Source organism: Phaeobacter sp. JH20_08 (assembly GCF_048056635.1).
Lineage (GTDB): Bacteria > Pseudomonadota > Alphaproteobacteria > Rhodobacterales > Rhodobacteraceae > Phaeobacter > Phaeobacter bryozoorum.
In genome coordinates, this window is sequence record NZ_JAYMVV010000022.1 from 57,018 (window position 1) to 113,539 (window position 56,522).

General features: G+C 60.1%; 56 protein-coding genes (2 of these 56 cut by a window edge). 33 read left to right on the plus strand and 23 right to left on the minus strand.

All coding sequences use genetic code 11. The features are described from left to right. From rbfA to rpsO, 6 genes are all read left to right on the plus strand, one after another. Positions 1–36, plus strand: partial view of a 30S ribosome-binding factor RbfA gene (gene rbfA / locus VWY75_RS18715; RefSeq protein WP_416537644.1) — the 3' end only. Its footprint begins 360 nt before the window's first position; only the last 36 of its 396 coding nucleotides appear in the window; its start codon lies beyond the left edge, outside the window; its stop codon occupies positions 34–36. 11 nt (positions 37–47) lie between these two features. After that, complete coding sequence (locus VWY75_RS18720; protein ID WP_416534507.1) at positions 48–791, plus strand: phosphodiester glycosidase family protein; 744 nt, start codon at positions 48–50, stop codon at positions 789–791. A 129-nt stretch (positions 792–920) separates the two neighbouring features. Then, entirely contained in the window at positions 921–1,826 is a 906-nt protein-coding gene (gene truB / locus VWY75_RS18725; protein WP_416537645.1) for a tRNA pseudouridine(55) synthase TruB, read from the plus strand. A 43-nt stretch (positions 1,827–1,869) separates the two neighbouring features. After that, a complete protein-coding gene (locus tag VWY75_RS18730; RefSeq protein ID WP_416537646.1) occupies positions 1,870–2,388 on the plus strand; it encodes a DUF1643 domain-containing protein in 519 nt (172 codons plus the stop codon). 109 nt (positions 2,389–2,497) lie between these two features. Then, positions 2,498–3,538: a calcium-binding protein gene (locus tag VWY75_RS18735; RefSeq protein WP_416537647.1), complete on the plus strand. Its 1,041-nt coding sequence runs from the start codon at positions 2,498–2,500 to the stop codon at positions 3,536–3,538. 213 nt (positions 3,539–3,751) lie between these two features. Then, positions 3,752–4,021: a 30S ribosomal protein S15 gene (gene rpsO, locus VWY75_RS18740; protein ID WP_340546899.1), complete on the plus strand. Its 270-nt coding sequence runs from the start codon at positions 3,752–3,754 to the stop codon at positions 4,019–4,021. 98 nt (positions 4,022–4,119) lie between these two features. Here rpsO and VWY75_RS18745 read toward each other — a convergent pair whose 3' ends face one another. Then, a complete protein-coding gene (locus VWY75_RS18745) occupies positions 4,120–5,736 on the minus strand; it encodes a class I SAM-dependent methyltransferase (RefSeq protein WP_416537648.1) in 1,617 nt (538 codons plus the stop codon). 353 nt (positions 5,737–6,089) lie between these two features. Between VWY75_RS18745 and pnp the strand changes: the two genes are divergently transcribed. Together pnp and VWY75_RS18755 are read left to right on the plus strand one after the other, a co-directional pair. Continuing rightward, complete coding sequence (pnp, locus tag VWY75_RS18750; protein ID WP_340546901.1) at positions 6,090–8,228, plus strand: polyribonucleotide nucleotidyltransferase; 2,139 nt, start codon at positions 6,090–6,092, stop codon at positions 8,226–8,228. A gap of 122 nt (positions 8,229–8,350) precedes the next feature. Next, the gene (locus VWY75_RS18755) at positions 8,351–9,067 is read left to right on the plus strand and encodes a glycosyltransferase family 25 protein (protein WP_416537649.1); all 717 of its coding nucleotides are present in this window, start codon (positions 8,351–8,353) and stop codon (positions 9,065–9,067) included. Between the two features lie 89 nt (positions 9,068–9,156). Here VWY75_RS18755 and VWY75_RS18760 read toward each other — a convergent pair whose 3' ends face one another. Next, positions 9,157–9,807 carry a peroxiredoxin gene (locus VWY75_RS18760; protein ID WP_340546903.1) on the minus strand — a complete coding sequence of 217 codons (651 nt, stop codon included), beginning with the start codon at positions 9,805–9,807 and terminating at the stop codon, positions 9,157–9,159. Positions 9,808–10,126: 319 nt separating this feature from the next. Between VWY75_RS18760 and VWY75_RS18765 the strand changes: the two genes are divergently transcribed. Beyond that, positions 10,127–11,566: an aldehyde dehydrogenase family protein gene (locus tag VWY75_RS18765; RefSeq protein WP_416537650.1), complete on the plus strand. Its 1,440-nt coding sequence runs from the start codon at positions 10,127–10,129 to the stop codon at positions 11,564–11,566. A gap of 124 nt (positions 11,567–11,690) precedes the next feature. On the opposite strand, the gene VWY75_RS18770 is transcribed toward VWY75_RS18765, so the two are convergent. Next, positions 11,691–12,149, minus strand: coding sequence for a glyoxalase superfamily protein (locus VWY75_RS18770; RefSeq protein ID WP_416537651.1), 459 nt, complete (start codon positions 12,147–12,149; stop codon positions 11,691–11,693). Positions 12,150–12,508: 359 nt separating this feature from the next. On the opposite strand from VWY75_RS18770, the gene VWY75_RS18775 reads away from it, so the two are divergent. Then, the gene (locus tag VWY75_RS18775) at positions 12,509–13,012 is read left to right on the plus strand and encodes a VOC family protein (RefSeq protein WP_416537652.1); all 504 of its coding nucleotides are present in this window, start codon (positions 12,509–12,511) and stop codon (positions 13,010–13,012) included. Positions 13,013–13,083: 71 nt separating this feature from the next. Further along, positions 13,084–13,941, plus strand: coding sequence for an alpha-1,2-fucosyltransferase (locus VWY75_RS18780; RefSeq protein WP_416537653.1), 858 nt, complete (start codon positions 13,084–13,086; stop codon positions 13,939–13,941). Positions 13,942–13,953: 12 nt separating this feature from the next. Here VWY75_RS18780 and VWY75_RS18785 read toward each other — a convergent pair whose 3' ends face one another. Then, entirely contained in the window at positions 13,954–14,607 is a 654-nt protein-coding gene (locus tag VWY75_RS18785; protein WP_340546908.1) for an RluA family pseudouridine synthase, read from the minus strand. A gap of 132 nt (positions 14,608–14,739) precedes the next feature. On the opposite strand from VWY75_RS18785, the gene VWY75_RS18790 reads away from it, so the two are divergent. After that, positions 14,740–15,153: a nuclear transport factor 2 family protein gene (locus VWY75_RS18790; RefSeq protein ID WP_416537654.1), complete on the plus strand. Its 414-nt coding sequence runs from the start codon at positions 14,740–14,742 to the stop codon at positions 15,151–15,153. Positions 15,154–15,197: 44 nt separating this feature from the next. After that, positions 15,198–15,917 carry an SGNH/GDSL hydrolase family protein gene (locus tag VWY75_RS18795; RefSeq protein ID WP_416537655.1) on the plus strand — a complete coding sequence of 240 codons (720 nt, stop codon included), beginning with the start codon at positions 15,198–15,200 and terminating at the stop codon, positions 15,915–15,917. Here the strand turns inward: VWY75_RS18795 and rarD are convergent. From rarD to VWY75_RS18840, 9 genes are all read right to left on the minus strand, one after another. Then, positions 15,878–16,771 (minus strand): EamA family transporter RarD, encoded by an 894-nt coding sequence (gene rarD / locus VWY75_RS18800; RefSeq protein ID WP_340546911.1) that lies wholly within the window; start codon positions 16,769–16,771, stop codon positions 15,878–15,880. The genes VWY75_RS18795 and rarD overlap by 40 nt on opposite strands. A gap of 179 nt (positions 16,772–16,950) precedes the next feature. Further along, positions 16,951–19,401, minus strand: coding sequence for a GcvT family protein (locus VWY75_RS18805; RefSeq protein WP_416537656.1), 2,451 nt, complete (start codon positions 19,399–19,401; stop codon positions 16,951–16,953). A 95-nt stretch (positions 19,402–19,496) separates the two neighbouring features. Then, positions 19,497–20,525 carry a GlxA family transcriptional regulator gene (locus VWY75_RS18810; protein WP_416537657.1) on the minus strand — a complete coding sequence of 343 codons (1,029 nt, stop codon included), beginning with the start codon at positions 20,523–20,525 and terminating at the stop codon, positions 19,497–19,499. After that, complete coding sequence (locus tag VWY75_RS18815; protein WP_416537658.1) at positions 20,506–22,953, minus strand: GcvT family protein; 2,448 nt, start codon at positions 22,951–22,953, stop codon at positions 20,506–20,508. The genes VWY75_RS18810 and VWY75_RS18815 overlap by 20 nt, the downstream gene beginning before the upstream one ends. 15 nt (positions 22,954–22,968) lie before the next feature. Next, entirely contained in the window at positions 22,969–23,340 is a 372-nt protein-coding gene (locus tag VWY75_RS18820) for a GFA family protein (RefSeq protein ID WP_416537659.1), read from the minus strand. Continuing rightward, a complete protein-coding gene (locus VWY75_RS18825) occupies positions 23,337–23,966 on the minus strand; it encodes a LysE family translocator (protein ID WP_416537660.1) in 630 nt (209 codons plus the stop codon). Before VWY75_RS18825 ends, VWY75_RS18820 begins: the two co-directional genes overlap by 4 nt. Continuing rightward, positions 23,966–24,535 (minus strand): helix-turn-helix domain-containing protein, encoded by a 570-nt coding sequence (locus VWY75_RS18830; RefSeq protein ID WP_340546917.1) that lies wholly within the window; start codon positions 24,533–24,535, stop codon positions 23,966–23,968. Before VWY75_RS18830 ends, VWY75_RS18825 begins: the two co-directional genes overlap by 1 nt. A 189-nt stretch (positions 24,536–24,724) precedes the next feature. Further along, the gene (locus tag VWY75_RS18835) at positions 24,725–25,183 is read right to left on the minus strand and encodes a GAF domain-containing protein (RefSeq protein WP_416534474.1); all 459 of its coding nucleotides are present in this window, start codon (positions 25,181–25,183) and stop codon (positions 24,725–24,727) included. Between the two features lie 95 nt (positions 25,184–25,278). Next, the gene (locus VWY75_RS18840; RefSeq protein WP_416534473.1) at positions 25,279–26,451 is read right to left on the minus strand and encodes a thiolase family protein; all 1,173 of its coding nucleotides are present in this window, start codon (positions 26,449–26,451) and stop codon (positions 25,279–25,281) included. 93 nt (positions 26,452–26,544) lie between these two features. Between VWY75_RS18840 and VWY75_RS18845 the strand changes: the two genes are divergently transcribed. From VWY75_RS18845 to VWY75_RS18855, 3 genes are all read left to right on the plus strand, one after another. After that, positions 26,545–26,889 carry an STAS domain-containing protein gene (locus VWY75_RS18845; protein WP_340546920.1) on the plus strand — a complete coding sequence of 115 codons (345 nt, stop codon included), beginning with the start codon at positions 26,545–26,547 and terminating at the stop codon, positions 26,887–26,889. A 35-nt stretch (positions 26,890–26,924) separates the two neighbouring features. Beyond that, the gene (locus VWY75_RS18850) at positions 26,925–27,371 is read left to right on the plus strand and encodes an ATP-binding protein (protein ID WP_340546921.1); all 447 of its coding nucleotides are present in this window, start codon (positions 26,925–26,927) and stop codon (positions 27,369–27,371) included. Positions 27,372–27,628: 257 nt separating this feature from the next. Next, a complete protein-coding gene (locus tag VWY75_RS18855; RefSeq protein WP_416537661.1) occupies positions 27,629–29,203 on the plus strand; it encodes a gamma-glutamyltransferase family protein in 1,575 nt (524 codons plus the stop codon). 100 nt (positions 29,204–29,303) lie between these two features. On the opposite strand, the gene hspQ is transcribed toward VWY75_RS18855, so the two are convergent. Continuing rightward, positions 29,304–29,630, minus strand: a complete 327-nt coding sequence (gene hspQ / locus VWY75_RS18860; protein ID WP_340546923.1) for a heat shock protein HspQ — start codon at positions 29,628–29,630, stop codon at positions 29,304–29,306. A 246-nt stretch (positions 29,631–29,876) separates the two neighbouring features. Here hspQ and VWY75_RS18865 point away from each other — a divergent pair, with 246 nt between their 5' ends. Genes VWY75_RS18865 through VWY75_RS18875 form a run of 3 tightly spaced genes read left to right on the plus strand, consistent with a single transcriptional unit; the run spans position 29,877 to position 31,684 of the window. After that, the gene (locus VWY75_RS18865; RefSeq protein ID WP_416537662.1) at positions 29,877–30,812 is read left to right on the plus strand and encodes a tetratricopeptide repeat protein; all 936 of its coding nucleotides are present in this window, start codon (positions 29,877–29,879) and stop codon (positions 30,810–30,812) included. Between the two features lie 27 nt (positions 30,813–30,839). Beyond that, the gene (locus VWY75_RS18870; protein ID WP_416537663.1) at positions 30,840–31,481 is read left to right on the plus strand and encodes an LON peptidase substrate-binding domain-containing protein; all 642 of its coding nucleotides are present in this window, start codon (positions 30,840–30,842) and stop codon (positions 31,479–31,481) included. Continuing rightward, a complete protein-coding gene (locus tag VWY75_RS18875; RefSeq protein ID WP_340546926.1) occupies positions 31,478–31,684 on the plus strand; it encodes a Trm112 family protein in 207 nt (68 codons plus the stop codon). Before VWY75_RS18870 ends, VWY75_RS18875 begins: the two co-directional genes overlap by 4 nt. A gap of 97 nt (positions 31,685–31,781) precedes the next feature. On the opposite strand, the gene VWY75_RS18880 is transcribed toward VWY75_RS18875, so the two are convergent. Then, the gene (locus VWY75_RS18880; protein ID WP_340546927.1) at positions 31,782–33,008 is read right to left on the minus strand and encodes an FAD-dependent monooxygenase; all 1,227 of its coding nucleotides are present in this window, start codon (positions 33,006–33,008) and stop codon (positions 31,782–31,784) included. A gap of 89 nt (positions 33,009–33,097) precedes the next feature. Between VWY75_RS18880 and VWY75_RS18885 the strand changes: the two genes are divergently transcribed. The 4 genes from VWY75_RS18885 (at position 33,098) to VWY75_RS18900 (ending at position 39,618) form a co-directional block, all read left to right on the plus strand. Next, complete coding sequence (locus tag VWY75_RS18885; RefSeq protein ID WP_416537664.1) at positions 33,098–34,426, plus strand: amidase; 1,329 nt, start codon at positions 33,098–33,100, stop codon at positions 34,424–34,426. Between the two features lie 108 nt (positions 34,427–34,534). Beyond that, positions 34,535–35,713, plus strand: a complete 1,179-nt coding sequence (locus tag VWY75_RS18890) for an aminotransferase class I/II-fold pyridoxal phosphate-dependent enzyme (RefSeq protein ID WP_416537665.1) — start codon at positions 34,535–34,537, stop codon at positions 35,711–35,713. Positions 35,714–35,828: 115 nt separating this feature from the next. After that, a complete protein-coding gene (locus tag VWY75_RS18895) occupies positions 35,829–38,963 on the plus strand; it encodes a DNA translocase FtsK (RefSeq protein WP_416534466.1) in 3,135 nt (1,044 codons plus the stop codon). Between the two features lie 67 nt (positions 38,964–39,030). Continuing rightward, positions 39,031–39,618 carry a LolA family protein gene (locus VWY75_RS18900; RefSeq protein WP_340546931.1) on the plus strand — a complete coding sequence of 196 codons (588 nt, stop codon included), beginning with the start codon at positions 39,031–39,033 and terminating at the stop codon, positions 39,616–39,618. A 77-nt stretch (positions 39,619–39,695) separates the two neighbouring features. On the opposite strand, the gene VWY75_RS18905 is transcribed toward VWY75_RS18900, so the two are convergent. From VWY75_RS18905 to VWY75_RS18915, 3 genes are all read right to left on the minus strand, one after another. Further along, positions 39,696–40,283, minus strand: a complete 588-nt coding sequence (locus VWY75_RS18905) for a transglycosylase SLT domain-containing protein (RefSeq protein ID WP_340546932.1) — start codon at positions 40,281–40,283, stop codon at positions 39,696–39,698. A gap of 127 nt (positions 40,284–40,410) precedes the next feature. Next, positions 40,411–41,199 carry an exodeoxyribonuclease III gene (locus tag VWY75_RS18910; protein ID WP_416537666.1) on the minus strand — a complete coding sequence of 263 codons (789 nt, stop codon included), beginning with the start codon at positions 41,197–41,199 and terminating at the stop codon, positions 40,411–40,413. A gap of 283 nt (positions 41,200–41,482) precedes the next feature. Continuing rightward, positions 41,483–42,169: a response regulator transcription factor gene (locus tag VWY75_RS18915; RefSeq protein WP_340546934.1), complete on the minus strand. Its 687-nt coding sequence runs from the start codon at positions 42,167–42,169 to the stop codon at positions 41,483–41,485. A gap of 194 nt (positions 42,170–42,363) precedes the next feature. Between VWY75_RS18915 and ribA the strand changes: the two genes are divergently transcribed. Both ribA and VWY75_RS18925 read left to right on the plus strand, forming a co-directional pair. Next, on the plus strand, positions 42,364–43,452 hold the full coding sequence (gene ribA, locus VWY75_RS18920; protein WP_416534465.1) for a GTP cyclohydrolase II: 1,089 nt from the start codon (positions 42,364–42,366) through the stop codon (positions 43,450–43,452). 35 nt (positions 43,453–43,487) lie between these two features. After that, positions 43,488–43,979 carry a L,D-transpeptidase family protein gene (locus VWY75_RS18925; RefSeq protein WP_416537711.1) on the plus strand — a complete coding sequence of 164 codons (492 nt, stop codon included), beginning with the start codon at positions 43,488–43,490 and terminating at the stop codon, positions 43,977–43,979. A gap of 19 nt (positions 43,980–43,998) precedes the next feature. Here VWY75_RS18925 and VWY75_RS18930 read toward each other — a convergent pair whose 3' ends face one another. Next, positions 43,999–44,655, minus strand: a complete 657-nt coding sequence (locus tag VWY75_RS18930; protein ID WP_416537667.1) for a YggS family pyridoxal phosphate-dependent enzyme — start codon at positions 44,653–44,655, stop codon at positions 43,999–44,001. 112 nt (positions 44,656–44,767) lie between these two features. After that, entirely contained in the window at positions 44,768–45,712 is a 945-nt protein-coding gene (locus VWY75_RS18935; protein ID WP_340546937.1) for a porin, read from the minus strand. Between the two features lie 280 nt (positions 45,713–45,992). Here VWY75_RS18935 and VWY75_RS18940 point away from each other — a divergent pair, with 280 nt between their 5' ends. From VWY75_RS18940 to VWY75_RS18960, 5 genes are all read left to right on the plus strand, one after another. Beyond that, positions 45,993–46,481 carry a DUF3576 domain-containing protein gene (locus VWY75_RS18940; RefSeq protein WP_340546938.1) on the plus strand — a complete coding sequence of 163 codons (489 nt, stop codon included), beginning with the start codon at positions 45,993–45,995 and terminating at the stop codon, positions 46,479–46,481. A gap of 105 nt (positions 46,482–46,586) precedes the next feature. Next, positions 46,587–49,160, plus strand: coding sequence for a leucine--tRNA ligase (gene leuS, locus VWY75_RS18945; protein ID WP_416537668.1), 2,574 nt, complete (start codon positions 46,587–46,589; stop codon positions 49,158–49,160). Continuing rightward, the gene (gene lptE / locus VWY75_RS18950; RefSeq protein WP_416537669.1) at positions 49,147–49,689 is read left to right on the plus strand and encodes an LPS assembly lipoprotein LptE; all 543 of its coding nucleotides are present in this window, start codon (positions 49,147–49,149) and stop codon (positions 49,687–49,689) included. The genes leuS and lptE overlap by 14 nt, the downstream gene beginning before the upstream one ends. After that, complete coding sequence (gene holA, locus VWY75_RS18955) at positions 49,686–50,714, plus strand: DNA polymerase III subunit delta (protein WP_340546941.1); 1,029 nt, start codon at positions 49,686–49,688, stop codon at positions 50,712–50,714. The genes lptE and holA overlap by 4 nt, the downstream gene beginning before the upstream one ends. A gap of 119 nt (positions 50,715–50,833) precedes the next feature. Further along, positions 50,834–51,424, plus strand: coding sequence for a glutathione S-transferase family protein (locus VWY75_RS18960; RefSeq protein WP_416537670.1), 591 nt, complete (start codon positions 50,834–50,836; stop codon positions 51,422–51,424). On the opposite strand, the gene VWY75_RS18965 is transcribed toward VWY75_RS18960, so the two are convergent. After that, positions 51,397–52,620 carry a TIGR03862 family flavoprotein gene (locus VWY75_RS18965; RefSeq protein WP_416537671.1) on the minus strand — a complete coding sequence of 408 codons (1,224 nt, stop codon included), beginning with the start codon at positions 52,618–52,620 and terminating at the stop codon, positions 51,397–51,399. The genes VWY75_RS18960 and VWY75_RS18965 overlap by 28 nt on opposite strands. Before the next feature lie 90 nt (positions 52,621–52,710). On the opposite strand from VWY75_RS18965, the gene VWY75_RS18970 reads away from it, so the two are divergent. Next, complete coding sequence (locus VWY75_RS18970; RefSeq protein ID WP_340546944.1) at positions 52,711–53,019, plus strand: HNH endonuclease; 309 nt, start codon at positions 52,711–52,713, stop codon at positions 53,017–53,019. Between the two features lie 11 nt (positions 53,020–53,030). On the opposite strand, the gene VWY75_RS18975 is transcribed toward VWY75_RS18970, so the two are convergent. Together VWY75_RS18975 and VWY75_RS18980 are read right to left on the minus strand one after the other, a co-directional pair. Then, complete coding sequence (locus VWY75_RS18975) at positions 53,031–53,648, minus strand: enoyl-CoA hydratase/isomerase family protein (RefSeq protein WP_416534460.1); 618 nt, start codon at positions 53,646–53,648, stop codon at positions 53,031–53,033. Further along, complete coding sequence (locus tag VWY75_RS18980; RefSeq protein WP_416537712.1) at positions 53,645–54,394, minus strand: SDR family oxidoreductase; 750 nt, start codon at positions 54,392–54,394, stop codon at positions 53,645–53,647. The genes VWY75_RS18975 and VWY75_RS18980 overlap by 4 nt, the downstream gene beginning before the upstream one ends. A 132-nt stretch (positions 54,395–54,526) precedes the next feature. Between VWY75_RS18980 and VWY75_RS18985 the strand changes: the two genes are divergently transcribed. Continuing rightward, a complete protein-coding gene (locus tag VWY75_RS18985) occupies positions 54,527–56,050 on the plus strand; it encodes a DUF2125 domain-containing protein (RefSeq protein WP_416537672.1) in 1,524 nt (507 codons plus the stop codon). A gap of 123 nt (positions 56,051–56,173) precedes the next feature. Further along, positions 56,174–56,522 carry the beginning of a TldD/PmbA family protein gene (locus VWY75_RS18990; protein WP_416537673.1) on the plus strand. It continues 998 nt past the right edge of the window, so only the first 349 of its 1,347 coding nucleotides appear in the window; the start codon lies at positions 56,174–56,176; its stop codon lies beyond the right edge, outside the window.

Below are 56,522 nucleotides of genomic sequence, written 5' to 3' on the forward strand. Positions count from 1 at the left end.
TCGCAGGACGCGGTGCGCCGCGACACGGGCGAGTGATTCGCTGGGCGATGGGTGTGGCGCTGGCCTTTTTGGCAGCGCCTGCTGCGGCAGTGGACTGCCGCGACATCGCCTATGAGGGCAACCGCTACACGATCTGCGACGTCGATGTGACGAAAGACGAACTACGCCTGTTTCTGAAGAATGATGCAGGCGAGATCTACGGGCATTTCTCTACAATCGAAAGCGAGCTGGAGGCCAAGGGGCAGACGCTGCCCTTTGCCACCAATGCAGGCATGTACCACCGCGATCGCTCGCCGGTTGGATTGTATCAGGACGGCGATGCCGAAGAGATGCGGCTGGTCACCACGCCCGGCCCCGGAAATTTTGGTCTGCTGCCAAATGGCGTGCTGTGCATCGGCGAAACCCGCACGGATGTGATCGAAACGCTGACCTTTGCCAAAACCGGCCCGCAATGCCGCTATGCCACGCAATCGGGCCCGATGCTGGTGATTGAAGGTGCGCTGCATCCGCGGTTTCTACCGGACTCGACCTCATATTTCATTCGCAATGGGGTCGGGACCAGTGCCGACGGGCAGCGGGTGGTTTTTGCGATTTCGCGTAACGCTGTCACCTTTCACCAGTTCGGCAGCCTGTTCCGAGACCACCTGGGCCTGCCGAGCGCGCTGTATTTCGACGGCAATATTTCACGGCTGCACGCGCCCCAGATCAACCGGAGTGATGCCGGCTTCATGATGGGGCCGGTGGTTGGCGTCGTGGCCGACAGGACGCAGCCGGACGCGACCACGAACTGAGACCGTACAGGGCGCCGACGCAAACCGGGCCCCACGCGGGTGGATTTCGGAGCTGCGCGCGATTGACAGGCCCTGACAGCTGGGCTACCCCGCGCGCCTCTCTCACCGACGATGACATTGGGGTATGACATGGGACGCAAACGCAAAGGGCGCGATATTTCCGGCTGGCTGGTGGTCGACAAGCCTGCGGGGCTGACGTCCACTGCGGTTGTGAACAAGGTCCGCTGGGCCTTTGACGCCAAGAAGGCGGGCCATGCCGGCACGCTCGATCCCGAGGCGACCGGCGTCCTGGCGGTGGCCCTAGGTGAAGCGACCAAGACCGTGCCCTATATCACCGACGCACTGAAGGCATATACCTTTACCGTGCGGCTTGGTCAGGCGACCAATACCGATGATGCCGAAGGTGAGGTAATCGCCAGCAGCGACACCCGCCCGAGCGACGAAGATATCATTGCGGCCCTGCCGCAATTCCTAGGTGATATCATGCAGGTGCCGCCGAAGTTCTCAGCCGTGAAGGTGGACGGCCAGCGCGCCTACAAACTCGCCCGCGACGGCGAGGATATCGAGCTCGCAGCTCGCCCGCTCTGGGTGGAGGAGCTGATCCTGGTGGACCGGCCGGATGCGGACCATGTCGTGCTTGAGATGACCTGTGGCAAGGGCGGCTATGTCCGGTCGATCGCGCGGGATCTGGGCGCGGCACTTGGATGCCATGGCCATGTGAAATGTCTGCGCCGTATCTGGTCCGGGCCGTTTGATGCCGAGGATGGCATCAGCCTGGAAACTCTGGATGAAATGGCCAAATCCCCGGATCTGGATGGGTTTCTGCGCCCGCTGGAGGAAGGTCTCGCGGATCTGCCGCAGCTGACCTGTACTCCCGAAGGCGCGGCGAAACTGCGCAATGGCAATCCCGGAATGGTGCTTGCCTCTGACGTGGAATACGGGGAAGAGGCTTGGGCTTCGCTGGATGGGCTTGCGGTCGCAGTTGGTCATTACAAATCCGGCGAGCTGCACCCCAGCCGTGTGTTCGTACGCTGAACCACGGTTGACACAGGCCCGGACGCTCGCCACCACAAGCCGCATGATCCACCGTAGCCACACCAAGGGCGATGCCCCCTCCAGCGCGGTCTATTCCGACTGTGAGCAATACCGCTATAGTCTCAGCCGTGTCTGGGACCCGGCTGGACCGCGTGTGATGTTTGTCATGCTCAACCCGTCAACCGCGACCGAAGTGCAGAATGACCCCACTATCGAACGCTGCGAGCGGCGCGCGCGAGCCCTTGGGTTTGGCGGGTTCCGCGCAACCAATATCTTTGCCATTCGGGCCACCGATCCGCGTGACATGAAACGGGCGGCGGACCCGGTCGGTCCTGACAATCTGGCGATGATCCTGGACGGCGCAGGCTGGGCGGATCAGGTTATCTGCGCCTGGGGCACCCATGGCGCGTTTCGCCAGCAAGGGGTCAGGGTTGCTGGTGCTCTCGCCGAAACCGGTAAACCGCTGTTTCACCTGGGATTGAGCAAGGCCGGCCACCCAAAGCACCCGCTTTACATCCGCTATACCCAGCAGCCGGAACGCTGGCTGCCCTTGACCGGGTAAGGCCTCGCTAACCATCGCTTCTGAATTGCTTTGATGTTCAACCAATACGTGTGCGACTTTGATAATGCGGGTGTTCCGCGTGTTGTCATGAGGGGTCGCCGGAATGTTGATGCTGGCTGCAATTTTGGGAGTCGCCGCCGTCGGTGGTATCTTGTTGATTGACGAGGGCGGCGATGATCCAGACGCCTCTGAGACAGGGTCTGCAGACAATGACGGGGCGACCGATGACTCAGCAACCGATATGGTTTCACTTGATGATTTCGTGAAGGCCGACACAGAGGACAGCGACCAGCTCGGCGGCAGCGATCAGGATGACGACCTGCAGGGGCTGGGCGGCAACGATCAGCTGAACGGCCGCGATGGAGATGACACCGTCCAGGGCGGTGAGGGCGACGACAGCCTTTACGGTGGTGAGGGTGACGACACGCTTGAGGCGCATCACGGTGACGATCTGTTGCACGGAGAGGGCGGGGACGACAGTCTGAGCGGAGACAGCGGCAACGACACGCTGTTTGGCCATTTCGGTCATGACCAGCTCGATGGTGGTGATGGCGATGATGTGGCCCATGGCGGCCAGGGCAATGACACGCTGACCGGGGCGGACGGGCGAGACGCGCTACATGGCAACGATGGCGACGATCACCTGACTGGTGGCCTGGGCAAGGATACGCTGTTTGGTGGCACCGGCAATGATCGCCTGATCGGCAGCGACGATGGCATGACCACGGATTATCTCAACGGTGGCGACGGGGATGACACGATTTTGGCGGGCGCCGGTGATATCGTTTCGACAGGGGATGGGGCCGACCACCTCATTTTTGCAGCAGGTGAGTTCCACGCGAGCGCAGTCGGCGACGGTAACGAGGCTGATCCCACTGCCGCCATCGACATGTCGGATTTCAACGTCGATGAGGATCAACTGGTTGTGATCTGGGATCAATTCGGCCCGGAGGCGCCCACCGTGGAAGTCACCAGCAACCCGGATGCACCGGGTGAGCATATCGTGACCATTGACGGGATCGAGGCGCTGCGCGTCACCGGGCCAGAACAATTGTCGGCATCGGACATTCTGGTCGTCGATCAGGATGCCGCGCTCCGGTTTGGCGTATTGGCCACCAACAGCGCCAGCAGCGGGCTGACACTCGGCTGATCAGGTGCCATTCATTTAGCCCCGACGCCCATCCCCGGCCCACACCCGACCGAAACCTTTTGCTATTTCCCTAGAATCTGCGTATAGGCGCGACCTGTTCAATGGTTATGCCGCTTTCTGCGGAAGGCGGCCGAGCCTGAGACGCCTCCATGGGCCTGTGCTGGACGACATCCCGGCCTGCGCCATTCACACAAACCTTCAAAGGAGACCCCGATGTCGATCACTGCTGAAGAAAAAGCCCGCCTGATGAAAGAATTCGCAACCAAAGAAGGCGACACCGGTTCCCCGGAAGTCCAGGTTGCAATCCTGACCTCGCGCATCAACACCCTGACCGAGCACTTCAAAACCCACAAGAAGGACAACCACGGTCGTCGTGGCCTTCTGAAGATGGTTGCTCAGCGCCGTAAGCTGCTGGACTACACCAAAGGCAAAGACGTGGCCCGCTATCAGGACCTCATCAAACGCCTGGGCATCCGTCGCTAATAGCGACGACCAGACGGTTGAAATTCAACGCCCGCTCCTATCGGAAGCGGGCGTTTTTCGTGTTTGAGACACAGGCCGATTATGCAATTGCCCGGTCACTAGGCCGCCGTGCTGCGTCCTGATAGCGCAGCCTTTGGCGCAACGGCGTCAGACAGTAACGGATCGGCGGCAATCAAGCTCACGCCAAGCCCGGTAAGAATGCCCAGTCGGCGCGCGGCAAAGGCATGAGCCCGGGCGCGCAAGACCGCCAGGTTTTCCTCAGGCTGGGTCAGAACGCGCCCGTCCTGCTCCAACCGCTGCCCCTGCGGCCCAAGGATCTGCCACGCAAATTCGGCCCAGTCATTGGGCGCCGTTTGCCCTTCGCTTTGGGCCAGGAGGAACAGCTGTTCCATGCGATCCACCGCGACCCCCCCACCGGTGACAGGAGAGGCCAGGAAGCCCAGTCTTTCGCTGTCTTCAGCATTTTTGCACACTGCAAGGTTAAATGCTTGGCACTGCGCCGCGCGATCCGCATAGCCTTTTGAAGGCAGACAGGGAACGATATGACCCGCCCCCGTCAGGATCGTCAGCAGCCGCGTGATCTCGCCCCAGGTCATATCGGCAAACACGCCCTGCTCCAGCAGGGCCCGAACTGTTTTATGCCCCTCGGCCAAAGCTCTCAGGACAGGTTCATACTGACCGGCCTCAAGCGCAACATCCCCATTGCGCCAGCTGATCTTCAACGGGCCGGATCCATAGTGACGTGCAAGGGCAAAGCCAGTCTGAAACCATGCGCCAACGCTGCCGCGTTCCGTATGCGGCACATGCCCACGCGAAAAGATATCGGCCCGGAACTGTTCATTCAGCAGAACATCACGCAGCCCCTCGCGCCTGTTTGTATTGCTTTCCTCCGCCAACAGCGCACGTTGCGGACTGCTCAAGCAGATGTCATCGACATGATCCAGCGGGTTCGCAGCACCGAGAAACTCAAGTTTGGCCTGCGCCATATCCTCCGCCACATCGGCAAAGTGGAATGGCGTCCAGTCCTTGTTGAAAAACTCATGCGCCAGATAGTTTCGCGGCATGGTTTTCATTTCACTCAGCCGTCTCAACTGGCCGGGGTTTGAGACAAAAAATTCGGCTCCGACCTGTTTCAACCGCTCGGCAAAATTCAATGCGTCTTCTATACGTTGCTCCAACGGACCGCTGCCCTGCGCGGCGCGATCGGTCAGAATCCTGCGCAGCGGCATAGATGGCGCCCAGCCCGGCTGCGTGTTGTAACTGATATAGACCAACCCACCGGGTTTCAGACGACGGGAGATGAATCCGGTGATCCGTTGTTGGTTCTCTTGCGAAATCCAGCTGTAGACACCGTGAAGCGCAATGACGTCAAAGGTATTTGGCAGCTCCGCCTCTTCTTCAAAATCCTCAAAGGATCTTTCGTAGAAGTGGACGTTTGCCAGTCCTGCTTCTGCGGCCAGGCGATTGGCACCGGCGATATGGGCCGGATTGAAGTCCATCGCGTGGACATCGACGTGCGGATTGGCTGCGGCCAGAAGATTGGCTGTGAAGCCCTGACCACAGCCCAGCTCACAATAGGTCAGTTCATCGCTGTCCAGCCCATGCCGATGTCCCCGAGACACGGCGCTGAAGGCAAGGCGGGAGGGCGTCATCTCGTGAAAAAAGTCGTGCGTATAGTCGAGTTCGGCGACATAGCCGGAAGTCCAATCGTTCATTCAGCACCTGTTCTAAGTGTTGGGGTCGACGTCGTCTTACCCTTCTGGATTGCGCAAATTTTCCATAAAAACGCTGAGGATCCGGTTAACGCAGGCCGCAATTCACCAACCACGCCCAGATAGCGGAGGATCGACACGAACGATGCCGACAAACGGGGCACAGGCTGCGACGGCTCCTGGCGCTTGCTCTTTCAATCTGTGGAAAAATCCTGTAAGGGCGGCCTATCTGAGACGTGCTGCCAAGACCCCGGCAGTCGAAAGAAAGATAGAGAGGGGTCGGCGGCAATGGGGCCGCCACATCAAACGGGAGACCCGGGATACGCCCGGGAGTGCTCCCAGCTAGGATAAGCTGAATGTTTAACGTTACAAAGAAATCAATGCAGTGGGGCGAAGAGACGCTCACACTGGAGACCGGCAAGGTTGCCCGTCAGGCCGATGGCACAGTGATTGCCACCCTGGGCGAAACCTCGGTCATGGCAAACGTCACTTTTGCCCGCCAGCAGAAGCCGGGTCAGGACTTCTTCCCCCTGACGGTTCACTATCAGGAAAAATACTACGCTGCGGGCAAGGTCCCCGGCGGGTTTTTCAAGCGTGAAGCACGCCCGACCGAAAAAGAAACCCTGACCGCGCGTCTGATCGACCGTCCGATCCGCCCGCTGTTCGTCCCCGGCTTCAAAAATGAAGTCCTGGTGATGTGCACCGTGCTGAGCCACGATCTGGTCAACGATCCCGACATGGTTGCGATGATCGCGGCCTCCGCAGCGCTGACCCTGTCCGGCGCACCCTTCATGGGTCCGATTGCGGCTGCGCGCGTTGGCTTTGAGGGCGGCGAGTACGTCCTGAACCCGACCGTTGACGACATGCAGGATCTGCGCCTGAACCCTGATCAGCGTCTGGACCTGGTTGTCGCCGGCACCAAAGACGCTGTGATGATGGTTGAATCCGAAGCCTACGAACTGACCGAAGCAGAGATGCTGGGTGCGGTGAAATTCGCCCACGAACAGATCCAGCCGGTGATCGACCTGATCATCTCCTTGGCGGAAGACGCGGCCAAAGAGCCGTTCGATTTCCAGCCTGCTGACTATTCGGAGCTGTTCGCCGCAGTGAAAGCCGCAGGCGAAGAGCAGATGCGCGCTGCATTTGCAATCACCGACAAGCAGGAGCGCACCGCCGCTGTTGCCGCCGCGCGTGAGGCAATCAAGGCATCGCTGACCGAAGAACAGCTGGAAGACGCCAACCTCGGCTCCGCCATGAAGAAGCTGGAAGCAGCCATTCTGCGCGGCGACGTCGTAAAAACCGGCAAGCGGATCGACGGTCGCTCGACCACCGATGTGCGCGCGATCGAATCGGAAACCGGCCTGCTGCCGCGGACCCATGGTTCGGCCCTGTTCACCCGTGGTGAAACCCAGGCCCTGGCCGTGACCACCCTCGGCACCGGAGACGATGAGCAGTTCATCGACGCGCTGCACGGCAACTTCAAATCCAACTTCCTGCTGCACTATAACTTCCCTCCCTATTCGGTGGGTGAAGTTGGTCGTGTCGGCTCGCCCGGTCGCCGCGAAATCGGCCACGGCAAACTGGCATGGCGCGCGCTGCAGGCTGTTCTGCCTGCTCCGACCGATTTCCCCTACACCATCCGCGTGGTGTCCGAGATCACCGAATCGAACGGCTCCTCCTCGATGGCGTCGGTCTGTGGTGGTTCGCTGTCCATGATGGACGCCGGCGTGCCGCTGAAGGCACCGGTTGCCGGTGTCGCGATGGGTCTGATCCTGGAAGACGACGGCTCCTACGCGATCCTGTCGGACATTCTGGGCGACGAAGACCACCTGGGCGACATGGATTTCAAGGTGGCCGGTACTGCGAACGGTATCACCTCGCTGCAGATGGACATCAAGGTTGCAGGCATCACGCCTGAGATCATGGAAAAAGCACTGGATCAGGCCAAAGACGGCCGTCTGCACATCCTCGGCGAAATGGCCAAGGCACTGTCGGAAACCAACGCGTTCTCCGTCCATGCGCCCCGCATTGAGACCATGCAGATCCCGACCGACAAGATCCGTGAAGTGATCGGCTCCGGCGGTAAGGTCATCCGCGAAATCGTGGAAACCTCCGGCGCGAAAGTCGACATCAACGACGACGGCGTGATCAAGATCGCATCGGCCGACGGCACCGCGATCCAGAAGGCCTACGACATGATCCACTCGATCGTGGCAGAGCCGGAAGAAGGCGCCATCTACACCGGTAAGGTTGTGAAGATCGTCGACTTCGGCGCCTTCGTGAACTTCTTCGGCAAGCGTGACGGCCTGGTGCATGTGTCCCAGATCGAAAACCGCCGCCTGAACCACCCTTCGGACGTTCTGAAGGAAGGCCAGGAAGTGAAAGTAAAGCTGCTGGGCTTTGATGATCGCGGCAAGGTCCGCCTGTCCATGAAAATCGTGGATCAGGAAACCGGCGAAGAAATCAAAGCCGAGAAGAAAGAAGACGCAGAGTAATCTGCCTTCCCTTTCCAAGCACCCGGAACCCCGCCAGAGATGGCGGGGTTTCTTTGTTTCAGTGGCAGCTGGTTCCTGCTCGCCTCTTTTCACCACCGGTCAAGATCGCTACCTCTGGGACCATGAGATCCTACATCATTCATATGGCCGACGATCAGAAACGCGCGCCCAATGTGGCGCGTCTGATGGCGCAGCTGCCGCAGCCGGAAGTGGTCGAGGCGGTCAACGGCCGGGCGGCGCTTCAGGCGGGGCTTGTGCCTCTCTGTGATGGGGAACTGCACCGGCCACATTACCCCTTCGCGCTGCGGGCAGGCGAAGTCGGATGTTTTCTATCCCATCGCAAGTGCTGGCAGAAAATCGCGGAAGGCATGGATGATTTCGGACTGATCGTTGAGGACGATCTGGCGTTTGACCCCAAGCTCTGGCGCGACGCGATGGCGCTTGTCGACAACCATGCCGACAAGGATCACTTGATCCGCCTGCCTGCCAAACAGCGCGAGTCAGCGCGGCAGGTCGTGGGTCAAACAGGCGCGGCCCGCATGTTTCTGCCAAGGCGCATCGGACTGCAAACCGTGGCACAGGTGGTGGGCAAGACCGCCGCCGCCCGATTGCTGGAAGCAAGCGAGACGCTGGACCGGCCGGTTGACACCTTCCTTCAGATGCACTGGGTTCACCGCCAGCCAGTACATACCATATGGCCAAACGGCGCATCTGAGCTGACCGAGGCCCTGGGCGGATCAACCATCCAATCCCGTCCAGCAGGTGGCAAGCTTGCGCGGGAGCTGAAACGCGCGCTCTACCGGACACAGGTCGCCTTGCGATCGCAAAAGCCCGGTTAGACCCGCAATAGAAAAGGGGCCAGACGGCCCCTGTTCATGACGACATGTCAGCAGGGCCGCTTACGTGCCCCGCTAAGCCTTCCTACAGATCACTCTGGCGCTTTGGTCTTGCGCAGATAGGGGAAGATCGTTTCGAACTCGCCAAATTTAGCCTTCGCATCCTCGTTCGACACGCTGGGGGGGATGATGACATCTTCGCCCGGAACCCAGTTTGCCGGAGTTGCTACACCTTTGCCGGACATCTGAAGGCCATCCAGCGCGCGCAGAATCTCCGCAAAATTGCGCCCAACGGTCATCGGGTAGGTCATCGACAGCTTCAGTTGCTTGTCAGGTCCGATGATGAAGACCGACCGCACCGTGGCGCTATCTGCGGGTGTGCGGCCATCAGGCAGATAGGCCTCTGCCGGCAGCATGTCGAAGGCCTTGGAGACAGCCAGACCTTCATCCGCGATGATCGGAAAGCCTGCCGCAGCTTTGCCGTAGCTTTCGATGTCGCCTTTCCATTTCTTGTGGTCTTCGACACCATCTACGGACACACCGATCACCTTCGTGTTGCGTGCAGCCCATTCATCAGCCAGCTGCGCCACGGCAGAAAACTCTGTGGTGCAAACCGGTGTAAAATCCTTGGGGTGGGAAAACAGGATCGCCCAGCTGTCGCCGATCCAGTCATGAAACGAGACGGTGCCCTGATCGGTTTCTGCGGTGAAATCCGGAACCACATCATTGATACGCAAACCCATGGGTCTCTCCTCTGCTGTCAAATGAATGCTATCTGTTGAGTAACCTAACCACTCGGCGCGCAGGTTAAACCCTTGATGGGCGACAGGCAGACGAAAAGATCGCCCCACGCGTCAATCTGCCCCATCGGAACATCTGCACGGATTGGTGCCGGGCATCATACCGCCGTTCCATATAGGGTCAAAGTGGCGAAAATTATTCCGCTGCAAAATTTGATCAAATTATGAAATCCCCCCCTTGCTCATCCGAAACGCCAGTGACAGAGTGTCCGCCAATCGCGGGCACCGCCCCGTCACACCCTGACAATCGGGAGATCGACAGATGATCGAGAAACGTGATTTTTACATCAACGGCCAATGGGTCGCCCCGGCTGCCCCGAATGATTTCGAAGTGATCGACCCATCGACCGAAGCGCCTTGCGCGGTCATCTCGCTTGGCAGTGCGGCGGATACAGATGCTGCCGTCGCGGCTGCAAAGGCGGCGCTGCCGGGCTGGATGGCCACTCCGGTAGAAGAGCGCATCGCGCTGGTCGAAAAGCTGATCGAGATCTATGAGAGCCGCACTGAAGATCTGGCGCAGGCAATGAGCATCGAAATGGGTGCGCCGATTGATATGGCCCGCACCCAGCAGGCAGGCGCTGGCAGCTGGCATCTGCGCAATTTCATCAAGGCGGCCAAGGCGTTCTCCTTCGAAGCGCCGCTGGGTGACCATGCCCCGAATGATCGTATCATCCACGAGGCGGTTGGTGTCGCTGCGCTGATCACGCCGTGGAACTGGCCGATGAATCAGGTCACACTGAAAGTTGGCGCGGCGGCCATTGCCGGGTGCACCATGGTTCTGAAACCCTCAGAGCAGAGCCCGCTCAATGCAATGATCTTTGCCGAAATGATGGATGCGGCCGGTTTCCCTGCGGGCGTATTCAATCTGGTCAATGGCGACGGCGCCGGTGTCGGCACTCAGCTGTCCAGCCACCCGGACGTGGATATGGTGTCCTTTACCGGGTCGACCCGCGCAGGCACGGCGATTTCCAAGGCCGCAGCCGACACGCTGAAAAAAGTTCATCTGGAGCTGGGTGGCAAAGGCGCCAACGTCATCTTTGAAGATGCCGATGACAAGGCCGTCAAGCGCGGTGTCCTGCATATGATGAACAACACCGGCCAGAGCTGTAACGCCCCAAGCCGGATGCTGGTTCAGAAAAGCATCTATGACAAAGCTGTCGAAGAAGCTGCTGCTGTTGCCAGCAAGGTGGAGGTTGGCCCCGCCTCCAGCGAAGGCCGCCACATCGGGCCGGTTGTGAACGAACTGCAATGGACTAAGATCCAGGATCTGATCCAGAAAGGCATCGACGAAGGCGCCCGCCTTGTCGCAGGTGGAACCGGCCGTCCTGATGGGCTGAACCAGGGTTTTTATGTCAAGCCCACCGTCTTTGCCGATGTGAACAACCAGATGACCATCGCCCGCGAAGAGATCTTTGGCCCGGTGCTGTCGATTATCCCCTTCGAGACCGAAGAAGAAGCGATCGAAATCGCCAACGATACCCCCTACGGGCTGACCAACTATGTGCAGACACAGGATGCGGCCCGTGCCAATCGCATGGCTCGCAAACTGCGCGCCGGCATGATCGAGATGAATGGCAAATCCCGCTCCGCCGGATCTCCCTTTGGTGGGATGAAGCAATCTGGCAACGGCCGCGAAGGCGGCAGCTGGGGCATCGAGGACTTCATGGAAGTCAAAGCCGTCGGCGGCTGGGCTGCAGAATAGGCCTATTTGTTCAGGGTCCAGAACAACAGGAGCCGCCCCCAGAGGGCGGCTCCTTGCTTTCCTGCATCAGGGCTTTGCTGGGACCAGGGCTTTGCTGGCGCCTCATGCTGGTGCAAAACAGGCTCTAATTGGGCAGTTCAAGCACCAGTTGGGGCAGGCCGTCGGAGGTACACTCAGCTGAGCGGCCATCCCAGCCGATGGTTCCGGTGATCCGCTGACGCAGCGCTGAGAAACTGTCGAATTTCACAACATCGACCGGTTGTTCCAGATGCAGGGTAACGCGTCGTCGGGCGCCGCCAGCAAACACCTGCAACCCCCGCAGCTCGGCTGTGAAGGCCTGGCCAAGGTAGCTGCCCCTCAGCATCTGCCCGATCTGCAACGCCTGCTGCGCAACATCCGGGCGTGGCCTGTCAGCCTTGGCGCTGATCGTGTTCCAATCCTTGTAGCCGTATTGCCGGGCCACCATCTCAAGCGCGGCGCTATGCGAGAGTGTGTGGTTACGGGCCTGCAACTGAGCGCGCAGATTGCGGGCCTGCTGCTTGAGGCTCCCAATGGGCGGGAGATCTGTCTGGCTATTTGTCATTCTTGCCTCTTGTCCAATCAACAAGATGCGCCGGATAAATGGGGCCCGCATTGCCATTGGCGCATCACATGGATGGGCGAAAGACAGGAGTTTCAGCGCGGGGGTTCACCATGGTCTTCTCAACCGCGAGCGGCAGGGCCCCGACCCTTACGTCAGCCTTAGGCCGTTCAATCGGCCGAGGTCAAGACCCAAGCCAGCCTGCACAACAGTTGCTGACCTGATTGTCACGCCCCGGCCGCATCAGCAGATGACATCAGATATCCGTCTGGCGAAGCCACGCGGCTGTGATTTTTCGCTTGATCTAAACCTGACTTGAGATTGCAGGCTGTCGCTACCTGACCATTCAGCGGAGCCTTAAGATGATCCATGTACAGGATAACGCTACCGGCAAAACACATATCGAAACGGAACTGACCGGAATCTATGAGACGCAGCTGACGGTTAAAGACCTAGACCGTGCGATGACATTCTACGGAGGGACCATGGGTTTGCAGCTGGCCCACCATCTGCCGGAACGACAGGTCGCATTCTACTGGGTGGGCGGTCAGTCTCAGGGAATGCTGGGGCTCTGGGCCGGTGGATCCGCACCGATGGGACTGCGGCTGCACATGGCGTTTCGCAGTACCGTAGCGGCAATGGATGGCATCTGTGACCGGTTGACGGATGCGGGAATCATACCGCTCGATTTTCACGGCAGCCCAACCGATGAGCCGGTGGTGCTGGGCTGGATGCCGGCGCTCTCGATCTACTTCAAGGATCCTGACGGGCATTCAATCGAGATCCTCGCACCAATGCCGGATCAGCCGGATCCCGATTTCGGCATCGCAGCCCTTGGTGACTGGCAGGCGCGATACGGCGGATGAGCGAGGGCGGGACTGGTCACGACACTGCTTCACGCATATGAACGCCCCTGTAGCTCTTCGAGGGACCGACGATGATTATCACCCGCCTGCACGGCCGACTGGGCAACCAGATGTTCCAATATGCCGCCGGGCGCGCGCTGGCGGATCGGCTTGGGGTCTCGCTGGCGCTGGACAGCCGTGGCGCGGAGCTGCGCGGCGAAGGTGTCCTGACACGTGTCTTCGACCTTGATTTGGCGGCGCCGGACAAATTGCCTCCGCTGCGCCAGACCGAACCACTGCGCTATGCGGTATGGCGCAGCCTCGGGCAGGGGTTGGGTGCAGGACCGAAACTCCGGCGAGAAGCTGGCCTTGGCTACAATCCAGATTTCGAACACTGGGGCGACGACAGCTATCTGCACGGCTATTGGCAGAGCGAGCACTATTTCAATGGGTGCGCCGAACGGATCAGGCGCGACTTCACCTTCCCTGACTTCTCAAATCAGCAGAACGCCGAGATGGCGGCCAGGATCAGTGAGAGCAACGCGATCTCGCTGCATGTTCGGCGGGGCGATTATCTGACGCTCGCGGCGCATGTGCTTTGCGATCAGTCTTATTACGAAGCCGCGCTGCAACAGGTGCTGGACGGGCTGGAGGGACAGCCAACGGTCTATGTATTTTCGGACGATCCGCAGTGGGCCAAGGACAACCTCCCCCTCCCCTGTGACAAGGTGGTGGTGGATTTCAATGGCGCGGACACCGACTACGACGACATGCGCCTGATGAGCCTGTGCAGACATAACATCATCGGCAACAGCTCCTTCTCTTGGTGGGCCGCCTGGTTGAACCAGACTGCGAAGCGCCGGGTTGCGGGACCGGCAAAATGGTTCGGCGACCCCAAGCTGAACAACCCCGATATCCTGCCACCGGACTGGCTGCGGATCAGCGTCTAGTAACTGCTGCGATCAGAACGGTGCCTTGACGCGGAACTTCATCGATTCGCCGCTGTCGGGATGTTTGATACGCAGCTCTTCTGCGTGCAGCATCATGCGTGGATGATCCAGTGCAGCCCCTTGAGCGTAAAGCGGATCGCCCAGAATGGCGTGTCCGAGCGAGAGCATATGCACACGCAACTGATGCGAGCGACCTGTCTTTGGCGTCAGACGCACACGTGTTGCGGCCTCTTCATATTTTATCACCCGCCAATCGGTCACCGCCTCCTTGCCAGTGTCATGGCAGACCATCTGGCGCGGGCGGTTTGGCCAATCGACGATCAGCGGCAAATCGACGGTCCCGCTGCGCGGCTCTAGCCTGCCACCAATTCGCGCGATATAGGCTTTCTTTGCGGTACGTTTTTCAAACTGCATCGAGAGATGGCGTTGGGCGTGCGGAGTGACCGCAAACACCATTACGCCGGAGGTGTCGCGATCCAGTCGATGGACCAGCAACGCCTCGGGAAACACTGCCTGCAAGCGGGTGAGCAGACAGTCCGCAAGGTGTTCTCCGCGCCCCGGTACGCTCAGCAGACCATGGGGCTTGTTCACCACCAATAGCTGCGCGTCATGATGCAGGATATCCAATGGATCCGTCGGCGGGGTATAATCGCTAGAAACAGTCATGCCCGCGTCCCTAGCGATCCGGCGCCCGCAGGGCAAGGTATCGCTACGTCGTGCTTGCCCGGGATCTGGCGGAGCGTCAGGGTGGCGGTAACCCCTGCCTCACCGCGGGCTCCCTGTTCTGAGAGGTGCAGCATGACACATCCGACCATTAACAGGCTGCAAGAGGTTGTTGCCAAAGGCGACGACAGCCAGATTGCAGATCTCCTGGCGGAGGATGTGCAGTTCCTGCCCCCGACCTATTGGAAAACATGGACCGGTCGCGCACCAGTGGCGGCGATTCTGGGTCATGTCGGTCAGGTATTCAGTGACTTTCGCTATCGTCGGATCATGGGGAACGGAAACGACTGGGCATTGGAGTTCCAGTGCAAGATCGGCGAGTTCGATGCCGTGGGCGTTGACCTGATCACGTTGGATTCGCACGGCCTGATCAGCCATTTCGAGGTGGTCATGCGCCCCTATAAAAGCGTCGGCGTGCTGCGCGCCGCAATCATGGAACGGGTCACCACCGACCCACGATTTCTGCAATATCAAAAGGCGCTCAGCTGATCGGCATCGATCATATCGCCCGCATTGTCCTGCTGCCGCTTCTGGTGGTGCAGGCAGTTAACGTCCGGCGCAGGGCGCTGAACCTGCCGGAACCCTCGGGGCCTCGGTTCGGCCAACAGGGACAGGGCACGCCGCTACGGCTGTTGATTGTCGGCGACAGCTCAGCTGCTGGTGTCGGTGTCGGTCGCCAGAACGATGCGCTCTCCGGTCAACTGACATCGCGCCTGACGCAAGGTCGGCATCTGACCTGGCGGCTGGAGGCCACAACCGGGCATCGCAGCGCAGATGCTCTGGCGCGGGTGCGTGCGCTGCCGCCGCAGACCTTTGACGTTGCGGTTCTGGCATTGGGGGTCAATGATGTGACCCGGCTTGCGCGGCGGCGACGGTTTCACATGGAACAGTGCGCGCTGATCAAGCTCCTGCGGGGCCGGTTTGGGGTCAGGCTCGTGGTCTTGTCAGGAGTGCCACCAATGGCAGATTTTCCAGCCCTTCCCCAACCGCTGGCTTGGGTCCTAGGTCGCCACGCGGCGCGGCTGGACCGGGTTCTATCCAACCTGGCCGCAGGGAATCACGATGTCATCCACCTGCCGTTCACGATGGCGCCCGACCCAGCGCTGGCAGCGCAGGACGGCTATCATCCGTCGGCAGCCGCCTATTCTCTTTGGGCTGAAACCTTGGCAGAGACCATCAACGCGGAACTGTCCTGCACATCCCGGCCCGCCCCTCAGGCCCGGCGCATCTGCCGCACCAATGAGACCGAGTAGATCACCAGCGCGAGCCAGATCATCGGAAAGGCGATCATGCGCGCGCGACCAAAATCTTCGCCAAAAATGAACACCGCTGCCAGAAATATCATCGTCGGAGCAATATATTGCAGAATACCGATGGTGGAGAGCCGCAGCAGTTTGGCGCCATTGGCGTAGGTGATCAGCGGCACCGCTGTGACCAAACCACAGCCCAGCAGCAACGCGGTGTCACTGAACGCTCCCGCGAAATGCGCGTCACCGGAGGCCGTAAGATAGAGCAGATATCCCAGCGCCGGAGGGGTCAGGATCAGCACTTCCAGCATGAAACCCTGATTGGGGCCGACCGGCAGGGATTTCTTGAAGAACGCATAGAACCCCCAGCTGAGAGTAAGACCAATGGCAGCCCACGGCAGGCGCCCGGCGTCAACGGCAAGCACCAGCACCGCCAGTGCCGCCAGACCGATTGCGACCAGCTGTGCCGGCAACAATCTCTCTCCCAGCAAAAGTGCACCCAACATGACGCTGAACAGCGGGTTGATATAATATCCCAGCGCCGCATCAAGCGCATGCCCGGTTGCAATCGACCACACATAGATGCCCCAATTCACTGAGATCAGCGCCGCTGTCACCGCCCCCATCATCAAGACCTTGGGCGAGGTCAGCGCCGCGCGCAGATCACGGGTTCGACGCAGGATAATGAGTAGCACACCCGCCACGGGCACCGACCAGATTACCCGATGCGCGACAACTTCGGCGGCGGGCATATGTGCCAGCGCTTTCATATAGATCGGCAGAAATCCCCACATCAGATAGGCGGAAACTGCAAAGGCAAGGCCCTGCGGCGTGTCTTTGTTCTCAACTGATGAGGTCATCGTGGAATCTCCCTGAGCCGCGTTTATGACAGCTCAGCGCGCAATTGACAGAGCGGAAGCACAAAAAACACTGCTGTCGGCGATGGTAGACGGCCTTATCGGATCGGCGGGGAAAGAGTGCGCGAACGGCGCACATATTCTCCCGCTGATCTCGCCCCCCTGGGATCCTTAGAGGTGTCCTATGCCTTCACCCGCTCCGATTTCGGATCATACATCGGCTTCAGGGAAGCTTCGGCTTTCACTTTCACGCCGCAGACGTCGATCTCATAGACCGAACCCAGCACATCCGCTGCGCTTTCCCCCTCGCAGGGCACATAGCCCATGCCGATGGCGGCACCCAGCGTGTGGCCGTAGTTACCGGAGCTGAGATAGCCCACGTATTTTCCGTCGCGGATGATCGGCTCATTGTGGAACAAGAGCGGCTCGGGGTCGGTCAGCTTGAACTGAACCATGCGGTTCTTGGGGCCGCTCTCCTTGCGCTCCAGCACCGCGGCCTTGCCGATAAAGTCGTCCTTGCCGACGGCAACCGCAAAGCCAAGCCCTGCATCGATCACATTGTCTTCGCAAGTGATGTCGTGGCCGAAGTGGCGGAAGCCCTTCTCGATCCGGCAGCTGTCCATCATGTGCATGCCGCAAAGCTTGAGCCCCATGTTCTGGCCAGCCTCCCAGAGGGTTTCGAAGGCGTGGCCGGACATCTCCGCCGGGATGTAGATCTCCCAGCCCAGTTCGCCCACATAGGTCACCCGGTGGACACGGGCGAGCCCCATGCCAAGTTCGATCTCTTGCGCGGTGCCGAAGGGGTTCACCTCATTGGAGAAATCATTGGGCGAGACTTTCTGCAGCAGCTTGCGCGCGTTCGGGCCCATCACGGCCAGCACGCCCTCGCCTGCGGTCACATCGGTGAGCACGACGTTGAAACCGCCCTTGTTGCGCATCATCCAGGTCTGATCCGCCAGACGGGTCACTGCCGGGGTCACCACCAGATAGACGGTCTCGCTCAGGCGGGTGACGGTCACATCCGCCTCAATCCCGCCGCGGCTGTTCAGGAACTGGGTGTAGACGATCTTGCCCGCCGGAACCGAGACATTGGCACCGCAGATGTAGTTCAGGAACTTCTCCGCATCCGGGCCTTCGACGCGGATCTTGCCAAAGGAGGACATGTCGTACATGCCGACGTTTTCACGGACAGCGCGGTGTTCAGCTGCAGAATTTTCGAACCAGTTCTGGCGTTTCCAGCTGTACTGGTACTCGCGCTCCTGGCCTTCGTTCGCAAACCAGTTGGCGCGCTCCCAGCCGCCGATTTCGCCGAAAACGGCGCCCTGTTCCTTGAGGTGGTAGTGGAACGGGGTGCGGCGCACGCCGCGGGCGGTGGCCTTCTGGCGGTAGGGGAAATGGTCCGCATAGAGCAGGCCGAGGGTCTCTTTTGAACGCTCGAACAGGTAATGCTTGTTGCCCTGGAACGGGTGCATGCGGGAGATGTCCACATCGCCGAGATCAAACGGCTTCTGGCCGTCTTCCATCCACTGCGCCAGCGCCATGCCGGCACCGCCTGCAGACTGGATGCCGATTGAGTTGAAGCCTGCCGCGACCCAGAAATTGTCCATCTCCGGCGCCAGGCCCAGATGGTAGGCATCATCCGGGGTGAAGGATTCCGGACCGTTGAAGAAGGTATGGATGCCCGCCTCCGCCAGCAGCGGCATCCGGTTGCAGGCGGCTTCCAGGATCGGCTCGAAGTGGTCGAAATCCTCGGGCAGTTGGTCGAACTCAAAGCTGTCGGGTATGCCGTTCATCGCCCAGGGCTTGGCGTTCGGTTCAAACGCTCCCAGCAGGATCTTTCCTGCATCTTCTTTGTAGTAGGCGCATTCGTCCGGCACCCGCAGCACCGGCATCTGGGTCAGGCCTGCGATACCTTCGGTGACGATGTAGAAGTGCTCGCAGGCATGCAGCGGCACGTTGACGCCTGCCATGCGGCCAACCTCATGCCCCCACATGCCGGCGCAGTTCACCACCATGTCGCATTCAATATGGCCCTGCGCCCCGCCATCGTCGCTAACCCAGTCCACACCGGTGACGCGGCGGCCCTGTTTGGAGATGCCGGTGACCTTGATGCGCTCCTTGACCAGCGCGCCGCGCTTGCGGGCGCCCTTGGCCAGGGCCAGCGCGATGTTGGCCGGATCCGCCTGCCCGTCGGTCGGCAGCCAGACGCCGCCGGTCACGCCGTCCAGATTGATGTGCTCGTAGCGCTCCTTCACCTCCTTGGGCGACAGCTCCTCCACCGGCACGCCAAAGGCGCGCGCCATGGCGGCGTTGCGGTAGAGCTCCTCAAGCCGCTCATGGGTCAGGGCAGCGGACACCGACCCCACCTGACGCATACCCGTCGCGACTCCGGTTTCTGCCTCAAGCCCCAAATAGAGCTCGGCCGAATAGCGGGCGAGTTTGGTCATGTTGGAGGACGCGCGCAGTTGGCCGATCAGCCCCGCGGCATGCCATGTGGTGCCGGAGGTCAGCTGCTTACGCTCCAGCAGCACCACATCCTTCCAGCCGAGCTTGGTCAGGTGATAAGCTACCGAGCAGCCGATCACGCCGCCGCCGATAATGACAACACGGGCCTTGTTGGGAAGATCGCTCATCTTGTGTCTCCTGATCTCGTTTGATCAGACCCTGCCACAGATAGGCGACAGGAAATGTATGAAAAACGCCAATCTTGCCGCTGTATTCTCCGCCGCTAATCGGCGTGTTTCCGACGTCGCTCCATGGACTGGGAAGCGCGTCGTGACTTTCGCAGGGCAAATGGGGTAATGCCGAAAAAAGCCTTATACAGGGTCGAAAACCCGTTGGAGAATCCGCAGGCCAATCCGATTTCCCGCACGCTCATAGTGGTGTTGAGCAGCAGATTATTCGCCTTGTTCAGCCGCATTTCGCGGTAAAACCCGTTTGGAGTGGTCCCCAGAAAAGTATTGAACTTGCGCTCCAGCGATCGGGTCGAAATCCCCAGTTGATCCACGATCTCGTTGATCGGCAACGGGTCTTCGATGTGCTCCTGCATCACGCGAATGGCCTGATCGAGGTCAGCATCACCGGTAACCGTTGGCTTCACACCTGAGAAGGGTTGCAGCGATGCGTAATCGCGTATCTTGTCATGCAGCAGGATATTGGCAACCGTCACCTGGGCGGCGGCCGTTGTCAGCTGTCCAATCAGGGCCAGAACGATATCCACCGTCGACCCCATTCCGGCACAGGTCACAACCTGACCATCCTCGCTTGCAAGCGCGAAGTTGGCGTCAAACAATCCAATACGTTCGCGCATCAAAGTGGCGTTTTCCCAATGTGTCGTGTGGAGCGCCCCCTGCTTTCCGCTGTCGCGGATGTACCTGCTTGCCGCCTCAGCCAGCAGATAGACTTTGGCTCCGCGCGCGCGGTATCTGCTGATCAGCGGCCCCATCGACAGCGCAGGGCAATCGGGATCCGTGTTGCCAAGAACAAAAACACAATCCGCCTCGGCGCGGCTTGCAAAAGGCTCCGTCTCGACAAATGCACCCGCCCGGCAGCCGATCTGACCACCCGCTGCGGAGCGAAGGGTCCAGGAGAACGGTGGCTGCGCCAACACCCGATTGGCCAGGCGCAACGGCTCCACCACGGCGGAAAATTCCGTCAAGACGAAACCTTCGCTCAGCAGGATATCAACCTGCCACCGACGTCCCCCAGGGGCGGGGCCCCCGGAGGTCGCGCGAGGGTCAGGCCCGGAGCCGGTCATTGCCCGGATCCCACAGTGGTTCGTCTTTTTGAACCACCGCACGGTATTTCTCACCGTAGATTTCGATCTCCAGTTCGGTTCCGGGCACCGCCAACTCAGGTCGCACCATGCCCAGCGCGATGGAGGCATTCACACGGTAGCCCCAGTCGCCGGAAGTGGTTTCGCCCACGATTTCCCCGTCCTTCCAGATGCAGGACATGTAGGGCGCATCCGCCTCACCGGCGTCGACAATCAGGGTGACAAAGGATTTCTTCACCCCCCGCTGCTTTTCGGCCTGGATCGCGGCCTTGCCCGGGAAATCCTGCGGTTTGTCCAGCTTGACGAACCGCTCCAGCCCGCCTTCAAGCAGCGAGTAGTCGGTGGACAGGTCACCCTTCCAGGTGCGGTAGCCCTTTTCGATGCGCAGGGCGTTCAGCGCGTACATGCCAAACGGCTTGGCGCCGCCCGCCAGCAGGGCCTCGTAAATCTCCGGTTGATGCGCGTTGGCGCAATGGACCTCCCAGCCCAGTTCGCCAGCAAAGGACACCCGCGCCAGGAAGGCGGGCTTGCCCGCGACCGTGGCTTCCTGATGGGTCAGCCAGCCCAGCGACAGATCGGCATCCGAGATGCCCGCCAGCAGCTCCCGCGATTTCGGGCCGGTGACGATCATGGTTGCAAATTCGGTGGTGCGGTCGGTCAGGGTCAGGCCCTCGGGCAGCGCCTTCTTCAGGATCTCGAAGTCGTGCCACTGGGCCGAGCCCGCGGTGATCAGGGTGAAGTGGTCCTCGCCATGACGGATGCAGGACATCTCCGTCAGGATACGGCCGCGGTTATCTGCGAAGTAGACCAGGTTCATCCGGCCCGCCTTGGGCAGACCCCCGGTGATCATCCCGCGCAGAAACTCGGCTGCGCCCTCACCGTCCAGGTTGAAACGGGAGAAACCCGGCAGGTCCAGCACGCCAACATCGTCGCGGACCGCTTCGCATTCTTCCTTGATCCGCTGCTGCCACGGGCCGGAGCGGCCCCAGGTATGGGTGGCCTCCTCGGAGGTGTCGTCACCATCCTTTGCAAACCAGTTGGCGCGCTCCCAGCCGTTGTAGGCGCCCATCTGGCCGCCGAGCTCCTTGATGCGGCAATGCACCTGGCTGACTTTCTTGTCGCGCGCTGCCGGCCATTCGTGATGCGGAAAGTGCATGGCGTATTCGTTGCCGTAGACTTCCATGCCTTTCTTGTCGCAGTAATCCTGGTCGGTGTAGTCGGTGTAACGGCGCGGATCGCAGGACCACATGTCCCACTCGGTCTGGCCGTCGGCGATCCACTCCGCCAGCACCTTGCCGGCACCGCCGCCCTGGGCGATGCCAAAGGTAAAGACACAGGCCTCGAACGCGTTGTCCACGCCCGGCATCGGGCCCAGCAGCGGCAGACCGTCGGGGGCATAGGGAATCGGGCCGTTGATCACGCTGGAGACGCCGGTGGACGCCATCAGCGGCACCCGCTCCATCGCGTCGGTGACGATATCCTCGATCCGGTCCAGATCGTCCGACCACAGCTGGAACGAAAAATCGTCCGGCATCCGGTCGTCCTCGGTCATCCAATGGCCTTTGCAGTTCGGCTCGTACGGCCCGAGGTTGTAGCCATTCTTTTCCTGACGCAGGTAATAGGACACATCCACGTCGCGGATCAGCGGCAGCTTCTTGCCGGTCTTCTTGGTGTGTTCTTCGATCTCGGGGATCTGCTCGGTCAGCAGATACTGGTGACTCATCACCATCATCGGCACGGTGCGCCCGCCATAGGGCTTGAACCACTCGCCGACACGCTGGGCATAGTAACCGGAGGCGTTCACCACAAATTCACAGGCGATATCGCCCTTTTCAGTATGCACGATCCAGGTCTTGTCGTCCTTCTGGGTGACACCGGTTGCCGGGCAGAAGCGGATGATCCTCGCGCCCATGTCGCGGGCGCCCTTGGCTAGCGCCTGCGTCACCTGCGCCGGGTCGATGTCGCCGTCTGACGGATCCCACAGCACCCCCTTCAGATCGTGGGTTTCCAGGAAAGGGTAGCGCTCCTTGGCCTGCTCAGGCGTCCATATCTCCATCCCGATGCCCTGATAGCGGCCCATGGAGCAGGCGCGTTCAAACTCGTGCATTCGCTCCTTGGTATGGGCCAGACGGATAGAGCCGGTCTGATGATAGTTCATCGGATAGTCGACCTCTTCACCGAGGCGGTCATACAGCTCGGTCGAGTAGCGCTGCATGTTCATGATCGCCCAAGAGGTCGAGAATGTCGGAACATTGCCCGCCGCATGCCATGTCGAACCGGCTGTCAGTTCGTTCTTTTCCAGGAGGACGCAATCCGTCCATCCCTTCTTCCCAAGATGATACAGTGCCGAACAGCCGACGACGCCACCGCCGATGATGACCACACGGGCCTTGTTTGGAAAATCGGACATGATTGCTCCCTGATGTCAGTCCTCTTGCGGCACGCCGTCCGCGATGTCGTAGTAGTCGCCCTTGTCCGCAACAAAGATATGCTTCTCCAGGGAGACACCGGTAGGTGCCTCGACCGAGCCAAGCGAAAAACAGATCGCGTCCCCATCTTCAGCTTTCCAGAACAGAAACGATCCGCAACGGGCGCAGAAACCCCGTTTCGCCACCGGACTGGCCGCGTACCAGCTCACCTCGCCGGAGATCATCAGCTCTGCCTCCGGCACGCGAGCCGACGACCATATACCCCCGGATTGCCGACGGCATTGGCCGCAGTGACACATCGAGGCGCCCTGCGGTTGGGCGGATGTCTCATAATGAATACCCCCGCAAAGACAGGACCCCCTGATCATCTTGCAACCTCCAGGTTGGGAGCGCTGCTCGCGCCGAGCAGAACGCCGTAAACAATGAAACAAATTGCCAGCAGGCGACGGATCCAGACGCTGAAGACGGCTTTCATCGCAGCTTTTCCCAGGCCGGCACCCAGCAGGGTAAAACCGGTGTAACTCAGAGTGGTCAGACCCAAGGCAGTGGGCACGATCACCAGCATCTGGTCCCAGACCGGCACGTCCGGCTGGATGAACTGCGAGAACGCGGCGAGATAACCCGCCACGCTCTTCGGATTGATCACGGCCACCGCCAAGGCGTGCAGGTAGATGTGACGGGCGGGCCGGACAGTGGCCGGAACCGGGCGTCTCGCGTTGCGCCAACCACGCCAACCCAGATAAATCAGAAACCCGGCGCCAATCAGCTTGGCCACCAGAAATCCGGTGGGCGAGGCTGCGATCAGAGTCGTCACCCCCAGGGCCGACAGCAATAGGAACAACGTCGCTTGCGTCAGGATCGCCAGAACACCGACCATTGCACGCCCAAACCCCAAGGCCATTCCGTTGGAGATACAATTCACCGCATTCGGCCCGGGTGTGGTCACGAAGACAGCCCAGAACAACGCAAATATGATCCAGGCATCAATACTCATCAGTACACCGGCGGAGCAATAACCCAGACCGCGACGGCCGGTGTGTCATAGGGGTTGGCCCATTGGTACGGCTCTTCCTTGATCCGGAAACTGTCGCCGGGCCCCACGGTGAAACTGCGCCCCCCGATCAGCAGGTCCAACCGGCCTGAAATCATGTAGCCAACCTCCTGCGTCGGGCGGTCGGCGGGGGTCTGCATCCGCGAATGCGGACGAAAGGTGGAGTGCACCATCTCGAAGTCATCGGTCAGATCGGGCGACAGCAGTTCTTCGATCAGACCTTCGTCGCCCGACCCCATCGGACGGCGCGCGCCTGCGCGGACAATGTACCCCTGTTCTGAAACCGGCGCCGCCGAATGGGCAAACAACATCGACATCGGCACATCCAACGAGCTGGCAATCGCTCTAAGATCAGAAATCGACGGCTCCGACATATCCCGCTCGACCTGGCTCAACCAGCCAACAGACCGACCAAGACGTCCCGCAAGATCGGCAAGCGTCACGCCACGCGCCTTACGCAAGGCGCGCAGATCCGCACCGAGTGTTGCGTGATATGGTGATTGATCTGTCACAGGGGCTCCATGAAAAAGCGGGTCATTTTTTCACGATGCACTGGCTTTGTGAAATTTCAAAGCCTTTTTTCATGAACGGCCCTGACAAACAAAAACCGGGGCCATAAAGGCGCCCGGCTTCGTCATCTTTCCAGAAATACTCTGGGGTGAGGCCGTCAGGCCGAGGGGCAACGCCCCTTGATCACCGAATCAATCGGCGCGGCTGAAGACCTGCTTCAATATGAGCGTCAGCTGCTCTGCGTCTTCTTGCGTGAAGGCATCCGGCTGATCGCTGTCGATATCAAACACGCCGATCAGCGCTCCGTCGCGGTTCCAGACCGGCAGCACCAACTCGGACCGTGTCGATGACGCACATGCGATATGGCCCGGAAAGGCGTCAACATCGGCGACCAGCTGCACCTCACCGCTGCGCGCCGCTGCTCCGCAGACGCCGCGTGAAAACGGGATCTGCAAACATCCATGCCCACCCTGATAGGGGCCAATCTTCAGCAATTGCGGCGCCACTACCCGATAAAACCCAGTCCAGTTGAACCGATCATCGCTGTGGTGGATCTCACAGGTCACGGTTGCCATCAGCGCAACTTCGTCAGTCTCGCCCTCAGTCAGTGCAGCGATAGTCTTGGCAAGTGTTTCGTACTCGACCTGCAAGAGCAGCCCTCCTCAAGTGTAGCAGAGGGGGCTGTCTGCCCCCTCTTGACCTTAAGGTCAATTCACCCCCGAGAGTATTTTGGTAAAGGTGACATTCACACCCGCTCGATCGCGATTGCCGTTCCCTCGCCGCCGCCGATACAGATGGCAGCGATCCCCCGTTTGAGACCGCGTTTTTCCAGCGCGTTGAGCAAGGTCACAATAATCCGCGCACCAGAGGCCCCAATCGGATGCCCCAACGCGCAGGCACCGCCGTTCACATTCACCTTGTCGCGCGGCAGCCCCATTTCACGCATGAAGGCCATGGGCACAACTGCGAAGGCTTCATTCACCTCCCACAGGTCGACATCATCGGTGGTCCAGCCGATCTTCTCCATCAGCTTCTTCGCTGCTGGGACTGGAGCAGTTGTGAACAGACCCGGCGCCTGTGCGTGGCTTGCATGCCCCATGATCCGGGCGCGTATGGTCAAGCCTTGCGCCTCGGCAGCCTCCTGCGAGGCCAGAACCAAGGCCGCCGCGCCATCGGAGATCGAGGAGGCATTTGCTGCCGTTACGGTGCCATCCTTGCGGAAGGCCGGTTTGAGCGTCGGGATCTTGTCGGGGCGCGCCGATTTCGGCTGCTCATCGGCATCCGTCACGACCTCGCCTTTCCGAGTTTTTACGGTGACAGCTGCGATTTCACCGTCAAACGCACCGCTTTCCTGTGCGGCCAGCGCATTGGATAGCGATGTCAGCGCGTATTCGTCCTGCGCTTCACGGGTGAATTGATAGGTCTCAGCGCAATCCTCGGCAAAGCTCCCCATCAGGCGGCCCTTGTCATAGGCGTCCTCGAGGCCGTCGAGAAACATATGATCAACCACCTGCCCGTGCCCGATCCGCGCGCCATTGCGCATCTTCGGCAGAAGATAAGGCGCATTGGTCATGCTCTCCATACCGCCCGCAACCATGGTATCGGTCTGCCCAAGCGCGATCTGATCATAAGCAATCATCGCGGCCTTCATCCCGGAGCCACACATCTTGTTCAGCGTCGTTGCAGGCACCTCTTCTCCGAGGCCAGCCGCAAACCCGGCCTGTCGCGCGGGCGCCTGGCCCTGGCCCGCCGGAAGGACGCAGCCCATCAGGACCTCATCCACCGTGCTGGCGCCTGCCCCCTCAAGAGCTGCGCGGATTGCAGCGCCGCCGAGGTCGGCGGCCGCGACGCCGTCGTACATGCCCTGAAAACCTCCCATCGGGGTTCGGGCCGCGCCTGCGATCACTACATTTTTCATCTAATATTCCTCCTAATCTCGAAATAGTGCATACAAAATCGTAAGGATTGACGTCTAGTTTGATCGTCAACACATATTGACGCGGGGACACTCATGAGCCTGACGAGCACAACAGCAGATGGTACACAGATCGTGACCGTCAATGCCGAACGCATTGATGCAGCGATGGCCATCCAATTCAAAGAAGACATGCGCGCGACCACCGAAAATGGCCCTGATCGCGTCATTCTTGATCTGTCCGAAGTAAAATTCATCGATTCCAGCGGTCTTGGTGCTATTGTAGCTGCTATGAAGCAGCTCGGACAGGGCCGAAAACTGGATCTCGCCGGGCTGACGCCGATGGTCGACAAGGTGTTTCGACTGACGCGAATGGATACTGTTTTTGATTTGTATGCGTCACTGAGCGACGCAACGACTGCCACCCGCATCGATTCTTGACCCCACGCGTGTTTGTAACGCGGAGCGAAAAGACTATGGTAGAAACCTTTTCCTGCACGTTCACGGCAACGGAACTGGATGCCAGATCCGGTGTACAGGATGTTGTGGCGCGGCTGCGCAAAATGGGCATCCCGGAAGCCCGGGCGGATGAGGTGCAGATCGCCTTGACTGAGGCGGTGAACAACGTTGTCGAACATGCCTATGCCGGCATGGACATCGGGGATGTCCGCATACGGTGCAATCTGCACCCTGACCAGCTGTGGATCTCGATTGGCGACGGAGGCGCTCCGTTCAAGGATGGCGAATTGCCGATCGCGACCGCGCATGACTTGACTGTTGAGACCGACCAGCTGCCAGAAGGCGGCTTTGGCTGGCTGCTGATCCGCGAACTCACCTCAGATGTGCAATACAAGCGAGATGACAGCGGCAACAACCTTTCCCTGTGTTTCGAAATTCAGATGCGCAACGCCAATAGCGCGTGACGTCTAGCGCCCGAGTTCCGGCATCCAGCGCCACCATGCGGACGGAACATTCGCCACCCGGCGGCGAACACCAGATCTCCTCTCTCCTCTTTATCGCTCGGTTCATCGGGCTACAGGCGGCGCCAGTGCAGATGATCTGCGCCGGAACGGCGCCATTCCGCATTGCGCCGTAGCGACAGCGGCGACTCATTCATCCTCCTTTGTCGTTGCCTTTGCGTCCGTGCGACCTAAGCTGCCTTCCAGTTACAGGAGGCACCATGCGCGATTTTCACTTCCCCGGACGGTCGGCGGTCTTTGCCGAAAATGGTCTTTGCGCCACATCTCATCCGCTGGCGGCGGGCGCGGCCATAGACATTCTGAAACGCGGCGGCAACGCGATGGATGCCGCAATCGCTGGCGCGGTGCTGCTTGGCATCTGTGAACCGCAAATGACCGGGATTGGTGGCGATTGTTTTGTTCTTTACTCCCGCCCCGGCTCGCCGGTTATGGCCCTGAACGGATCGGGGCGTGCCGCCGCGGCCGCCAACGCGGCCGGGCTGCGGGCGAATGGGTTGAGCGCGGTTCCCCTGACCAGCGCCCATGCAGTGACCATACCCGGTGCAATCGATGCCTTCTGCAAACTCTCCGATACCGAAGGGCGGTTGGGGCTGGATGCCATCCTTGCCCCTGCTATCCACTATGCGGAAGTTGGGGTTCCGGTGGCTCCGCGAGTGGCCTTTGACTGGCAGAACGATGCCGACACGCTTCAGGGCAGCGCCCGCGACCAGTATCTTATTGATGGTGAGCCACCGCGGATCGGGCAGATATTTCGCGCTCCAGGTCAGGCCGAGGTATTGCGGCGCGTCGCCAAAGACGGGCGTGATGCGTTTTATACGGGCGAGGTCGCCGAAGATATGATTGCTGCGTTGCAAGCCCGCGGCGGGTTGCAAAGCAGCAAGGATTTTGCCGCTACACAGGCTGACGTCACCATACCAGTTGTCGGCAGCTACAAGGATATCGAGCTGGTCGAACACCCGCCAAATGGTCAGGGGGCCACCGCTATTCTGATGCTGAATATCCTGAAGCATTTCGATATGGCAGGCATGAACCCAGTTGGCGCAGAACGTATTCACATCGAAGCCGAAGCCGCAAAGCTCGCCTATGATGCGCGCAACCGGTTCATTGCGGATCCAGATCACACGGTCCGTTTGGACCATATGCTGGCGCCGGAAACGGCGGTGCGCCTGGCCGAGCTGATCAATCCGAAGCGCGCGATGGCTGCACCTGCTCCGATCAGTGAGGCAGTGCATAAAGACACGATCTATATCACCGTCGTCGACAAGGACCGCATGGCCGTTTCGCTGATCTATTCGATCTTCCACGGTTTCGGATCGGGGATCGCCTCCGACAAGTTTGGCATTTTGTTGCAAAACCGCGGCGCAGGTTTCACCTTGGAAGAGGGCCACCCCAACATGCTGGCAGGCGGCAAGCGGCCAATGCACACCATCATTCCGGGAATGCTGTGCAAGGAAGGCGCGGTCACCATGCCCTTTGGCGTGATGGGTGGTGCCTACCAGCCCAATGGTCACGCGCGATTCGTCTCTAACATGACGGATTTTCGCATGGATCCCCAGGCGGCGATCGATTTGCCCCGCGCCTTTGCCGATGGCGCCACCCTGAAGGTCGAACGCGGCTACAGCGATGCGGTGAGACAAGAGCTCGCGGATATGGGACACAACATCGCGATACCGGAGACCGCAATTGGCGGAGCACAGGCGATCCAGATTCATCGCTCAGGTGTGCTGGAAGGTGCCAGCGACCCTCGGAAAGATGGCTGCGCTCTGGGGTATTAAACCGCACGACAAGACGGCGATTGAGAGAAATGGATCTTCGCACTTTGGCCGCGCCTGTGCGGAGTTCATAAGGCTGAGGTCCAGACGCCTGCCGCTTATATCAGTTCAGTTGATAATGCAGCTCATAGCTGCCTTCGTCAAAACTTCCGAACATCTCTGGAATATCGGGGTGCCCCACAGGTTCGCCGGAATAGTCGGCGATCAGGTTCTGTTCCGACACATAGGCCACGTAGTAGGTCTGATCGTTTTCCGCCAGCAGATGGTAATACGGCTGGTCCTTCACCGGGCGGCTGTCTTCGGGAATGGCCTCGTACCATTCCTCGGTATTGGCAAACTCTGGATCGACGTCGAACACAACTCCGCGAAAGGGATGTTTGCGGTGGCGGACAACCTGTCCCAGATTATATTTTGCGCGCGTTCTAAGCATGAATGCTGTTCCTATCGCCTCATGATACTCTGCGACAAGGGAAAATGTCGAATCCACGGCCCGGTTTCGCCGGAAACACTGTGTCATTCACGGTAGAACAATGCTGTCGCCATATACCTGCGCCTTCTGAGCCCTCGGCAAACAGCCGCGATAGCGCTCGGGTGCAGGGCTTTGCGCAGATGAACCCTTGGTTTCTGGGCAGCCAGCTTTCATATAGGGGGCAAGTTGGAAATGGAGAGCAAGCGCATGATCGATATTCTTGGCGGCGCGGGAGATATGGCCCCCGCAGGTGATCTGGTCAAAGACGTGACCGAGGCAACATTCATGCAGGACATTGTCGATGCGTCGATGCACGCGCCGGTGATCGTCGATTTCTGGGCTCCTTGGTGTGGCCCCTGCAAAACACTTGGACCCGCGCTGGAAGCTGCCGTGACCAAGGCAAAAGGCGCCGTCACCATGGCGAAGATCGACGTGGATCAGAACCAGCGTCTGGTTCAGGCCCTCTCGCAGCAAGGACTTCCTTTGCAGTCAATCCCGACGGTTGTCGCCTTTGTTCAGGGGCGGCCCATTGACATGTTTCAGGGCGCGGTAGCGCCATCTGAAATCGACGCATTCATCAAACGTGCAATCGAAGCAGCTGGTGGCAGCGCGGACGGCGGGCTGGGCGAAGCTGTCGAAGCGGCCGAGCAGATGCTGTCCGATGGTGATTTCGCGGATGCGGCGCAAACTTTCGCCGCCGTGCTTGGCGAAGATGATCACAGCGCCGCCGCCTACGGGGGGCTGGCACGCGCCCATGTCGCCATGGGAGAACTCGACCAGGCGGAGGCGGTGCTCAATGGCGCACCTGCCGATATCTCCGATGCCGCAGAAATCGAGGCCGCTCATGCCCAGATCGCCCTGGCTCGTCAGGCCGAGAATGCAGGTCCCGTGACGGAATTGCGCGCAACCGTGGACGCCTACCCCGAGGACCATCAGGCCCGGTTTGATCTGGCACAGGCCCTGCACGCAGCTGGCGACACCCAAGCCGCAGTGGATGAACTCCTGACATTGTTCCGCAAAGACCAAGAGTGGAACGACGGAGCGGCCAAAGCACAGTTGTTCACAATTTTCGACGCTCTGAAGCCAAACGATCCGATTGTCCTCAATGGTCGGCGCAAACTCAGCTCCATCATATTTGCCTAGGGCGGCGCCAGCGCTACAGTCCCTAGCATGATACAGGTTGCTGATCTGCCCGACACTCTGCCGGTGTTTCCGCTGCCCGGGGCGTTGCTCTTGCCCCGGGCGCGATTGCCGTTGCACATATTCGAACCGCGCTACCTGCAAATGCTGGAGGATGCGCTCAAGACGCCACACCGGATGATCGGCATGATACAGCCGTTCCCGTCGAAAACCGGCGACAGTAGCCTGCACAGCATAGGCTGCGCTGGACGGGTGACGCAGTTTTCGGAAACCGAAGATGGCCGCTATCTGATTACCTTGTCCGGCGTCTCACGGTTTCGGATCAAGACCGAGATCAATGGGTTCACGCCATATCGGCGGTGCGATGTCGACTGGGACGGGTTTCATCGCGATCTGGGCCGGGTTGAGGCGGATGACGATTTCAACCGCGCCCGCTTTCTAGAGCTGCTCGAACGTTTCTTTGAATCGCGCAACCTTTCGACAGATTGGGATGCCCTGAAGGACGCCGAGGACGAGCTACTGATCAACTCCTTGTCGATGATGCTCGATTTCGACCCCGAAGACAAACAGGCCTTGCTCGAAGCGCCCTGCCTTGCCACAAGGCGCGAGACCCTGGTCACATTGATCGAATTCGCCCTTCGCGGCGGCTCGCATGAGGAAATTCTGCAATGAGCATTGAACCGTCTTCCACCGGAGCCAGTGAGGCGCCCTTTGACCGCCGGATGCTTGAGGCACTGGTTTGCCCGCGCACGCAGACGGTCCTTGAATACGATGCCTCAGCGCAGGAGCTGATATCGCGCGCGGCCAATCTGGCCTTTCCGATCCGCAATGGCATTCCTGTCATGCTTGAGGGCGAGGCGCGCGTTCTGGACTAGGCCGATACCTGCCGCAATGCGATCGAAGCTGAAATCTTGATGTGGCCGGGCAAGTTTTGTCCGGCCAATTTGATTTGCACCCGCACCATGGCCAGCTTCAGATCGGCAGCCCTTGAAGCAATCTCGGCAGATCCCCGGTCAGTCCGGCTGCCTCACGAATAAAGGTGCGGCGCAGCCCCGGAAAGGCGCCAACCACGGCCATCCCAACGTCGCGCCCCAAGCGCAGTAGCGGGTTATCGTTGGAAAACAGCCGGTTGAACGCATCGGTAGCTGCCGCCAGACTGGCAGTATCGAAGCGACGCCACTGTTGATAACGCGCAAGCACAAGCGGAGAGGCAATATCTTCGCCCCGGCGCTTTGCCTCCGTCAGCACCTCCGCCAATGCGCCGACATCGCGAAGCCCTGCATTCAGCCCCTGCCCTGCAATCGGGTGGACCCCATGGGCGGCATCGCCAACCAGCGCCAGCCGGTCAGCCACAAACGCATTGGCGAGGGTCAGGTTCAAAGGGTAGGTGAAACGGTCACCGGCCAAGCTGATCTCGCCCAGAAAATCGCCAAATCGGGGGCGCAGCGCCGCAAGGTAGTCCGCCTCGTCCAGGGCCTGGATCGCTTCAGCAACCCGGCTCCGTTCACTCCAGACGATGGAAGATCGATTGCCCGGCAACGGCAGAATCGCCAATGGGCCAGCGGGCATGAAAAATTGATGGGCGACGCCGTTATGCGGCGCCTCGTGTTGAATGGCGCAAACCAGCGCCGTCTGACCATAATCCCAGCCGGTCCGTTTGATACCTGCGCGTGCTGCGGTGCCACTGCGCCGACCATCCGCCCCGACGATCATTCCCCCACGCAGCGCGTCACCAGAGGCCAGCGTAAGGGTCACACCAGTGGCGTCGACATGCTGCGCGACGACTGTCTGCTCATCCACCAGCGTGATTGCCGAATCCGCCTCCATCGCGCGGCGCAGGGCACGACGCAGATAGCGATCCTCAATCATGTATCCCATAGGACCATCTTCGATCTCGGCATGATCGAAATGCATGAAGAACGGCGATGGTCCCTGACCCGCGCGACCATCGGTGACCTTGATGTCCAGCATCGGCTGGGCCTTGTCCGCGACCTGCGACCAGACGCCAATCTGCTCCAGCAACCGCTGTGATGCGAGCGCCAGCGCATAGCTGCGCCCATCAAAGCCGTCATCGTCGCGCAGATCCCGCGGCAGCGCGTCGATCAGCGTCACTGTGTGGCCTGTCTGGGCCAGCGCCAATGCCAGGGCCGGACCATTCAGGCCACCGCCCACAATCAGGATGTCGGTTGTGTTTTTCATGCCCCGCAATATGCGCCTGCGATTGGGATTGTCCATGGGGCGCGGTGCCGCTACCGTCGCCTCATCCCGAGCAATTTGGAGAGGCGCACATGCAAGAATGGCTGACGCAGACCGCAGCGGATCTGGGCCGTGGCATTGAGGCAGGTGAAATCTGCCCGGTTGCCTTGACCAGAACCTATTTGGAGGCCATTGACGCCCATCCCAAGCGCGACCGGATCTACACCATCGTCACCCATGACCGCGCCCTTGCCGAGGCCGAAGCGGCAAAGCTGCGCGCGGCGCAGGGACAGCGGTTGTCGCTGCTAGACGGCGTTCCGATCAGCTGGAAGGATCTTTTTGACAGCGCTGATATCACAACCGAAGCCGGGTCCAATCTGCTAGCCGAGCGGGTCCCCGAACGCGATGCGCTGGTTCTGCAGACGGCAACATCAATGGGCGCTGTCTGCCTCGGCAAAACACATATGAGCGAGCTGGCCTTCTCCGGACTCGGTCTCAATCCGGTGAAGGCAACACCGCCTTGCATCCATGACGATCAGGCAGCCCCTGGCGGATCGTCCTCCGGTGCGGCAGCTTCCGTCGCCTTTGGTCTGGCGGCCTGTGGAATAGGCTCTGATACAGGGGGATCTGTACGAATTCCCTCGGCCTGGAATGATCTCGTCGGACTAAAGACGACTTCCGGCCGGATCAGCCTGGAAGGGGTTGTCCCGCTTTGCCTCAGGTTTGATACCGTCGGCCCTCTGGCACGATCGGTCGAGGACGCCGCGCTTTATCTAGGTATGCTGGAGGGCACCCATGGCCCCGATCTGCGCGGAACCACCTTGGACGGACGCCGCTTTGCCGACCTGCGGACCGTGGCGCAGGAGGATCTGGCCCCTGAGATTGCCGAGGCCCACAGCGACGCCCTGAATAAACTACGCGCAGCCGGAGCAGATATTGTCCCGCTGGAGGTTCCTGTGCTGAAGGAGGCCATGTCGCTCAGTGCGATCCTCTTTACAGCGGAGGCCTACGGCCTGTGGAAAGATGTGATCGAGGCAGCACCACATCTGATGTTTCCCGAGATTCTGGAGCGGTTCCGCTCCGGGGCCGGTTTCAGCGGTCCGGACTATGTCGCCGCCTGGGCCAAGCTGGAGCAGTATCGAATGGACTGGGATCTGGCCACCGCAGGGTTTGACGGCGTTCTCTGCCCGACCTCTCCGATCCTGCCACCTGATGTCGAACGGCTTCAGAACGATCACGACTACTACATCCATTCAAATCTGATGGCCTTGCGCAACACCCGGATTGGCAATCTGATGGGACTGTGTGGCCTGTCACTGCCCACTGGCGTCCCCTCATGTGGCTTGCAGATCCTGGGGCAACCTGACTGCGAAGAGGCCCTCTTGCGCGTCGGCGCAGCTGTGGAGCGGGCATTGGCGTGAAAGCCACATTTTGCCAAGCCCACCTTCGCGCGGCTGGACGCAGAGGGATCCGCTCTGTAGTTTGTTTGTGAACGGGGCATTAACGATCCCGGACCTGAGGCCAAACACATGAATTTTCCGGAGCGGTTTTCAAACCTGCCGCCATACGCGTTCCCGCGACTGCGGGCCCTGTTGGACCATCACACGCCGGGCGGCGATGTGGTGCATATGACCATTGGCGAACCCAAACATGATTTCCCGGCCTGGGTGACGGATGTGATCGTCGAAAACGCCGCCGGCTTTCAGAGCTACCCTCCCAACGAGGGTAGCACCGAGCTGCGCGGCGCCATCAGCGACTGGATCAAGCGCCGCTATGATGTCAGCGTCGACCCAATGACACAGGTCATGGCGCTGAACGGCACCCGAGAAGGGCTCTACAATGCAGCGATGGCGCTCTGCCCGGAACAGAAAAACGGCCAGAAACCAGTCGTGCTGATCCCGAACCCCTTCTATCAGGTCTATATGGTTGCCTCGATCTCGGTTGCAGCAGAGCCGGTTTTTGTACCCGCGACGGCTGCGACGGGTCATCTGCCCGATTATAGCAGCCTGCCGCCCGAGGTGCTGAACCGCACTGCTGTCGCCTATATCTGTTCGCCCGCCAACCCGCAGGGTGCCGTAGCCAGCCGGGACTACTGGACCCAGCTTATCCAACTGGCCGAGCAGTATGATTTCCGCATCTTTGCCGATGAATGCTATTCTGAAATCTACCGGGACAGCGCACCGGTCGGTGCCCTGAGCGTCGCACAAGAAATGGGTGCGGACCCAGAACGGGTGGTGCTGTTCAATTCGCTCTCGAAGCGCTCCAATCTTGCTGGTCTCCGCTCGGGCCTCATCGCCGGCGGATCGGAAACGCTAAAGCGGGTGCATCAGCTGCGCGCCTATTCCGGCGCCCCGCTGCCCGCACCGCTACAGGCCGCTGCAGCCCGAGTTTGGGCGGATGAAGCGCATGTCGTGGAGAACCGCGCGCTTTATCAGGCAAAATACCGGATTGCGGATCAGGTTTTTGACGGGCTGGACGGTTACATGGCACCTGAGGCAGGTTTTTTCCTCTGGCTACCGGTCGAGGACGGAGAGGCGGCGGCACTGAAACTGTGGCTGGACACCGGCGTACGGGTGCTGCCCGGATCTTATCTGGCCCAGGGCAACGGCACCAAGAACCCGGGCGCCGGTTATATTCGGGTGGCACTGGTCGCCCCCGCAGATCAGACCGAGGTAGCCCTGCGCAAATTGCGCAACTGCCTCTACTGATGACCCATTCGATGCGCCCCTTTCAACGAGCGGCGCCAAAATAAAAAAGTCATGGGGCCCAAACCCGCGCATAAGAAGCGGGACGCCCCGACGGACAAGATGAAACGAGGTAGGCATGGCATTTCAGACGCGCAGCCGCGATCCATTGCTGGACAGCAACATGCAGGCGGCCATCGAGAAGCGTGGCAAGGAACTGATTGGCGCACTGCTGATTGGCCTCGGCCTGATGGTTGCCCTGATGATCGGCAGCTATTCGGCGGATGATCCGAACTGGATGGTGTCGACTGACGCCCCGGTGCAAAATATGCTGGGTCGCACAGGGGCATCGCTGGCCTTCATTCTGATCACGCTCTTTGGCAAGGCCAGCTGGGCGATCGCGCTCTTCCTGACCGTCTGGGGTGGACGCTGCATCTTGCATCGCGGCGAAGACCGGTTCCTGTGGCCGCTGCTACTGTCGCTGCCCTGGCTGCTGCTGGTCTCCTTGCATCTGGAAACGCTGGTCCCATCCGACGCCTGGAAATCGGCGCATACCTTCGGTCTCGGCGGTATGATCGGATATACCTTTCTGGGGATGCTGTTGGCCCTGCTGCCAGTTGGGCTGATCTTTCTGGTCAAATTCCTCTCACTCCTCACCGCGCTTGGAATGTTGGGCTTGGGCGCCACCGTTCTCGGCTTTACCCGCGCTGAAGTCACCCGTGGTCTGCGGTTCGTATTGGTCGGTCTCATTCTGATCTACGGTGCGATCGCCGGTGTCCTTGGCCGGGGCGCAGCAAGCGGCATGCAGGCAGCGCTCAACTATCGAAGCCGCCGCGCCGAACGTACAGCAGCAGCGGTCGCGATGGCAGATGTCGTCGACAGCACCGAAACCGACCCGCAGATGTTCGAGCCGTTGGAGTTCGACGACGGGCCCACAGCAGCGCCGCCGCTTGGTGCTCCGGTGCTTGGGCCGGCAGCCGCCCCTTATGGCCGGGTAGAACCGGCATTTGAGATGCGCCACGAAGATGAGCCCGAACCGGTCAAGGAAAAGACTGGCCTGTTTGCCCGTGTGCCGAACCTCATCCGCCGGGCCGAACCAGTGATGCCCGAACCGGAACTTGTTGAACCCGTCCTGAGTGAGGCGAGCAGGGCAGCGGATCTGGACACCCTTCCCGGCGATGAGCGGATCGCCGAAAAAATTGCCAGTGCCGTACGCGTGCGCCGCGCTGCTGATGTGGCACCCGAAGTGGATTTCCCGCTGACCAAGGGCCGTGGACGTCGACCGGAACCCCTGATTTTCAACCCTAATCACAACGTCGAAGGTCTGCCGCCCGAACCACCGCTGACCGGTGCGTCGATGGATGCTATGGAGGCGGCGATGGGAACGGTCCCGCCTGTTCCACCCGCACCAGAGGTCGGATATTCCCCCGATGCTGAGCCGCACCCGGGGTACAATAGTGCTGCATATGAGCATCCGGCGTCCGCTGGGTTCGTCGACCATGTCGCCTCCGAAGGGCTGCCAAGCGCTCCGACCCCAGACGCCAGCGGTGCGCAGGTTCTGCGCCGTACCGCAAAAAGCGCTGCCGCATCTCATGCGGCAGCGGCGACGGTCGCCCCGCCCGTAACGCCCCCTGTGACACTTCCGGTGGCAGAGCCACGTCGGGCTGTTGTGGAACAGCCAGTCCGCAAGCCGCCGCAGCCATCGGCCCGCGCAAAGGCCGAAGCACAGCCCCCCTTGGCCTTTGAAGATGCCAGCAGTGATTTCGAATTGCCGCCGCTCTCGCTGCTGACCAGCCCGGCACAGATCGAACGCCACCACCTGAGTGACGAGGCGCTGGAAGAAAACGCGCGAATGCTGGAATCGGTATTGGATGACTATGGCGTCAAGGGTGACATCGTCTCGGTGCGCCCCGGTCCCGTTGTCACCATGTATGAACTGGAGCCGGCACCGGGTCTCAAGGCCAGCCGCGTGATCGGTCTGGCCGATGATATCGCACGCTCCATGTCCGCACTGTCCGCGCGGGTCTCTACCGTGCCGGGTCGCACCGTGATCGGTATCGAACTGCCCAACGACAAGCGTGAAAAAGTTGTCCTTCGCGAAATTCTTGCGTCACGCGATTTTGGCGACGGCACCCATGCGCTGCCACTGGCGCTTGGCAAGGATATTGGCGGTGACAGCATGGTCGCCAACCTTGCGAAAATGCCTCACCTGCTGATCGCAGGGACCACCGGCTCGGGTAAATCGGTGGCGATCAACACCATGATCCTGTCGCTGCTGTACAAGCTGACGCCCGAAGAATGCCGTCTGATCATGATCGACCCGAAGATGCTGGAACTCTCCGTCTATGATGGCATTCCGCATCTTCTCTCGCCTGTGGTGACAGATCCGAAAAAGGCCGTCGTCGCCCTGAAATGGGTAGTCGGCGAAATGGAAGATCGCTATCGCAAGATGTCGAAAATGGGCGTGCGGAATATTGCGGGCTACAATGGCCGGGTGAAAGAAGCGCTTAACAAAGGCGAGATGTTCAGCCGCACCGTGCAAACCGGATTTGACGACGACACGGGCGAACCGGTCTTTGAAACCGAAGAATTCGCGCCCGAGGCGTTGCCCTATATCGTGGTCATCGTCGATGAGATGGCCGACCTGATGATGGTTGCGGGCAAGGAGATCGAGGCCTGCATCCAGCGTCTGGCACAGATGGCCCGGGCATCGGGCATTCACCTGATCATGGCCACGCAACGGCCCTCGGTTGACGTGATCACCGGTACGATCAAGGCGAATTTCCCGACGCGGATTTCGTTCCAGGTGACCTCCAAGGTCGACAGTCGGACCATTCTCGGCGAAATGGGCGCCGAGCAGCTGCTGGGTATGGGCGACATGCTCTATATGGCGGGCGGCGCGAAGATAACCCGCTGCCACGGCCCGTTTGTGTCAGATGAAGAAGTCGAAGAGGTGGTCAACCACCTCAAGCAATTCGGACCGCCCGAATATATCGGCAATGTGCTTGACGGCCCGGATGACGATAAGGCCGACAATATTGATGCGGTGCTGGGTCTCTCTACCGGTGGCAATACCGATACCGAGGACGCGCTATACGATACGGCGGTACAGATCGTCATCAAGGATCGCAAATGCTCGACCTCCTATATCCAGCGAAAACTGGCCATCGGATACAACAAGGCAGCACGTCTTGTTGAGCAGATGGAGGAAGAAGGGCTCGTCTCTCCTGCAAACCACGTCGGAAAAAGGGAAATTCTGGTTCCCGAGCAATAGTCGTTTCACCGCGGGGCCAATTGGTCCCGCCTCTTCACATTTGCCAATGTCTCCCTATTTAGAAACCATGAAACAACTTGCCTACGCCCTAGCGCTGACGCTCTGTGCCCCGGCTGCATGGGCCGCCGAGAAACTGAGCCTGAACGACGTTTCGCAATATCTGAACGGGATCTCTACTGCGACAGCCCCGTTCAGCCAGATTAATGACGATGGTAGCCTCTCTACCGGCAAGCTGTATATGCACCGGCCCGGACGGATGCGGTTCGAATATGATCCGCCCAACAAGGGGGTTGTGGTTGCAGGCGCGGGCGCTGTTCTGATTCAGGATCCGAAGTCAAACCAGCCGCCGGAGACCTATCCACTCAACCGAACGCCACTTTCGCTGATCCTGGCCCGCAATGTGAACCTGGGCCGTGCCAATATGGTGGTGGGTCACGGCTTCGATGGCACCTCCACGATTATCCGCGCGCAGGATCCTAAAAACCCGGAATATGGCAGTATCGAAATGATGTTCACCGACAACCCGGTTGAGCTGCGGAAATGGGTGATCCACGATGGTTCCGGCGGCAAGACCACGGTGATCCTTGGCGGGCTGCAAACCGGGGTCAAGCTGTCCTCCAAACTGTTCAACACCAGTTCAGCCCCGTCGCGCTAAAGAGCGGCGACGTCAGACATGAGACCCCCCGCCCGAACAATCGGACGGGGGGTCTCATGTCGTAATGATCGCAACAGTCAGCGTGCGCGGCGACAGGTGGCAAGCTGTGTCTGATACATCTCAGCCCGCGCCTGCACCTTGGCAGCAACCCGCAGCAGCCATGGTTTGGATCGGTAGGTTCCGCGGGCGAAACCGGTATGGCCATCATGGTAGGCTAGGTACTGGTTGCGCGCATCATAGAGCGACACACCGTTGCGGTCCCGCGTCTGGTTCATATACCAGCCCATGAAATCGGTGGCGTCCTTGATCCGGTTGCGCTTGGCGCCGCGGCGGCCGGCAGATTTGCGATAATCGTCCCAGGTGCCATCGAGCGCCTGACTGTAGCCATAAGCGCTGGACTGCCGTCCCATCGGGATCACCCCTAGCGCAAAGCGGTGCGGTGTGCGCGCGTCGGACCGGAAACGGCTTTCCTGATGGATGATGGCCATCTGCACATGCATGGGAACGCCCCAGCGCTTCTCTGTGGCGCGGAACGCCTTCAGATACTCGGGCCGTTGCTTGATGATGCTGCACGCATTGTCGAGATTGCGCGGCGGTGAGCCACCGCCACCTCCGCAGGATGCCACGATCAGCAATAGGATCATGGCGCCTATGATTCTGCTCATTGCCTCTGCCTCTTGTAAATCACTGGGCGTATTTTGGCGGCAGTGTAGCTAATCACGAGCGGCGTGAAAATCACTATTCCGTGGCGCCGGCAACCTGTCCCGGACCAGCGCCACCGATCATCGGCGGTCAGAGGTCAAATGTCGCGAAGACAGGCGCATGGTCACTTGGTTTCTCCCATCCACGCGCATCCCGCATTACCCGACTGGAATGGGAGGAGTTTTTGATGTCGGAGCTGGCCCAGACATGGTCCAGTCGGCGCCCCTTGTCCGCCGCATCCCAATCCCTGGCACGGTAGCTCCACCAGCTGTAGAGCCGCCCATCCGGGATATCATTGCGGGTGACATCCGACCAGCCACCCGCCTCCATGACATCGGCGAAATGTTCGACCTCAATCGGAGTGTGGCTCACCACTTTCAGCAGCTTCTTGTGATCCCAGACGTCATCTTCGCGCGGCGCGATATTGAGGTCTCCGACAAGGATGGATTTCTCCGGCCGCTCAGAGTGAAACCAATCCCGCATATCAGTAAGATAGTCGAGCTTCTGGCCGAATTTCTCATTGACCTCGCGGTCAGGCACATCGCCGCCAGCGGGGACATAAAAGTTATGGATGGTAACGCCATTTTCGAGACGGCCCGCGATGTGGCGGGCATGGCCAAGACCGGCAAAATCCTTGTCACCGACATCCTCGATCGGCAGCCGGGAGAGAATTGCGACGCCGTTGTAACCCTTCTGGCCGCGGGCGATCATATGGCCGTAGCCCAGCTCGGCAAATTGCCCCAAGGGAATCTTGTCGACCGGGCTCTTACACTCCTGCAGGCAGAGTACATCCGGCCCCTCCTCTGCCAACAGCTTGCAGACAATCGGCTCCCGCAGGCGAACCGAATTGATATTCCAGGTGGCTAGGGTAAACGACATCGCGCGCCTCTTTCTCAAATGTCTGTGCTGTTGGCCGGATACTGCCCGCTCTGGCGCGGTGATACCAGTGCACAAATGGCATCGGGAAAACGGCGAAATCATCGCCGTATCTTCATCATTCGCGCTGCTATGAACGAAAAAAAGCCGGGCACTAGGCCCGGCAGTCCAACAGGGAGGAACATGTCATTACCCGGACATGCACGGGATCTCTCGTCAGTGCCGTCGCACTTGTCTCAATGACCACCATACCTCCCAGTCCGGGCGATTCTGTGGCGCTGAGGTGTCAGATGGCCAGTTTGTAGCCACCCGACTCTGTGACTAGTATACGTGCATTTGACGGATCTGGTTCAATTTTTTGGCGAAGTCGGTAGATATGGGTTTCCAGCGTATGGGTTGTAACCCCAGCATTGTAGCCCCAGACCTCGTGCAGCAGCACATCGCGTTGCACAACCCCCTCGTTAGAGCGGTACAGGAATTTCAGGATGTTGGTTTCCTTCTCGGTGAGGCGGATCTTGCGATCGTCCTCGGTCAGAAGCAGTTTCATCGCCGGTTTGAACGTATATGGACCAAGTGCAAATACGGCATCTTCGGATTGTTCATGCTGGCGCAGCTGCGCGCGGATCCGGGCCAGCAGGACCGGAAACTTGAACGGTTTGGTAACATAGTCATTCGCCCCGGCATCCAGCCCGAGGATCGTATCCGCATCGCTGTCATGCCCGGTCAGCATCAGAATCGGTGCTTTCACACCTTGTTTGCGCATCAGGCGGCAGAGTTCGCGGCCATCGGTATCGGGGAGGCCAACATCCAGAATGATCAGGTCATAAAGCGCCTCTTTTGCGCGCTCCATAGCTGTCTGACCGTTCTCGGCTTCGAACACGTCGAAGTCTTCGGTCATAACCAGCTGCTCGCTCAGGGCTTCGCGCAGATCTTCATCATCGTCTACAAGCAGAATTTTCTTCAGTTGGGCCATAACCTTGTCCTCCTGTGCCGTGCACAACAGATGCGCAGTCCGCCGCCCGATCACAAGTTATGCTGCAAGAGTTTCACGCCGACGTGTCCATGGGGCGGGAATTGTTTCACTTTTCCATCGTTTATGACTACTTAAATACTGTTCACCGCAGCGGTGCCGCGCCCCAAGACGTCAATGACCCACAGGATTTCCGCATGAGTCTGATGCCCACGATGATCGACCTACTGGCCCGCGCGCGGGTGGACCTGCGTATGGGCTTGCCGGTCGTCCTGACCACGCCCGATCAGGCGGTATTGGCCGTCGCGGTTGAACCATTGGACAGCACCCGACTGGCGAGCCTGCGCACGCTTGGCCCACTGACATTGGCCGTGACAGCCCGGCGGGCGAGTACTCTGAAGGCCCGTGCCTATGATGGCGATGTTGCCCGCATCAGCGTTCCAAATTCAGCGGATCTGTCTTGGCTTCAGGCCGTTGCCGACCCCGCTGACGATCTGAGCACACCGATGAAGGGCCCGCTGCAAAGCGGTCGCGGAGGCAATGCAGAGCTGCACCGGTTGGCCATTGCCTTGGCCAAATCGGCCCGCCTGTTGCCTGCCGCGGTGGTTTGCCCCCTGCAACATCCCGCACAATTCGCCCAGAGCTATGGGCTGACAACCCTGCCGCTCGCCGCAGTTGCACCGCTGATGGTCGAAAGTTCGCCGCTTCATCCCGTCGCCGCGGCTCGTCTTCCAATCGCTGCGGCCGAAGCCGGGCGGCTGCACATCTTTCGCCCGGAAGATGGCGCGGAAGAACATTATGCCATCGAAATCGGCAAACCTGACCGTAGCCTTCCAGTCCTTGCCCGACTGCATTCCGCGTGTTTCACAGGCGATGTTCTTGGCTCGCTCAAATGCGATTGCGGCCCCCAGCTGCATGGAGCGCTGAACCAGATGGGCGCCGAAGGACAGGGCGTACTGCTCTACCTCAACCAGGAGGGGCGCGGCATTGGCCTTGCTAATAAAATGCGCGCATATTCCCTGCAAGATCAGGGGTTTGACACGGTTGAGGCCAATCATCGCCTTGGGTTCGAAGATGATGAGAGAGATTTTCGCCTAGGCTCCGCAATCCTGAAGGAGCTGGGCTTTTCTTCGGTGAGACTGCTGACCAACAACCCCAACAAGATTTCCATGATGGAAAAAACCGGCATCACAGTCACCGAACGGGTACCGCTGAAGGTCGGGGAGACCGCGTTCAACCGCGAATATCTCGCAACAAAAGCCGCCAAATCCGGCCACATGCTATGAGATCGGGCATCCCGCGTAACCTGCGGTCAACCGATATGCTGCTCACCCCAAGGGGCCTGCGCTTTGCTGGACGCACCCTGCCCTGTTCAATCGGGCGCGGTGGGCTGAGTCCGAACAAGGTCGAGGGCGATGGTGCAACGCCAATCGGCTGCCATCTTGTCGTCGGTATGCTCTATCGACCGGACCGAATGGCACCACCAACCGATTGGGCTGAGCCGATCTGGCCCGGCGACCTGTGGTCCGACACTTCCGACGCCGAGGATTACAACCAACACGTCCGCGCGCCATACTCCGACAGCCATGAAGCCCTCAGACGTGCTGACCCGTTGTATGATCTGGTCCTGGTCACGGATTGGAACTGGCCGGTTGCCGAGCCCGGCCGTGGGTCGGCAATCTTCCTGCATCAGTGGCGGCGCCCCGGCTTCCCGACCGAGGGCTGCATCGCTTTTTCGCGTCAGGATTTACACTGGCTGGCCAAACTTGTTCTGCCCGGTACACGCCTTGTGGTGCCACCGCTGGCGCGCTGAGACGTTGCCGCGCAGGCTATCAGAGCTCGTAAGCGCGCGCACCGAAGATGGCCGATCCAACACGCACATGGGTCGCGCCTAACGCAACAGCAGTTTCAAAATCACCACTCATGCCCATCGACAGGCCCGTTAGGCCATTTCTCTCTGCGATCTTGCGGAGAAGAGCAAAATGCAGGCTCGGTTCCTCAGCTGCGGGCGGAATACACATCAGACCTTCGACGGTCAGATCCATATCCTGACATTCGCGGATGAAGGCATCTGCCTCACCCGGAGGGATCCCGGCTTTCTGCGGCTCCTCGCCGGTGTTGACCTGTACGAACAGCTTTGGACAATGGCCCAGTTCCTGCGCCAGCCGCGCGATGGTCTTGGCCAGTTTCGCGCGGTCAACAGTATGAATGTTCTGAAACAGATCCATCGCCTGCCGCGCCTTGTTGGTTTGCAGCGGGCCAATCAGGTGCAGATCCAGTTCCGAGTAGCGCGTCGCGAAGTCCGGCCATTTTCCGGCGGCTTCCTGCACACGATTCTCGCCAAAACAGCGATGCCCCTCTTCCAGAACCGCCGCGACCCTGTCGTTGGGTTGAACCTTGGATACCGCGATCAGCTGCACCGACCCTCGAGGGCGGCCAGCTTTTTCTTCGGCGGTATGAATGCGGGATTGGATCTCCTGAAGCGACATGGGGCAGTCTCACTATGGTCAGATGTTGCCGCAGAAAAACACAGTTTCTGCACAAAAGAAAAGGGCGAGCTCGTAAGAGCCCGCCCCAAGAACCGTAGTGGTTCAGGTCAGCTTAGAAGCTGAACTGAGCACCGAAGTCGGCACGCATCTGGCCGTCGGCGCTGCCCACTTTGCTCTCGCCGATACCACCGCGCAGGGAGACACCGCCGCCCAGGTCGTGGATCACGCCCAGACCAACGTTGCGGGTGTCGCCGTCGCCGGAACCGTCGCCGTAAGCGAAGGTCAGGGTGGTTGCGGAGCTTACGTCGTAAGCAGCAGAGATACCGTAGAAGGTGTCGGACTGAGCAACGTTGCCCGCGATGGATTCATCACCAACCAGCAGGGTGCCGGAGAATGCGCCCCAGGTGCCGCCCAGCGACAGAACAACGATGTCGTCGTCGTCTGCTGCGCCGTTGTCGGTTTCACCGTATGCCAGAGCGGCAGTGATGTTGCCGAAGGTGTAAGCAGCGTGGATGTCGAAACGGTCGCCGTCGCCACCGTTTGCCGCCTGGTCGTAGGACGCAGCAACAGCGAAGTCACCAACTGCGTAACGAGCGTAAACGCCGTTCACGCCTGCGCCACCGGAGGAGTAACCAACGAAGTCGTAGTTAACGCCGGAGTACTGACCAACGAAGTTTTCCAGGCCCGGCTCGTTGCCGTAGTAGTTGGGCAGGTTGTCGATTGCGCCAGCAACGTTACCTACGTCAACACGCAGACCGCCGTACTCAACCGAGAAACGCGCGCCGTTCAGGCCAGCTGCGTTTGCTTCGCCGGAAGCTGCATCTTCGTCAGCCTGCATACGAACGCGAGCGGAGAACTTCACGCCTGCGTCGGTTTCAGCGGAGCCATCGATGTTCATGCGGAAACGGCTGACGATCACGGTGTCGGAAGTGCCACCAACGGTACGATCTTCAACGTAGCCGATACCAAAGCGGCCGTAGCCACCGAACGAAACGTCTGCTGCTGCAACACCAGCGGTGGCGACCAGCGCAGTCGAAGCGAAGAGAATCTTTTTCATGTTTTTCCCTCGGGTTTAAATGTCCAAGCTCAAACAGGCGCTGAGTGGCACAAGTCTGAGTACGCCCTCCGTTTCGCTCTTTTTGGGGTCGTTACGCAAGCTTGGGCGCAGGCGGCAAATCCTTTCGGCCCGAAGTTGATGCAACCATGTCACAGTATCTTAACCCGAGCGGCATCAACGGCTTCGCACAGAGAGAGTCTATTAAAGAATAGGCTTGTTGCCGCCCTATCGCTTGGCTAGGACTAGTCCGCAACCGGAATAGCAACGGATCTTGCCCATCATGCGCTGGCTCACGAAACTTGGACTCATCTCGCTTCTGGCTGTCACCGCCAGCTGTGGCGCATTCGGCGGCAAGAACCGCGGCGGCCCGTCGGCCTATAATGAAAACGTCATTGGCGGCAACCCGCGGAACCCGGAGAACATAGAAGGCACGACAATCTGGGATGCCTTCAAACCCACGAAGGCCGAACAGATTGTTCAGGTGAACCGTTACCTCTGGACCGCAACGCTGGATGTGCTGGACTTCCTGCCGCTGCAAACCGTCGAACCCTACACCGGTGTGATCGTCACAGGTTACGGTACTCCCCCGGGTGGCGGGCGCGCCTATCGCGCAACGGTTCATATCAAGGATCCCGCACTGGATGCCCGCTCGCTAAACGTGTCGCTTCAGACCCGCAACGGCCCAGTCAGCGCCAGTACAGCACGCGCGATCGAGGATGCGATTCTCTCTCGGGCCCGCCAGCTGCGCATCGCCGACCGCAAGCTTTAACCCGGCGCATCCCCCTCTTCTGCCCTCTGGAACAGGCGGGCAAACATCACTATCACAAGCGCCAGGCCCCAAACCTGGCGTTTTTATCTACGAAGGACAGCTCTGATGCCCCGTTATGTTGCCCCGGAAATCGAAGCGCGTTGGCAGGACGCATGGGAAAAAGCCGGGATCTTTCAGGCGAAACGCTCCGCTGACAAACCGAAGTATTACGTCTTGGAGATGTTCCCCTATCCATCGGGCAAACTGCACATGGGGCACGTGCGCAATTACACCATGGGCGATGTGATCGCGCGCTACAAACTGTCGACCGGCCATAACGTACTGCACCCGATGGGGTTTGATGCCTTTGGTATGCCCGCTGAAAACGCCGCGATGGCCAGCGGCGGTCACCCCAAGGACTGGACCTACGCGAATATCGACACGATGGTCGAACAGATGAAACCGCTGGGCCTGTCGCTGGATTGGTCGCGGATGTTCGCCACTTGCGACGAATCCTACTATGGCCAGCAGCAGGCTCTGTTCCTCGATTTCCTCGAAAAAGGTTTGGTCTACCGCAAAAATGCCGTGGTGAACTGGGATCCGGTCGACATGACCGTATTGGCGAACGAGCAGGTCGAAGGCGGCCGAGGCTGGCGCTCCGGCGCCTTGGTCGAGCGCCGCGAGCTGACGCAGTGGTTCTTCAAGATCTCCGATTATTCGGATGAGCTGCTGACCGCGCTGGACACTTTGGAAAACTGGCCCGCCAAGGTGCGTCTGATGCAGGAGAACTGGATCGGAAAATCCTGCGGCCTTCAGTTCAGCTTTACCCGCAGCGATGGCGGCGATCCGATCGAGGTTTACACAACCCGCCCCGATACGCTGAACGGTGCATCTTTCGTGGGCATCTCTCCCGATCACCCGATTGCCAAGGCGCTGGAAGCCGACTCGGAAGAAGTCGCCGCCTTTGTCGCCGAATGCCGCAAGGGGGGCACGACCGAAGAGGCCATCGAGACCGCCGAGAAGCTGGGCTATGACACCGGTATCCGCGTGAAGCATCCGCTGGATCCGAATTGGGAGCTGCCGGTCTGGATCGCGAACTTCATTCTGATGGACTACGGCACCGGCGCGATCTTTGCCTGCCCTGCACATGACCAGCGCGACTTCGAATTCGCGACCAAATACAGCCTGCCCATCATTCCGGTGTTCCAGAACCCTGAAGATGACAGCCCCTTGACCGAGGCCTATGTCCCGACCAAGGCCGAGAAGGTTCGCTATGTCAAAGGCTTCGCCGGTGCGGATGAGCAAACTGGTGAAGAGGCCGTAAATGCCGCCGTCGACAAGGCCGAACGCGAAGGCTGGGGTGCAGGTGTCACCAAATTCCGCCTGCGCGACTGGGGTCTGTCGCGCCAGCGCTACTGGGGTTGCCCGATTCCCGTGGTGCATTGCCCGGACTGCGGCGTGGTACCGGAGAAGAAGGAAAACCTGCCCATCGCGCTGCCCTATGACGAAGACGGCAAGGCGATTGACTTCTCGATCCCCGGCAACCCGCTGGATCGTCATCCCAGCTGGCGCAACTGTGCCTGCCCTGCCTGTGGCAAGCCTGCGCAGCGCGAAACCGACACAATGGATACCTTCGTTGATTCGTCGTGGTATTTCGCCCGTTTCACCGCGCCCGACGCCGAAACACCGATTCGGATGGAGGATGCCAACTACTGGATGAACGTCGATCAGTATATCGGCGGCGTCGAGCACGCGATTCTGCATCTGCTTTATTCGCGCTTCTTTGCCCGTGCCATGCAGATCTGCGGTCACCTGCCCGAGAAGGCAAAGGAACCCTTTGACGCGCTGTTCACTCAAGGCATGGTGACACATGCAATCTATGAAAACGCGGAACGCCGCACTGAGAATGACCGCCCAATCTACCACTACCCGGAAGAGGTCGAGGAGCGCGACGGTGCGGTTGTGGTCAAGGAAACCGGCGAAACGGTCAAGGTCATCCCCTCGGCCAAGATGTCGAAATCCAAAAACAACGTTGTCGATCCGCTGCACATCATTTCGTCTTATGGGGCGGATACCGCACGCTGGTTTGTGCTCTCCGACTCACCGCCTGAACGAGATGTGGAATGGACGGCCTCTGGCGCAGAAGCCGCGCATAAGCACCTGAACCGCGTCTGGAATCTCTGCGATCGCATCGGCGAGATGGACCCGAGCGCTGGCGGTGAGGGCGACGATGAGCTGCTGCGCGATATGCATAAGGCAATCCGCGATGTTACCCTCAGCATCGAAACCTTTGGTTTCAATGCGGCGATTGCGAAGCTCTATAGCTTCACCAACACCCTTGCCAAATCCAAGGCCGGGGCTGCCGCGCAGAAGCAGGCGATCATGACACTGGCCCAGCTGATGTCTCCGATGACGCCGCATCTGGCTGAGGACATCTGGAACCATCAGGGGGGCGAAGGCCTGTGCGCAACTGCCCCTTGGCCGGTTGCGGATGAATCGATGCTGGTGGAAGACAGCGTCACCCTGCCGATTCAGGTCAACGGCAAACGCCGCGGTGAAATCACCGTTGCCAAGGACCTCGGCAAGGATGAGGTTGAAAAAATCGCCCTCGCGCATGAAGCTGTGCAAAAGGCGCTGGATGGCGCCGCTCCTAAGAAGGTGATTGTCGTGCCGGGTCGGATTGTGAATGTCGTGGCGTAGGCCAAAATACCTCATCGCATTGGCCGCTTCTTTGTTGGTGGCGGCCTGCGGTTTCACTCCGGTTTACGCGCCCGGTGGCAGCGGATCCGTGCTTTATGGCGCGGTAAGGGTGCAAGCCCCGGAAACGCTGGGCGCTACGGATGATACCGACGCCTATTTCCTGGTCCAGAATCTCGAAAGCCGGTTGGGACGCGGGTCTGGTGCAGATTATGCGCTGGACCTGAAACTGCGCACCCGAAGCGAAGGTCAGGCGATCACTGCCGACAATGAAATCACCCGCTATTCCATCGTCGGGCAGGCAGCCTATGTGCTGACACGGCAGTCCGATGGCACCATCGTCGCCAGTGGTGACGTCGAGAATTTCACCGGCTATTCCGCAACCGGAACCACTGTTGAAACTCTTGCCGGTGAACGTGATGCTCACCGGCGGCTCATGATGATCCTCGCGGATCAGATCACGACTGATCTGCTGAGCACGGCTGATCTCGGCCAGACCGGCAGGAGCCAGACCCCGGCTGCTTCCAAATGAAACTGAGCCCACGCGAGGCGGACGGATATTTCGCCAAACCGGATCCGGCGAAGACAGGCCTGTTGATCTACGGCCCCGACGCCATGCGGGTGTCGTTGAAGCGACAGCAGATGCTGGCAGCGCTCCTGGGACCAACCGCAGAAGAAGAGATGCGTCTGACGCGGATGTCGGCTGCGGATCTACGCAAGGACGCAGCCCTGTTGATGGATGCGGTCAAGGCCGTAGGGTTCTTTCCCGGCATCCGCGCGGTATTTGTCGAAGAAGCCAATGACACCGCAGCACCAGCTATTATCGCAGCGCTTGAGGCCTGGCAGCCGGGCGACGCGCAGATTGTGGTGACGGCCGGACAATTGAAGGCAACGTCCAAGCTGCGCAAGGCTTTTGAAAATCACCGGAACGCCTATGCCACGGGGATCTATGATGATCCGCCATCACGCAGCGAAATCGAACGTATCCTGATCGAAGCCCGGATCCGTGACGTCCCTGTGGACAGTATGTCTGCGCTGGTCGATATCGCGAATGATATTGGACCCGGTGATTTCTCCCGCATGGTTGAGAAACTTGCACTCTACAAATACGAGGACAGCACGCAGCTGACGCTCGAAGACATTCAGGCGATCGCGCCGCAATCCACCGAAGCTGCAGTCGATGATATGCTCAATATCGTGGCAGAGGGGCGCGGTGCCGAAATTGGCCCGCTCATGGGTCGTCTGCAGGCACAGGGCACCAACGCCGTAACGCTTTGCATTGGCGCGACCCGGCATTTTCGGACCCTCTACACAATTGCCTCCGATCCCGGAGGTCCAGCACAGGGCATCGGGCGCTTGCGGCCGCCGGCCTACGGAAAACGTCGCGACCGGCTTCTGCGACAGGCCCAGAGCTGGGGCGCTTTCAAACTTGAAACTGCGCTGACCCTGCTGACCGATACCGATCTACAGCTGCGCTCAGCCGGACAGACCGCACCGGCTCTTGCGTTGATGGAACGCGCCTTGATCCAACTGGCGCGTCTCAGCCGCGTCGGGTGAGCCCTTGGCTGTCGGGCGGGTCCAGACGCTGCGTCCAGATCACGGCTGCTTGAGAATGGCTTGACCCCACAGCCGGAACCCGGTTCCGTTTCGGACAGAAACCGCAGGGAGATCTCGAAATGTACACCGTTATCGGCAAACAGCTGACCCGCAGTTACCGCGTGCTTTGGGCGCTTGAGGAAATGGGCCAGCCCTATGAGCTGAACCCGGCCTCTCCGCAAAGCGAGGAGGTTCTAGCCCTCAACGCCTCCGGCAAGGTCCCTGTGTTCAAGGACGGGGACGATGTGATCACCGATTCGACAGCGATCATCACCTATCTGGCGGACAAGCACGGGCAATTGACCGCCCCTGCCGGCACGATTGCGCGGGCAAAGCAGGATGCAATGACACATCTTCTTCTGGACGAGCTGGACGCTTTGCTGTGGACCGGGGCGCGCCACAGTTTCATTCTGCCCGAAGACAAACGAGTGCCCGAGGTCAAAGACAGTCTGAAGTGGGAATTTTCCCGCAATCTCGCGCGGCTTGAAAACATGATGGCTGGTCCATTTCTGATGGGCGAGGAGTTCACCATACCTGACATCATCTGCACCCATTGCCTGAACTGGGCCTATAGCGCCAAGTTCCCAATCGAGAGCGAACTCCTTCTGGCCTATAGCAAGCGCATGCGCGCACGTCCCGCCTTTCAGGCGGTAGCAGCATCGGTAGCGTAACTACCGGCCAGATAGTCAACGGCTGACCGCCCCGCCCAACGCCCTGTCGCCAGGCAGGCGGTCAGCAGATACCCTCCCGTTGGGGCTTCCCAGTCGAGCATTTCCCCGGCGCAGAACACGCCGGAACGCGCATGCAACATCAATCCTGAATCAACAGCCCGGGCCTGAACACCGCCAGCGGTGGAAATCGCCTCATCCATCGGCCTCAGCCCGGCATGGCGGATCGGCACAGCCTTCACCAGCCGGGCCAGCGTCTCCGGCTCCGCTGGTAATGGGCGCGCGAATTCCTGCATCACCGCCAGACGCGGCGGTGTCAGTTTCAGTACCTTGCGCAGATGGGTCGACAAACTGGATTTGCCGCGCGGGCGGGTCAGACGTGCGATGACCTGATCCAGCGACAGATCGGGCAGCAGATCCATATGCAGCGCTGCGCCCTCGCGCACAGCGGCGCAGACCATATAAACCCCTCCCCCTTCGAGCCCTTGCCGGGAGATCACCGCCTCACCACGGGTGCGAACCGCACCGGCGCATAATGCGATACCCTTTAGTGGTTCGCCAAAATGCTGGGCCATGTGATCTGACCAAGGGATCAAGAGCCCGGCATTGGCGGGCTGGAAGGGTGCAAGCGGCACAGCGTCGGCGGCCAGTGTCTCCGCCCAGCGGCCGTCGGATCCCAGTCGTGCCCAGCTGGCGCCCCCCATGGCCAGAACTGTCGCCCCGGCCGTGACCTGCCGCAGGCCGTCCGGTGTGTCTAACTGCAGAGCGTCACCTTGCCACCCCAGCCAGCGCCAGCGGGTGCGGCGCTCCACCCCGTATCCGTCCAACCGGGCCAGCCACGCCCGCAGCAGCGGAGAGGCTTTCATTTCGCTGGGGAAAACCCGTCCTGTGGTGCCCGTGAACAAGGTGCTGCCCAACCCCGTCGCCCAATCCATCACCTCTGCCGCATCACATTCCGCGATCATCGGCGCCAGCCAGTCCGCCCCCGCGCCATAGTGGCTGAGCAGCATCGAACGTGGTTCGTCTTTCGTCAGGTTGAGGCCCGATTTACCGGCCATCAGGAATTTTCGGGCAACCGAGGGTTTGGCATCGACTATAAGCGTCCGGTGACCAGCTGCCCCGAGCTCTTCGGCAGCCCGCAAACCCGCAGGTCCAGCACCGATGATCACGGCGTCCCAGTTTTCCAGTTCCTGTCCCAAATAGACGGTTCCTTGCGCGCTTGCCCTTGCCGATGACCGACACAGGCGCATGTCCTACGGTTGAACCAGCCATACTCAGAGACTGCGCCAATGTCACCGTCTGCCGACGCCGATCCCATATGCCCGCTGTGCCACCGTCCGATCCCAAGAGAGGTCGCACAAAGCCTGCATCACCTGATCCCAAAGCTGAAGGGCGGTAAGGGCGGACCAACGGTTTTGCTGCATCACATCTGCCACAAGGAAATCCATTCGGCGCTCAGCGAAGCGGAACTGGCGCGGTCCTTCCATACGGTCGAAGCCCTGCGCCAACATCCCCGGCTGGCAAAATTCATCGCCTGGGTGCAAAAGCGCCCGCCGTCCTTTCAGTCGCGGGTACCGGGAGGACGGCGGAAACGCTGACAAGGCGGCGTTTAGACCCGTGTGCAATCGGACAGGATCGCCTGCGCCATATCCATCTCAGCCGCGAGGCTATCCGCCATCAGGTCACGGGCTGTCTCCATCAAGTCCTCAGGCTGCACGATCCGGTCTATCAACCCAAACTGCTGCGCCTCCTCGGCGGAGATCTTCTGTCCAGCGGCCAGGATCAGCTTCGTGCGCGCCGGACCGATCAACGCCGACATGCGCCGCGCGTCAGAGGGTTGCGGGCGGTAGCCAAGCTTCATGACCGGGTAAAACACCTTCGCAGTTGGCACGGCGATTCGCAGATCGCAGGCCAGTGCCATCCCATTTGCCCCGCCCGCCAAAGTGCCGTTCAACGCCGTAATGGTAAGACAGGGAAGGTCGGCAATGGCTCCCGACAGCTGCTCCCACAATGGCGATGTGGCGAGACCGGCCCGCGCCGCATCCAGATCCGCACCGGCGCTGAAAACACGGCCAGCCCCCGTGATGATCAGCCCACGCGCGCCCTGCGCGCGGGCCGCGATATCGCAGAGCTGCTCCAGCATTTGAACGGTCAATGCGTTGGCCTTGTCCGGCCGGTTCAAGGTGACCGTCCAAAGACCGTCCTCTCCGATGTCGAGGTCGATCATGTCAGGCCGACCTGCTTGCGGATGCCCTCATCACGCAACGAGATTTCGGTTCCGACCAGGTCGTCCGCCGCCGCGCTGCACATCCACAGCAGAGCCCGTGCCGGCCACTCGGCCGGAATATGATCTGACCAATCCAACCGGCTGACTGGATTGACGCCGCTGGCCTTGATCACCCGCTGCATTTCCGTTGCTACGGTGCCCGGAGACAGCCCCATGGCGCGAATCCCATTTGCCGCTTCTTCATGATGCAGGGACCGGGTCAGCATCGCGGCAGCCGCCTTGGAGGCGCAATAGGCACTCCAGCCTTCCACCGGGTTATGCGCAGCACCCGAGCTGACGGTCAGGACTGTTCCACCACCCGCTGCTTTCATCCCCGGCAGGACCGCACGCATTCCGTTGAATACACCATTCACATTGATGTCGATCAGCCGGGCCCAGTCGCCAGGATCGGCCGCTTCAAGACGGGCAATCGGATCGACCACACCGGCATTGTTGATCAGTATATCAATCCGCCCAAACTGCGCCTCGGTTTGCGCGACAGCGGCCGCTACAGCCTGGTAGTCGGCCACGTCACAGGCGAAGGTCAGCACCTTTCCGCCGATCTCTTTTGCCAGCTCGGCGAGGCTGTCTTCACTCCTTGCCAGCAAGGCCACATTGGCCCCGGCAGCGGCAAACACACGGGCCGTATCGGCACCGATACCCCGGCTCGCGCCGGTTATCACAACTGTCTTGCCCTTGATCTCCATACTATTAATCTCCAAATCCCTGTTTTGAAATGTGGTAGACTGGTTAGGGGGAACGGTCCAGTGGGATGCCCCCTTGACCCGGCACCTCCTCCGGCCAACCATGGCGCAAAATAGACCACGAAAGGTATACTTATGTCCGTTTTCCTCGCCCGCAGCAGCGGTGTTGCGATTGTTATGGCGTTTTCTGCGCAGGCGGCCCTGGCAGATGTAACGGCAAAAGATGTCTGGTCGGACTGGAAGTCCTACATGACGGCCACCGGTTATACGGTGAATGGCACCGAGACTATGTCCGGCGATACGCTGACCGTCTCTGACATCTCTATGGCCATGCCAATCATGGAGGAAAACACCAGCGGCACGCTGACCCTCCCCGACATCAAGTTCGTCGAAAACGGTGATGGCACAGTCAATATCATGCTGCCCGCAGACATGCCGATGATGTTCAAAATGGACGGCCCAGAGGGTGTCGCCAGCGGGACCATTGTTTACACCCACGACGGCAGCCCGATGCTGGTTTCCGGCGACGCGGATGAGATGACCTATGATTATGCCAGCAGCTTGATGAAAATCTCGCTGACGGATCTGAAGATCCCGGACGAAGACATCCCTGCCGAAACCGTACAGCTGACCATGACGCTGGCGGATGTTGTGACAAAAACGGTCATGACCAACTCTGACGTCCGCGCCTACAACCAGACAATGACCAGTGAATCGCTGAACTTTGACGCGACGATCAAGGTGCCTGAAACCAACGATGGCGGCTCTTTCAAAGGGGCGATGCAGGGTGTGCGCTTCGCGGGCACGACAATTGTTCCCGAAGGGCTGGAAACCAACGATATGGCGGCGCTGCTGCGCGGTGGCTTCAACGCTGAAGGTACATTTGACTTTGTAAGTGGCAACAGCGCAATCAGCGGCCAGGATGGTACCGATACCTTTGCGCTGGATAGCAACTCAGAAGGCGGAGCAATTGGCTTCAGCATGGGTCTCGACGGATTGACCTATGACGTCAAACAGAATCGCACCGAAACCAATATCACCAGCTCGGACCTGCCGTTCCCGCTGGCGCTGTCCATGGCCGAAGCCGCCTTCAAACTGACCATGCCGATTGCTCAATCCGACGAAGAGCAGGATTTCGCCCTCGGTGTGTTGCTGCGCGACTTTGACGTGCCGGAAATGCTCTGGGGTATGGTGGATCCCACCGGTGCCCTGCCTCACGATCCCGCAACCGTTGCACTGGATCTGGCAGGCAAGGCAAAACTGGCCTTCGATTTCTTTGACCCGAAAGCCATGGCTGAGGTGGAAAACGGCGAACAGGCGCCGGGTGAGCTGCACGCGCTGACCGTCAATGCGCTCGAAGTCTCCGTAGCAGGCGCAAAACTGACCGGCACCGGGGATTTTGCCTTCAACAATGACGATCTGGAAAGCTTCGACGGCATGCCGGCACCTTCTGGTGAGGCAAACCTGACGCTGACGGGCGCCAACACGCTGCTGGACAAGCTGATCGGAATGGGTCTGGTTTCGGACAGCGACGCCATGGGCGCGCGCATGATGATGGGCATGCTGGCGGTTCCCGGCGATGGCGAGGACACGCTGACCTCCAAGATCGAAGTGTCAGAGGATGGTCAGATCAAGGCCAACGGCCAGCGCATCAAGTAACCACAGCACCTGACTGACTGGATGATCGGGGCCGCAAATTGCGGCCCCTTTTTTTGTCTGCGCCCTTGCAGCCTCTCGCTGCGCTGGCTAGCTCTAGGTGATGTTCAACCCATGTAGGTGCCCATGACCCAGACCCCCGAAAGCCTAAGCCACGCTCTTCTTGATGCCGCCCGCAAGGCAGGGGCCGATGCCGCCGACGCGATGGTGGCAGAAGGCAGCTCTCTCTCCATCGAAGTGCGTCAGGGCACGCTGGAACATGCCGAGCGGTCCGAAGGGGTGGATCTGGGCCTGCGGGTCTTTGTCGGGCAACGTCAGGCCTGCGTTTCGGCCTCGGACATGCGGGACGAAACCCTGACGGCCATGGCGGAACGCGCTGTCGCCATGGCACGCGAGGCCCCCGAGGACCCCTATGCCGGTCTGGCCGAACCGCACCAGCTTGCGCAGAATTGGGATCTCGCCGCGCTGGAGCTCT

Excerpts from the sequence above, each read along its gene's own strand:
- VWY75_RS18720 (WP_416534507.1), top strand. The coding sequence starts at position 48 with ATGGGTGTGGCGCTGGCCTTTTTGGCAGCGCCTGCTGCGGCAGTGGAC.
- truB (WP_416537645.1), top strand. The coding sequence starts at position 921 with ATGGGACGCAAACGCAAAGGGCGCGATATTTCCGGCTGGCTGGTGGTC.
- VWY75_RS18730 (WP_416537646.1), top strand. The coding sequence starts at position 1,870 with ATGATCCACCGTAGCCACACCAAGGGCGATGCCCCCTCCAGCGCGGTC.
- VWY75_RS18735 (WP_416537647.1), top strand. The coding sequence starts at position 2,498 with ATGCTGGCTGCAATTTTGGGAGTCGCCGCCGTCGGTGGTATCTTGTTG.
- rpsO (WP_340546899.1), top strand. The coding sequence starts at position 3,752 with ATGTCGATCACTGCTGAAGAAAAAGCCCGCCTGATGAAAGAATTCGCA.
- VWY75_RS18745 (WP_416537648.1), bottom strand. The coding sequence starts at position 5,736 with ATGAACGATTGGACTTCCGGCTATGTCGCCGAACTCGACTATACGCAC.
- pnp (WP_340546901.1), top strand. The coding sequence starts at position 6,090 with ATGTTTAACGTTACAAAGAAATCAATGCAGTGGGGCGAAGAGACGCTC.
- VWY75_RS18755 (WP_416537649.1), top strand. The coding sequence starts at position 8,351 with ATGAGATCCTACATCATTCATATGGCCGACGATCAGAAACGCGCGCCC.
- VWY75_RS18760 (WP_340546903.1), bottom strand. The coding sequence starts at position 9,807 with ATGGGTTTGCGTATCAATGATGTGGTTCCGGATTTCACCGCAGAAACC.
- VWY75_RS18765 (WP_416537650.1), top strand. The coding sequence starts at position 10,127 with ATGATCGAGAAACGTGATTTTTACATCAACGGCCAATGGGTCGCCCCG.
- VWY75_RS18770 (WP_416537651.1), bottom strand. The coding sequence starts at position 12,149 with ATGACAAATAGCCAGACAGATCTCCCGCCCATTGGGAGCCTCAAGCAG.
- VWY75_RS18775 (WP_416537652.1), top strand. The coding sequence starts at position 12,509 with ATGATCCATGTACAGGATAACGCTACCGGCAAAACACATATCGAAACG.
- VWY75_RS18780 (WP_416537653.1), top strand. The coding sequence starts at position 13,084 with ATGATTATCACCCGCCTGCACGGCCGACTGGGCAACCAGATGTTCCAA.
- VWY75_RS18785 (WP_340546908.1), bottom strand. The coding sequence starts at position 14,607 with ATGACTGTTTCTAGCGATTATACCCCGCCGACGGATCCATTGGATATC.
- VWY75_RS18790 (WP_416537654.1), top strand. The coding sequence starts at position 14,740 with ATGACACATCCGACCATTAACAGGCTGCAAGAGGTTGTTGCCAAAGGC.
- rarD (WP_340546911.1), bottom strand. The coding sequence starts at position 16,771 with ATGACCTCATCAGTTGAGAACAAAGACACGCCGCAGGGCCTTGCCTTT.
- VWY75_RS18805 (WP_416537656.1), bottom strand. The coding sequence starts at position 19,401 with ATGAGCGATCTTCCCAACAAGGCCCGTGTTGTCATTATCGGCGGCGGC.
- VWY75_RS18810 (WP_416537657.1), bottom strand. The coding sequence starts at position 20,525 with ATGACCGGCTCCGGGCCTGACCCTCGCGCGACCTCCGGGGGCCCCGCC.
- VWY75_RS18815 (WP_416537658.1), bottom strand. The coding sequence starts at position 22,953 with ATGTCCGATTTTCCAAACAAGGCCCGTGTGGTCATCATCGGCGGTGGC.
- VWY75_RS18820 (WP_416537659.1), bottom strand. The coding sequence starts at position 23,340 with ATGATCAGGGGGTCCTGTCTTTGCGGGGGTATTCATTATGAGACATCC.
- VWY75_RS18825 (WP_416537660.1), bottom strand. The coding sequence starts at position 23,966 with ATGAGTATTGATGCCTGGATCATATTTGCGTTGTTCTGGGCTGTCTTC.
- VWY75_RS18840 (WP_416534473.1), bottom strand. The coding sequence starts at position 26,451 with ATGAAAAATGTAGTGATCGCAGGCGCGGCCCGAACCCCGATGGGAGGT.
- VWY75_RS18845 (WP_340546920.1), top strand. The coding sequence starts at position 26,545 with ATGAGCCTGACGAGCACAACAGCAGATGGTACACAGATCGTGACCGTC.
- VWY75_RS18850 (WP_340546921.1), top strand. The coding sequence starts at position 26,925 with ATGGTAGAAACCTTTTCCTGCACGTTCACGGCAACGGAACTGGATGCC.
- VWY75_RS18855 (WP_416537661.1), top strand. The coding sequence starts at position 27,629 with ATGCGCGATTTTCACTTCCCCGGACGGTCGGCGGTCTTTGCCGAAAAT.
- hspQ (WP_340546923.1), bottom strand. The coding sequence starts at position 29,630 with ATGCTTAGAACGCGCGCAAAATATAATCTGGGACAGGTTGTCCGCCAC.
- VWY75_RS18865 (WP_416537662.1), top strand. The coding sequence starts at position 29,877 with ATGATCGATATTCTTGGCGGCGCGGGAGATATGGCCCCCGCAGGTGAT.
- VWY75_RS18870 (WP_416537663.1), top strand. The coding sequence starts at position 30,840 with ATGATACAGGTTGCTGATCTGCCCGACACTCTGCCGGTGTTTCCGCTG.
- VWY75_RS18875 (WP_340546926.1), top strand. The coding sequence starts at position 31,478 with ATGAGCATTGAACCGTCTTCCACCGGAGCCAGTGAGGCGCCCTTTGAC.
- VWY75_RS18880 (WP_340546927.1), bottom strand. The coding sequence starts at position 33,008 with ATGAAAAACACAACCGACATCCTGATTGTGGGCGGTGGCCTGAATGGT.
- VWY75_RS18885 (WP_416537664.1), top strand. The coding sequence starts at position 33,098 with ATGCAAGAATGGCTGACGCAGACCGCAGCGGATCTGGGCCGTGGCATT.
- VWY75_RS18890 (WP_416537665.1), top strand. The coding sequence starts at position 34,535 with ATGAATTTTCCGGAGCGGTTTTCAAACCTGCCGCCATACGCGTTCCCG.
- VWY75_RS18895 (WP_416534466.1), top strand. The coding sequence starts at position 35,829 with ATGGCATTTCAGACGCGCAGCCGCGATCCATTGCTGGACAGCAACATG.
- VWY75_RS18900 (WP_340546931.1), top strand. The coding sequence starts at position 39,031 with ATGAAACAACTTGCCTACGCCCTAGCGCTGACGCTCTGTGCCCCGGCT.
- VWY75_RS18905 (WP_340546932.1), bottom strand. The coding sequence starts at position 40,283 with ATGAGCAGAATCATAGGCGCCATGATCCTATTGCTGATCGTGGCATCC.
- VWY75_RS18910 (WP_416537666.1), bottom strand. The coding sequence starts at position 41,199 with ATGTCGTTTACCCTAGCCACCTGGAATATCAATTCGGTTCGCCTGCGG.
- VWY75_RS18915 (WP_340546934.1), bottom strand. The coding sequence starts at position 42,169 with ATGGCCCAACTGAAGAAAATTCTGCTTGTAGACGATGATGAAGATCTG.
- ribA (WP_416534465.1), top strand. The coding sequence starts at position 42,364 with ATGAGTCTGATGCCCACGATGATCGACCTACTGGCCCGCGCGCGGGTG.
- VWY75_RS18925 (WP_416537711.1), top strand. The coding sequence starts at position 43,488 with ATGCTGCTCACCCCAAGGGGCCTGCGCTTTGCTGGACGCACCCTGCCC.
- VWY75_RS18930 (WP_416537667.1), bottom strand. The coding sequence starts at position 44,655 with ATGTCGCTTCAGGAGATCCAATCCCGCATTCATACCGCCGAAGAAAAA.
- VWY75_RS18935 (WP_340546937.1), bottom strand. The coding sequence starts at position 45,712 with ATGAAAAAGATTCTCTTCGCTTCGACTGCGCTGGTCGCCACCGCTGGT.
- VWY75_RS18940 (WP_340546938.1), top strand. The coding sequence starts at position 45,993 with ATGCGCTGGCTCACGAAACTTGGACTCATCTCGCTTCTGGCTGTCACC.
- leuS (WP_416537668.1), top strand. The coding sequence starts at position 46,587 with ATGCCCCGTTATGTTGCCCCGGAAATCGAAGCGCGTTGGCAGGACGCA.
- lptE (WP_416537669.1), top strand. The coding sequence starts at position 49,147 with ATGTCGTGGCGTAGGCCAAAATACCTCATCGCATTGGCCGCTTCTTTG.
- holA (WP_340546941.1), top strand. The coding sequence starts at position 49,686 with ATGAAACTGAGCCCACGCGAGGCGGACGGATATTTCGCCAAACCGGAT.
- VWY75_RS18960 (WP_416537670.1), top strand. The coding sequence starts at position 50,834 with ATGTACACCGTTATCGGCAAACAGCTGACCCGCAGTTACCGCGTGCTT.
- VWY75_RS18970 (WP_340546944.1), top strand. The coding sequence starts at position 52,711 with ATGTCACCGTCTGCCGACGCCGATCCCATATGCCCGCTGTGCCACCGT.
- VWY75_RS18975 (WP_416534460.1), bottom strand. The coding sequence starts at position 53,648 with ATGATCGACCTCGACATCGGAGAGGACGGTCTTTGGACGGTCACCTTG.
- VWY75_RS18980 (WP_416537712.1), bottom strand. The coding sequence starts at position 54,394 with ATGGAGATCAAGGGCAAGACAGTTGTGATAACCGGCGCGAGCCGGGGT.
- VWY75_RS18985 (WP_416537672.1), top strand. The coding sequence starts at position 54,527 with ATGTCCGTTTTCCTCGCCCGCAGCAGCGGTGTTGCGATTGTTATGGCG.